Origin of the sequence: Veillonella sp. VA137 (genome assembly GCF_003992015.1) — a bacterium.
Lineage (GTDB): Bacteria > Bacillota > Negativicutes > Veillonellales > Veillonellaceae > F0422.
Map to the genome: position 1 here is coordinate 1 of NZ_RQVK01000009.1, position 57,671 is coordinate 57,671.

At 41.7% G+C, this 57,671-nt stretch carries 47 protein-coding genes and 1 other RNA gene (1 of these 48 running past the window's edge); 37 read left to right on the forward strand and 11 right to left on the reverse strand.

From position 1 onward, the window contains the following. Positions 1-129: 129 nt before the first annotated feature. Both EO116_RS05525 and EO116_RS05530 read right to left on the reverse strand, forming a co-directional pair. Positions 130-1,500 carry an NCS2 family permease gene (locus tag EO116_RS05525; protein ID WP_127160985.1) on the reverse strand — a complete coding sequence of 457 codons (1,371 nt, stop codon included), beginning with the start codon at positions 1,498-1,500 and terminating at the stop codon, positions 130-132. Between the two features lie 223 nt (positions 1,501-1,723). Beyond that, entirely contained in the window at positions 1,724-3,094 is a 1,371-nt protein-coding gene (locus tag EO116_RS05530) for an NCS2 family permease (RefSeq protein WP_127160986.1), read from the reverse strand. A 334-nt stretch (positions 3,095-3,428) separates the two neighbouring features. On the opposite strand from EO116_RS05530, the gene EO116_RS05535 reads away from it, so the two are divergent. The 4 genes from EO116_RS05535 to guaD all read left to right on the forward strand — a co-directional run bounded on the left by EO116_RS05535 (position 3,429) and on the right by guaD (position 7,073). Next, the gene (locus EO116_RS05535) at positions 3,429-3,845 is read left to right on the forward strand and encodes an Rrf2 family transcriptional regulator (RefSeq protein WP_127160987.1); all 417 of its coding nucleotides are present in this window, start codon (positions 3,429-3,431) and stop codon (positions 3,843-3,845) included. 28 nt (positions 3,846-3,873) lie between these two features. Further along, positions 3,874-4,320 carry a MarR family winged helix-turn-helix transcriptional regulator gene (locus EO116_RS05540; RefSeq protein ID WP_127160988.1) on the forward strand — a complete coding sequence of 149 codons (447 nt, stop codon included), beginning with the start codon at positions 3,874-3,876 and terminating at the stop codon, positions 4,318-4,320. A gap of 151 nt (positions 4,321-4,471) precedes the next feature. Further along, a complete protein-coding gene (locus tag EO116_RS05545; protein ID WP_127160989.1) occupies positions 4,472-5,677 on the forward strand; it encodes an MFS transporter in 1,206 nt (401 codons plus the stop codon). Positions 5,678-5,795: 118 nt separating this feature from the next. Beyond that, on the forward strand, positions 5,796-7,073 hold the full coding sequence (gene guaD / locus EO116_RS05550) for a guanine deaminase (protein ID WP_127160990.1): 1,278 nt from the start codon (positions 5,796-5,798) through the stop codon (positions 7,071-7,073). A 143-nt stretch (positions 7,074-7,216) separates the two neighbouring features. Here the strand turns inward: guaD and EO116_RS05555 are convergent, their stop codons facing one another. Then, positions 7,217-8,617, reverse strand: coding sequence for a cell wall metabolism sensor histidine kinase WalK (locus EO116_RS05555; protein WP_164726083.1), 1,401 nt, complete (start codon positions 8,615-8,617; stop codon positions 7,217-7,219). Positions 8,618-8,641: 24 nt separating this feature from the next. Then, positions 8,642-9,316 carry a response regulator transcription factor gene (locus EO116_RS05560; RefSeq protein ID WP_127160992.1) on the reverse strand — a complete coding sequence of 225 codons (675 nt, stop codon included), beginning with the start codon at positions 9,314-9,316 and terminating at the stop codon, positions 8,642-8,644. Between the two features lie 184 nt (positions 9,317-9,500). On the opposite strand from EO116_RS05560, the gene EO116_RS05565 reads away from it, so the two are divergent. The 8 genes from EO116_RS05565 (at position 9,501) to addA (ending at position 20,806) form a co-directional block, all read left to right on the forward strand. Further along, positions 9,501-9,992 carry an ECF transporter S component gene (locus EO116_RS05565; RefSeq protein ID WP_164725861.1) on the forward strand — a complete coding sequence of 164 codons (492 nt, stop codon included), beginning with the start codon at positions 9,501-9,503 and terminating at the stop codon, positions 9,990-9,992. Continuing rightward, positions 9,985-10,695: a hypothetical protein gene (locus EO116_RS05570; RefSeq protein WP_127160994.1), complete on the forward strand. Its 711-nt coding sequence runs from the start codon at positions 9,985-9,987 to the stop codon at positions 10,693-10,695. The genes EO116_RS05565 and EO116_RS05570 overlap by 8 nt, the downstream gene beginning before the upstream one ends. A gap of 16 nt (positions 10,696-10,711) precedes the next feature. Beyond that, positions 10,712-11,686, forward strand: coding sequence for a hypothetical protein (locus EO116_RS05575; protein WP_127160995.1), 975 nt, complete (start codon positions 10,712-10,714; stop codon positions 11,684-11,686). A gap of 89 nt (positions 11,687-11,775) precedes the next feature. Continuing rightward, complete coding sequence (locus EO116_RS05580; RefSeq protein ID WP_127160996.1) at positions 11,776-12,297, forward strand: GNAT family N-acetyltransferase; 522 nt, start codon at positions 11,776-11,778, stop codon at positions 12,295-12,297. Between the two features lie 81 nt (positions 12,298-12,378). Then, entirely contained in the window at positions 12,379-12,879 is a 501-nt protein-coding gene (locus EO116_RS05585; RefSeq protein ID WP_127160997.1) for a QueT transporter family protein, read from the forward strand. Further along, positions 12,872-13,369 carry a preQ(1) synthase gene (gene queF / locus EO116_RS05590; protein WP_009353151.1) on the forward strand — a complete coding sequence of 166 codons (498 nt, stop codon included), beginning with the start codon at positions 12,872-12,874 and terminating at the stop codon, positions 13,367-13,369. The genes EO116_RS05585 and queF overlap by 8 nt, the downstream gene beginning before the upstream one ends. Positions 13,370-13,485: 116 nt before the next feature. After that, entirely contained in the window at positions 13,486-16,875 is a 3,390-nt protein-coding gene (locus EO116_RS05595; RefSeq protein WP_127160998.1) for a PD-(D/E)XK nuclease family protein, read from the forward strand. After that, a complete protein-coding gene (gene addA, locus EO116_RS05600) occupies positions 16,862-20,806 on the forward strand; it encodes a helicase-exonuclease AddAB subunit AddA (RefSeq protein ID WP_127160999.1) in 3,945 nt (1,314 codons plus the stop codon). Before EO116_RS05595 ends, addA begins: the two co-directional genes overlap by 14 nt. A gap of 298 nt (positions 20,807-21,104) precedes the next feature. On the opposite strand, the gene EO116_RS05605 is transcribed toward addA, so the two are convergent. Then, on the reverse strand, positions 21,105-22,529 hold the full coding sequence (locus tag EO116_RS05605; RefSeq protein WP_127161000.1) for a sodium:alanine symporter family protein: 1,425 nt from the start codon (positions 22,527-22,529) through the stop codon (positions 21,105-21,107). Positions 22,530-22,798: 269 nt separating this feature from the next. Here EO116_RS05605 and potE point away from each other — a divergent pair, with 269 nt between their 5' ends. Both potE and EO116_RS05615 read left to right on the forward strand, forming a co-directional pair. After that, positions 22,799-24,160, forward strand: coding sequence for a putrescine-ornithine antiporter (gene potE / locus EO116_RS05610; RefSeq protein ID WP_127161001.1), 1,362 nt, complete (start codon positions 22,799-22,801; stop codon positions 24,158-24,160). 325 nt (positions 24,161-24,485) lie between these two features. Beyond that, positions 24,486-26,417, forward strand: a complete 1,932-nt coding sequence (locus tag EO116_RS05615) for an ESPR-type extended signal peptide-containing protein (RefSeq protein ID WP_127161002.1) — start codon at positions 24,486-24,488, stop codon at positions 26,415-26,417. A 542-nt stretch (positions 26,418-26,959) separates the two neighbouring features. Here the strand turns inward: EO116_RS05615 and mscL are convergent. Both mscL and EO116_RS05625 read right to left on the reverse strand, forming a co-directional pair. Then, positions 26,960-27,400 carry a large conductance mechanosensitive channel protein MscL gene (gene mscL / locus EO116_RS05620; RefSeq protein ID WP_127161003.1) on the reverse strand — a complete coding sequence of 147 codons (441 nt, stop codon included), beginning with the start codon at positions 27,398-27,400 and terminating at the stop codon, positions 26,960-26,962. Between the two features lie 178 nt (positions 27,401-27,578). After that, positions 27,579-28,334, reverse strand: coding sequence for a DeoR/GlpR family DNA-binding transcription regulator (locus EO116_RS05625; RefSeq protein ID WP_127161004.1), 756 nt, complete (start codon positions 28,332-28,334; stop codon positions 27,579-27,581). Between the two features lie 216 nt (positions 28,335-28,550). On the opposite strand from EO116_RS05625, the gene dapF reads away from it, so the two are divergent. After that, positions 28,551-29,390, forward strand: a complete 840-nt coding sequence (gene dapF / locus EO116_RS05630; protein WP_127161005.1) for a diaminopimelate epimerase — start codon at positions 28,551-28,553, stop codon at positions 29,388-29,390. 299 nt (positions 29,391-29,689) lie between these two features. Here the strand turns inward: dapF and EO116_RS05635 are convergent, their stop codons facing one another. Next, positions 29,690-30,844: an S-layer homology domain-containing protein gene (locus tag EO116_RS05635; protein ID WP_127161006.1), complete on the reverse strand. Its 1,155-nt coding sequence runs from the start codon at positions 30,842-30,844 to the stop codon at positions 29,690-29,692. Positions 30,845-31,371: 527 nt separating this feature from the next. Between EO116_RS05635 and EO116_RS05640 the strand changes: the two genes are divergently transcribed. From EO116_RS05640 to EO116_RS05735, 20 genes are all read left to right on the forward strand, one after another. Continuing rightward, positions 31,372-32,109, forward strand: a complete 738-nt coding sequence (locus EO116_RS05640) for a (Fe-S)-binding protein (RefSeq protein ID WP_009353202.1) — start codon at positions 31,372-31,374, stop codon at positions 32,107-32,109. An 11-nt stretch (positions 32,110-32,120) separates the two neighbouring features. Continuing rightward, entirely contained in the window at positions 32,121-33,566 is a 1,446-nt protein-coding gene (locus EO116_RS05645) for a LutB/LldF family L-lactate oxidation iron-sulfur protein (protein ID WP_127161007.1), read from the forward strand. Between the two features lies 1 nt (position 33,567). Then, positions 33,568-34,278, forward strand: a complete 711-nt coding sequence (locus tag EO116_RS05650) for a lactate utilization protein C (RefSeq protein ID WP_127161008.1) — start codon at positions 33,568-33,570, stop codon at positions 34,276-34,278. Between the two features lie 302 nt (positions 34,279-34,580). Next, on the forward strand, positions 34,581-35,459 hold the full coding sequence (locus EO116_RS05655; RefSeq protein WP_127161009.1) for a mechanosensitive ion channel family protein: 879 nt from the start codon (positions 34,581-34,583) through the stop codon (positions 35,457-35,459). A gap of 169 nt (positions 35,460-35,628) precedes the next feature. Next, on the forward strand, positions 35,629-36,180 hold the full coding sequence (locus tag EO116_RS05660) for a TIGR01440 family protein (RefSeq protein WP_127161010.1): 552 nt from the start codon (positions 35,629-35,631) through the stop codon (positions 36,178-36,180). A gap of 16 nt (positions 36,181-36,196) precedes the next feature. Beyond that, complete coding sequence (locus EO116_RS05665) at positions 36,197-36,658, forward strand: DUF3290 family protein (RefSeq protein ID WP_127161011.1); 462 nt, start codon at positions 36,197-36,199, stop codon at positions 36,656-36,658. A 1-nt stretch (position 36,659) separates the two neighbouring features. Next, complete coding sequence (locus EO116_RS05670) at positions 36,660-37,304, forward strand: DUF421 domain-containing protein (RefSeq protein WP_127161012.1); 645 nt, start codon at positions 36,660-36,662, stop codon at positions 37,302-37,304. 341 nt (positions 37,305-37,645) lie between these two features. Next, an RNA gene (gene ffs, locus EO116_RS05675) (signal recognition particle sRNA large type) lies at positions 37,646-37,786 on the forward strand. A 55-nt stretch (positions 37,787-37,841) separates the two neighbouring features. Then, complete coding sequence (gene dnaX / locus EO116_RS05680) at positions 37,842-40,214, forward strand: DNA polymerase III subunit gamma/tau (RefSeq protein WP_127161013.1); 2,373 nt, start codon at positions 37,842-37,844, stop codon at positions 40,212-40,214. A 15-nt stretch (positions 40,215-40,229) separates the two neighbouring features. Next, the gene (locus tag EO116_RS05685; RefSeq protein WP_009353175.1) at positions 40,230-40,559 is read left to right on the forward strand and encodes a YbaB/EbfC family nucleoid-associated protein; all 330 of its coding nucleotides are present in this window, start codon (positions 40,230-40,232) and stop codon (positions 40,557-40,559) included. A gap of 1 nt (position 40,560) precedes the next feature. Next, positions 40,561-41,154: a recombination mediator RecR gene (gene recR, locus EO116_RS05690; protein WP_127161014.1), complete on the forward strand. Its 594-nt coding sequence runs from the start codon at positions 40,561-40,563 to the stop codon at positions 41,152-41,154. Between the two features lie 2 nt (positions 41,155-41,156). After that, positions 41,157-41,387, forward strand: a complete 231-nt coding sequence (locus tag EO116_RS05695) for a hypothetical protein (protein ID WP_127161015.1) — start codon at positions 41,157-41,159, stop codon at positions 41,385-41,387. A 14-nt stretch (positions 41,388-41,401) separates the two neighbouring features. Next, a complete protein-coding gene (locus EO116_RS05700) occupies positions 41,402-44,050 on the forward strand; it encodes a 3'-5' exonuclease (protein ID WP_127161016.1) in 2,649 nt (882 codons plus the stop codon). A 193-nt stretch (positions 44,051-44,243) separates the two neighbouring features. Further along, a complete protein-coding gene (locus EO116_RS05705; protein WP_127161049.1) occupies positions 44,244-45,542 on the forward strand; it encodes an adenylosuccinate synthase in 1,299 nt (432 codons plus the stop codon). A gap of 85 nt (positions 45,543-45,627) precedes the next feature. Further along, positions 45,628-47,814 carry an ornithine decarboxylase gene (gene speC / locus EO116_RS05710; RefSeq protein ID WP_127161017.1) on the forward strand — a complete coding sequence of 729 codons (2,187 nt, stop codon included), beginning with the start codon at positions 45,628-45,630 and terminating at the stop codon, positions 47,812-47,814. 230 nt (positions 47,815-48,044) lie between these two features. Further along, positions 48,045-48,995, forward strand: coding sequence for a cation diffusion facilitator family transporter (locus EO116_RS05715; protein ID WP_127161018.1), 951 nt, complete (start codon positions 48,045-48,047; stop codon positions 48,993-48,995). Between the two features lie 54 nt (positions 48,996-49,049). Continuing rightward, complete coding sequence (locus EO116_RS05720) at positions 49,050-49,619, forward strand: DedA family protein (RefSeq protein WP_370447268.1); 570 nt, start codon at positions 49,050-49,052, stop codon at positions 49,617-49,619. A gap of 10 nt (positions 49,620-49,629) precedes the next feature. Further along, positions 49,630-51,231 (forward strand): glycosyltransferase family 39 protein, encoded by a 1,602-nt coding sequence (locus tag EO116_RS05725; RefSeq protein ID WP_127161020.1) that lies wholly within the window; start codon positions 49,630-49,632, stop codon positions 51,229-51,231. 10 nt (positions 51,232-51,241) lie between these two features. Beyond that, entirely contained in the window at positions 51,242-51,940 is a 699-nt protein-coding gene (locus EO116_RS05730; protein ID WP_127161021.1) for a uracil-DNA glycosylase, read from the forward strand. A 35-nt stretch (positions 51,941-51,975) separates the two neighbouring features. Then, complete coding sequence (locus EO116_RS05735) at positions 51,976-52,164, forward strand: hypothetical protein (protein WP_127161022.1); 189 nt, start codon at positions 51,976-51,978, stop codon at positions 52,162-52,164. Positions 52,165-52,424: 260 nt separating this feature from the next. Here EO116_RS05735 and bioF read toward each other — a convergent pair whose 3' ends face one another. The 3 genes from bioF to EO116_RS05750 are packed head-to-tail and all read right to left on the reverse strand — an operon-like array spanning position 52,425 to position 54,834. Continuing rightward, positions 52,425-53,585: an 8-amino-7-oxononanoate synthase gene (gene bioF / locus EO116_RS05740; RefSeq protein WP_127161023.1), complete on the reverse strand. Its 1,161-nt coding sequence runs from the start codon at positions 53,583-53,585 to the stop codon at positions 52,425-52,427. Further along, the gene (locus EO116_RS05745; RefSeq protein WP_127161024.1) at positions 53,578-54,333 is read right to left on the reverse strand and encodes a 6-carboxyhexanoate--CoA ligase; all 756 of its coding nucleotides are present in this window, start codon (positions 54,331-54,333) and stop codon (positions 53,578-53,580) included. Before EO116_RS05745 ends, bioF begins: the two co-directional genes overlap by 8 nt. Before the next feature lie 6 nt (positions 54,334-54,339). Beyond that, on the reverse strand, positions 54,340-54,834 hold the full coding sequence (locus tag EO116_RS05750; protein WP_009353210.1) for a hypothetical protein: 495 nt from the start codon (positions 54,832-54,834) through the stop codon (positions 54,340-54,342). A gap of 428 nt (positions 54,835-55,262) precedes the next feature. Here EO116_RS05750 and EO116_RS05755 point away from each other — a divergent pair, with 428 nt between their 5' ends. Then, the gene (locus EO116_RS05755) at positions 55,263-57,182 is read left to right on the forward strand and encodes a ribonuclease J (protein ID WP_127161025.1); all 1,920 of its coding nucleotides are present in this window, start codon (positions 55,263-55,265) and stop codon (positions 57,180-57,182) included. 103 nt (positions 57,183-57,285) lie between these two features. After that, on the forward strand, positions 57,286-57,671 hold the start of the coding sequence (locus EO116_RS05760; protein WP_127161026.1) for a YybS family protein. It continues 562 nt past the right edge of the window; the window shows 386 of its 948 coding nt (coding positions 1-386); the start codon lies at positions 57,286-57,288; the stop codon falls past the right edge of the window.

Sequence of the window (57,671 nt, forward strand, 5' to 3'; positions counted from 1 at the left end):
ATGTCTATTTTATTACAAAAAAAGAATGTTGGCGGCTACTCTTATATGAGTAGCCCCAACATTTAGTATAGAGCCCTTTGTTTTAAGTAAATTTAACATTCATATGCCTAGTGTTATATTACTATGTAATTAGCCAAAGAATACATATTTAGCCAATACAATGGCACTCATAACATACACAAACCAGTGTACTTCTTTATGCTTACCAGTGATGACTTTAATAATTGGATAGATGATTAAACCGGCAGCTACACCGTTTGCAATGCTGTATGTGAAAGGCATTAAAACGATAACTAAGTAGGCAGGGAAACCTTCTGTCCAATCGGAAAAATCAATTTCACGAATGGACTCCATCATCAAAGCACCTACAAGAATTAATACAGGAGCAGTGGCTGCATTCGGTACTAAGGCGATTAATGGAGCAAAGAATAAGGAAAGAATGAACATAAATCCGCAAGTGACAGCAGTTAAACCAGTACGGCCACCAGCACCAACCCCCGCGGCACTTTCAACGAAAGCTGTAATTGTACTAGAACCAAGCAGAGCCCCAAAGCTAACGCCGAGAGAGTCCACAATCATCGCTTTTCCCAAGCCCGGAAACTTGCCAGCTTTTGGATCGGAAATACCAGCTTTGGCTGTGGTAGCAATCAATGTGCCCATGGAGTCAAATAATTCCACAAAGGTGAACGAGAAAATGATAGTTATAAGCCCAATTTGAAAAGCGGAGCCGATATCTAGCTGCATAAATGCGACTTTGCTGAAATCAGGTATGGCCATAAATGTTAATGTTTCAGGTAGCGTAGCAATACCTGTTACATAGGCGATAATCGATGTGGTAATGACACCTATGAGTAAGGCACCTGTGATGCGGCGCGCCATCAAAGCAGCGGAGAAAAACAATCCGAATAAAGATAAGAGAACTTCTGGATTTTTAAGATTTCCCAAGCTTAGTAATGTTTCAGAAGCTCCAGGAGCGCCATGACCTTTAGCAGCAATAATATCATGCAAGGTGCCTGGTTGTAAGGATAGAGAAATGGTCATTAATCCGGATAGTTTTAAACCGATAATACAGATAAATAAGCCAATACCTACGGTGATAGCGAACTTTAACGATGCAGGGATCACCTTGATGATAAGTAAACGTATATTTGTTACAGTTAATACAAAGAAGACGAGACCAGATATGAAGACGGCACCTAACGCTGTTTGCCATGTTAGTCCCATACCAATAACTACTGTAAAGGAGTAGAATGCTAAGAGCCCTACACCTGGTGCATAGGCTAATGGATAGTTAACAAATAGTCCCATAATCATAGTAACCAAACCACCACCTAAAGCAGTAGCGATTAATACGGCATCTCTGTCCATTCCAGCCAATCCTAATAAGTTAGGCGCTAGTAGCAAAATATATGCCATGGTAATAAATGTGGTGAGACCAGCGAGGATCTCTGTGCGAACTGAGGTGTTCCGCTCTTTCAGTGCGAATAACCTTTCTAACATAGTAAAACCTCCTCCTCTATAACAAATTATGTTTACATTATAGCATAGCAACCATGAGAAAAAAAGATAGTTGATAAAAATTTGTGACAAAAATCACATAATTGAGAGTTGATATACATAGGATAGAAAGGGACGGAATAAAATAGGCATATATGGGTAGAATATAATGTAATTCATACCATATATGCCTATACTTATTTAGTTGAGTGTTAATGAGAATCGATTAATCAAAGAATACATATTTTGCTAATACGATAGTCCCTAATACGTACATGAACCAATGCACATCTTTATGACGGCCAGTGATACATTTCATCAACGGATATACGATGAGACCTGCTGCTACACCATTGGCGATGCTGTATGTGAAAGGCATCAACACAATAACTAAATAGGCAGGGAAACCTTCTGTCCAGTCAGAGAAATCAATTTCACGGATAGCCTCCATCATCAAGGCGCCTACCAAAATCAGTACAGGAGCTGTAGCTGCATTGGGAACTAATGCGATTAATGGAGCAAAGAATAAACAAAGGATGAACATGATACCACAAGTGACAGCTGTCAATCCTGTACGACCACCAGCGCCAACGCCGGCAGCACTTTCAACGAAAGCCGTAATCGTACTAGAACCAAGCATAGCACCAAAACTTACACCTAGTGAATCCACAATCATCGCTTTACCAAGACCAGGGAACTCCCCTTTTTTAGGATCCGCAATGCCAGCTTTGGAGGCGGTAGCAATTAAGGTACCCATGGAGTCGAATAGTTCAACGAAAGTAAAAGAGAAGATAATGGTTACAAGACCTACTTGGAAAGCAGAGGGAATGTCTAGTTCCATAAACGCAATCTTACTGAAGTCTGGAATCGCCATAATGCTTAGAGAATCTGGTAAGCTAGCGATACCGGTAGCATAGGCAATGATGGATGTGACGATGACACCAATCAATAGAGCTCCTGTTACTCGACGAGCCATCAAAGCGGCGGAGAAAAATAAAGAGAATAGGGATAAGAGAACTTCTGGATTGCCTAAGTTACCTAATGTTAATAAGGTTTCTGATGCGGCAGGTGCTCCATGACCTTTGGCAGTCACAATATCGTTCAATGTGCCGGGCTGCAAAGATAAGGCGATGGTCATAAGACCAGATAGTTTTAAACCAATGATACAAATGAATAAGCCGATACCTACGGTAATGGCAATTTTTAAAGAAGACGGAATAGCCTCAATGATAAGTTGACGAATTTTAGTTAACGTCAGTACAAGAAAGACGAGTCCAGAAATAAATACAGCACCTAATGCTGTTTGCCAGGTTAATCCCATGCCAAGGACCACGGTAAAAGAATAGAAGGCCAATAGACCAACACCAGGCGCCAAAGCGATAGGATAATTAACAAACAGTCCCATGGCGATAGTGACTAAACCGCCCCCTAAGGCTGTAGCAATTAATACAGCATCTTTGTCCATACCCGCTAAGCTTAGCAAGTTGGGTGCCAATAGCAAAATATATGCCATGGTAATGAAAGTAGTCAGTCCTGCAAGGACTTCTGTACGGATCGTAGTATTTCGCTCTTTTAGGGCGAATACGCGTTCTAACATGAGAAACCTCCTAAATAATTAAATAAAAATGCTCTTTTATTGTAGCATAGAGGAAGTTATAAGGATAGGTTTTCTGATAGAATATATTCAAAAAAATTATAAAAGCAAGATAATTATATAAAAATAACTAATAAATAAATGAGAAGTACACTGAGAGGTGACATTGGTTTTCAGTGTGTGTAAATATACAGCGAGATATTGTATATATGAGTATAATGCGTGGTAGTTATGCATTTTGCATACTAAATATGTACACAATCTATATAGACAAACTTCGTTGTTATAGATATAATAGAGACTAGGAATAAATCCTACTTTTGAAGAGGTATTATCTATGAAAATTTCTACTAAAGGTCGATATGCATTACGTGTTCTAGTGGACTTAGCAGAACATAGCGTAGATCGGAATGTATCTATTCGCGAAATGGCGGAGCGCCAAAGAATTTCTGATAAATATTTAGAAGGAATTGTAGCACGATTGAGTGCGGCAGGATATGTAAAAAGTGTGCGTGGTAAATACGGTGGCTATCAATTAACCAAAGAACCAAAAGAGTATACAGTGTATGATATTCTTGCGGCTACAGAAGATTCCATTGCCGTTGTGGCTTGTTTAGAGGAAGAAGTGAACACATGTCCAATGAGCGATGGATGCCGTACATTACCATTATGGGAGCATTTACAAAATCATTTACGCGAGTACATGCAAAGTTTAACATTACAGGATGTCATCGACCGACATTTCTCAGTGTAAGCATTGAAAAGGGTAAGGGAAGTTGAAAGTGAAAAAAGAGAAAGAAAGATTAGACGTAGAAACCCATGTGGGGTTTCCTTTGTATGCAGCAGCTAAAGAAGTGTTTCGGGCATGCCAACCAGAATTGACTAAGGTTGGGTTGACCTATACGCAATATTTAGTGATGTCTGTTATTTGGGAATTGAAAAGCGTGAATTTAAAAGCTATTGGAACTCGATTGTTCCTAGATTCCGGAACATTAACACCATTGTTAAGGAAACTAGAATTAAAAGGATTCATTGTACGTGAGCGGGTAAAAGAGGATGAGCGTTCCATGGAGATTACTTTAACAGCAAAGGGACAATCATTGCAGAAAAAGGTTCGCCACATTCCTGAGTTAATTGAGGTAAACATTGGCTTATCACCTGATGACCTACAAGTATTGCAAAGCTTATTGTACAAAGTACTACATAATGTAAAAGGCTATAAAATCTAATTAAACTTACTTGTAAGGTGAGTAGAGGATTGTTGATACCACATCAACTATCCTCTATTTTTATTTCTTCAAATCCAGAGGGGTTTGTTGGACCAAGTAGTAGATATGTTACAATAAGGTTAAAATTTGAAGTTAGTAGAGGATGTGAAATATGAAACGATTACAACAAACAGGGATGGTAGCAGTGTGGATTCTCACGATAGGAATGTCGCTGCTAGCCATTTGCTATACAATGATTATTCCTTTTCTTCCCGTATACCTGTTAGAACTGGGAGTGGAACAGGAACACTTAGCCCTTTGGTCGGGCTTGTCATTTTCTATTTCTTTTTTTATTGCAGCGATTATGGCTCCCGTATGGGGGCGATTGGCAGATCAGCATGGAAAGAAGCTCATGGCAGTCCGGGCAGGGATTTTAATTGGCGTTTCCTATTTATGGAGCGCCTTTGTACAAGATGAATATCAATTTTTATTAGTGCGTGCGTTTCAAGGCTTTGCCAATGGATTTATGCCAGCCGCCATGACCATGGTATCGTTGTCGGTGCCGAAGGAACGAGTGGGCACCGCGATGGGTATCTTTCAGATGGGATTAGTTCTAGGGAATACAGTGGGCCCCTTAACCGGTGGATTAACAGAATTAGCGGTAGGGATGCGTCCTGTGTTTATAGTGGCGGGCATTACCTTATTTATCGTTACCGCCGCCATCGCCATCTTTGTGAAAGAACCACAGGTTGAAAGTGTAGCCCCAGTGAAAGTTACTTCTTTTAAAGAAGATTTACAAGAGGCGAAACGAAATAAGGTATTGCTCCATATTTTAGGGTTATATTTTCTAGTGCAATCTGTCATGCTCATGCTACAACCTATCGTGGCCATTTATGTGGGCGAATTAAAAGGTTCCATGGAAGGGGCTGCCATGTTAGCAGGGTCTATTCTCAGTGGTGGCGGTGTGATGGGTATGATTATGACTAATGTGTGGGCGGCTTATGGACAACGACGAGGATACTTTAAGGTTATCTCGTATGGGTTGTTGGGTACGGGAACCGTATTATTATTGCAAAGTTTACCATTTGGCCTATGGTGGTTTGGGGCATTGCAACTACTCATAGGAGTGTTCATTGTGGGTATCTTTCCATCCCTTGGATCTGCTATGACAGTGAATACCGATCCGTCAGTGCGTGGTCGAGTATTTGGGCTAGCCACGACATCGCAGCAATTGGGAAATATGATGGGCCCTTTATTTGCTAGCATAGTGGCGACCTATTGGGGTACCTCATATGTATTCCTCGTAGCAGGTATAGGGATGATGATCATTGGCTCTTTAGTATTGAAAGTCCATGGAAATCGCCCGAACATTCTATAAGTTGATAGACGGTATACACTAAGTGTGATATAATTCACTCATACAAAGCATGCTACATGCGCATACTATTGTGAACTTCATACGGTAATTGTATAAGGTTATACACGGAGGTGGTTCTATGCAAGACACATTGATTTTGAAAGGACATATTCTGCACACACCGAGTCCAACACAGTTGGTAGCTATATCACATGGATATATTGTAGCTGTAGATGGTGTGGTTGTGTACTGTGGTAAAACTTTGCCAAGTTCTTATGAGGGATTGCCTGTAGTTGACTATGGAGACCAACTTATCATTCCGGGTTTTGTAGATACCCATGCCCATGCACCACAATATTGTAATCGTGGTCTTGGTATGGATAAAGAGTTATTACCTTGGCTTGAGACGTATACATTTCCAGAGGAAACGAAGTTTAACGATCCAGAGTATGCCCGTCTAGTATATAGTGCTTTTGTGCGTGATCTATGGCGACATGGTACTACCCGTAGTATTCTCTTTGGTACGATCCACAAGGACAGCACAGTAGTGTTGATGAAACTATTGGAAGAAGCGGGGTTATCTGCGTTAGTAGGCAAGGTGAATATGGATCGAAATAGCCCAGACTTCCTGATTGAGACTACGGAACAGTCGTTAGCAGATACGAAAGCTTGGTTGGAAGCATCGAAATCATTTGGACCCCTTGTGAAACCGATTATTACACCGCGTTTCGTGCCGTCCTGTACAAGTGAACTGATGCGAGGATTAGGGGAACTGGCCAAGGAATACGATGTGCCGGTACAATCGCATTTGTCTGAAAATTATGGGGAAATTGAATGGGTATCAGCGTTGCATCCTGAATCAGATAGTTATACCGATGTGTATTATGAACATCAACTGATGGGACAGACTCCAACGGTAATGGCCCATTGCATTCATTTGAGTGATGAAGAGATGGATCGCATGGAAGAAACGCAGACGATGGTGTCTCATTGTCCTTACTCTAACGTCAATTTATCCAGCGGTATTGCACCGATTCGTAAACTCTTAGAACATCATATCCCAGTGGGATTAGGATCAGACATTTCAGGGGGACATGCAGTGTCCATGGCGAAAGTGTTGATGGAAGCCATTGGCTTATCTAAAATGAAATGGGTAGAAGTAGACAATCAATATGCACCATTGACCTTAAGAGAAGCTTTCTACTTAGCCACTAAGGGTGGAGGAACATTCTTTGGTAAGGTAGGTAGCTTTGAAGAAGGCTATGAGTTAGATGCTCTTATCATCGACGATACGTCTATGTTTGATGCCAATGAACGGTCTTTAGAAGAGCGATTGGAGCGATGGATATATATCGGTGATGATCGTCATATTATGAAACGCTATGTGGCGGGTCGCTTAGTAGAAGAACCAAAATAATTTACATATACAAATAGAGGAACGTTGATCATGTTGGTCAACGTTCCTCTATTGTATATACAGTATTTTGTTACAGTGCCTTACTGACTATGTATGTGTTGTTAGATATATCTCTGTATTAGGGGGAATACGGGTCAGAGATTCTATACCTTCGTTTCCGGATCTGTATCCATCTCGGATTGTATAGGTAAATGGAATCCAAAGACGGTGCGTACGTCTGGTGCGCTTTCTACTTCTAACGTACCTTCATGGAGTTGTACAACATTTTGTACAAAGAAGAGTCCAAGTCCGAGACCTTTGTTTTCTTTTGACGTACGAGAGGGGTCTACTTGGTACAAGCGGTCCCAAATCATAGGAATGCTTTCAGGAGGGATGCCGATACCATCATCTTGGACGAAGATACGAATCGTATCACCTAAGGAAACTTCAAAATGGATGGAATGATGAGCAAATTTGAAGGCATTATCCAACAGATTGGCCATCGCTTGTTGTAATAAGATTTGATTACCATGTACAACGATGGAGGGATCAATATGGCTAGTGAAGGTCAGTCCCTTATCCTGACTCAAGCGAGCATAGGTAGAGGCTAGTTGTTGTGCTACCTCTGAAAGGGGAACTGGTACCTTATCGATATTGGTTAAACTATCTAGGCGTGCTATTTCTAGTAATTGGGATACCATATCAGCCATGCCCTTACTTTGGACGAAAATATTTTGAAAGCTTTCCTTAGCTTCTTCTAAAGAAGACACATATTGGCGGGCGTAATCACTTTCTGCTTGGATGACAGCGATAGGAGTGCGCAACTCATGGGATATATCGGAATTAAATCGTTTCTCTCGATTCGATGCCTCTTCCAAGCTACTGAGCATATGGTTGAAAGTAGATGCCAACTGATACATGGTATCTCCCGATTGAGGGATATTTTCAATCCGTTCCGACAAATCTCGTTTCAATGAAATTTGTTCTGCTAAGCTTGTTACGGTGCGCACTGGTTTTAAACCACGCTGGATAATCCAATATCCACCAATGGTGGCAACAGTGACGAATAAGATGCCTCCTAGCAATAAAGCTAGGAACATATTGTTTGATTTTCTATCTAGAAAACTCATGGGCACAACGCCACGAATGTAGCCTTGTACACCAATTTGATGATGGATAGGAGCATCATAATACAAGAAAGAGTGAGCATCTTGGTTGACTTCGGTGATACCATCAAAAGAAGGTGGCGTATTTTTAGGGAATCGGTCTGGTGGATTACCTCGTAAGATGATGCCGTCATGGGAGTAGACCAACAGAAAGATACCCTCATCAAAAGGTTTGTATTTTTTTGGATGATTAGCAGCCTCAATGACTTTTTGTTGCAAGTCTGTACGCATTTCGTTTTGATCCCAAATGTGGGTAAATTGCATTACGAATGTAGCAAGGAGCCCAATCATCAGCAAGAGAAAGATAGAATACCAACTAGTGATCTTATACACCAAAGGAACACGTAATAGAACGGCCTCTATAGGATGCCATATAGGCTGTATGATATCATGGTACATACGATTGACGATAGAGCGCATAGATTATTCCTCGGTGCGGAATACATAGCCGACGCCACGAACCGTTTGAATTAATTTTTTATTTTCATCGATGTCGACTTTTTTGCGCAAGTCTTTGATGTATACGTCGATGAGGTTGGAGTAACTTTCATAGTCGTATTCCCACACATGGTCGAGAATTTGTTGGCGAGACAAGACGATATTGGGGTTGCTTGCTAAATAGAATAACAAGTCAAATTCTTTGGCAGTTAACGTTAAGGGCTCGTCATTAAGAAAGACAGATCGACTTTTATGGTTGATACGCAAAGGACCAGCAGTGATATCTTCTACCGCTTGGTTGCGACCACGGCGAGCTAAGGCATAGATGCGAGCGATGAGTTCGTCAAACTCAAAGGGCTTCACTAAGTAGTCATCGGCCCCTAGGTTTAAGCCAGACACTTTATCTTCTAGGGCATCCTTGGCAGTTAAGAAGAGGACTGGTGTTTTGTTGCCTTCAGCGCGCATTTGTTTCACCACTTCATGACCATCCATTTTTGGCATCATAATGTCCATGACAATCACATCATAACTGGACGTAGAGATATAATCTAATCCATCTTCGCCGTTATAGCATTGGTCTACAATCATAGACTCTACCTTTAAACGTTTGGCGATAATATTATTCAGCATTTCTTCATCTTCAACAATTAAGACTTTCATAAGAGCTCCTTTCATAGGTTAGTATATAGTTGTATTGTATCGTATTTTTAATATACTTTAAAGAGATATATGGAAGTAGTATAGCCGTTGTACATGAAAAGACCATGAATGATTGCTTTATGCGGTAGGGTCACCTATAATAAAGGTAGAAATTATGATTTGTTCTTCCCTAGGAGTGGTTATTATGAATATTAGAACAATGACGGCCTATGCCTTATTGATTGCTCTTTGCGCTATTGGCGGACAGATCCATTTTGGAGTGTATTCCATTGGATTTGATTCATCACCAGCCTTTGTGGGAGCCTTACTGTTAGGTCCTGTAGCGGGGGCTGTGCTAGGTGCTTTAGGACATATAGCAACAGCTGCCTCCACGGGTTTTCCTCTCAGTGTACCCATTCATGTAGCGGTCGCTATTATTATGGCAGGGACTGGGGCTAGTATTGGATATATAATGAAACGAATGACTTCATCTTTCTCTTATGTAGTGAGTGGTATACTGGGGTATATTGTTAATGTTGGTATTGGGATCGCCGTGATTGCATGGATGACACAGAGTACAGGGGTTGTTGCCATTTTATTTGTGCCTCTGTCCTTAGCCTATGTGTTGAACTATGTAGGGGCGGCTCTTGTAGTGAGTCAGTTGAATCGAGTGTTTGGTGGTAAACGACATGCGTGATATAACAAGACTTTCCTTGAAAGAGAATGAAGATTGGATCATTGCCAGTGATATTAGCAGTGGTATTGGGTTACAGGAGCATGATGTGCTAGCTGTACCCTATGCCATGGTGGGTGCCTTCGCAGCTCGTGTGGCAATGCTCGAAATTCTATGCGCTAGAGGTACTGTGAAAGCCATACAATACCTCATTGGCGGCGACTACGATACGGTGGTGATCTCTGTGGTACAGGGGATTCAAGAAGAACTGGATACACTAGGTATTACTGTGCCCATTAATGGTAGCCATGAAAGTAATATGAAAGTAAGCACTACCTCTGTAGGGATTACTGCCTTAGGAATCGGGGAGCCAGAAATGCTTGGCACAGGAGAACCCTATGCTGTGTACGTATTAGGGAAACCCTTAGTAGGTCATGAGGTGCTAGAACAACCAGAGTGGATTGTTACCTATGATGAGGTGAAACGAGCCTTGGCACATCCTAGCACATCTCGTGTGGTGCCCATTGGTTCTAGAGGTATCCGCCAAGAGTTGACGGTGGTCAGCTATTTAGAAGGGGCATCCATGGAGTCCATAGAACTGACTGATGATGAGTTAGATCATAGTGGCGGACCTGCTACGGCGGTGGTCGTCGCTGTTCGTACTAGTGGCGAAGACGCTTGGCTAGCAGACTTTCCAAAGGCGCAGTATGTAGGACGGCATAGGTAATAGAAAGGATATAGATATGAAACAATTACGATATTATATAGTATTGGCATTGGTAGCTGGCGGATTGACAGTGGCGCAAGCAGAAGCAAACCCATATGGTGTAGTGAGTCCTCCTGATTGGGAATACCAAGCGCTCATGACCTTGGTAAAACATGGAGCGATTACGGATACTAAAGGGATAGACTTAGGGTCACGAGCATTCACTAGAAAAGAACTCATCCCTATGATGGCAGATGTGGTATCACGTCGTGAAACCATGAATGAAAGTGACCGAATGTTGGCATTGCGACTGTACAATGAAAATCGTCGGTCCATTATGAACTATGAAATAGAACAAGAAGAAGCAAAATTAGGTAAAGCACAGGGGGATAGTACGGATGAGGGTACCCCAATCGCAGTGGAACCAGCTTTGACGAAAGAAGAAATCCAAAAGAAAATGGAGGCCTTCCAGATTGATACATCTGCTTTGCCAAATCGCAGCGGTGTACAGGTGCGCACCTCTCAACAAGGATCTTCTCAACGAAGTCATTTAGAGTTAGTAGTGCCTTCGGTGAAGAATCAAGGAAATGTAGCCTTACAACCAATTGATGGAGAAGTACAAGAGGCTATGGCTAGCGGTCAATGGGATGCGTCCAAAAAGGAACAACGACCGCTTATGAAAGTGGCTAAACAAGAATGGGTTCTATTGCAAAAAGCAGAACGCAAACAAGAACGGTTAGATGCTCAATCCCAACGCCAATTAGAGAAAGCTCAACGAAAACAAGAGGCATTGGCAAAGAAAGAGCAACAACGATTGGCAAAAGCGGAGCGCGCTAAGTTACAAGCAGAACAAAAATTGGCGAAACAGCAAGCGAAGGAACAAGAGCGATTAGCAAAACAACAGGCTAAGAAGGAAACTCAATTGGCAAAACAGCAAGCTAAGGAACAAGAAAAATTGGCAAAACAAGACCAAAAAGAACGAGATAGACTGGCGAAGAAAACTAAGAAATAAGGGAAATACATTTGCTATTATCGAAAAAGTTCGGTATACTAAAGGTTAGCAATCCATTTGGTGTACTTTCATCATGAACCGGAGGAACTATGATTATACGAGAAGAGAAAAAGCGTGAATTTTATACGGTCACAGCTCTCGTGCGTGAAGCCTATATCAATGCAGATCGCAGTACAGGGCGAGAATATAAACTAGTGGAATTATTGCGCGAGTCTGATGCGTATATTCCTAAGTTATCCTTAGTGGCTGTTATCGATAACGCCATTGCAGGGTATGGTATGTTCTTGCGTGGTAAAGTAGGCAATCAGGACGTACTCATCTTGGGCTTACTGGCAGTAGCGCAATCTATGCGTGGACATGGTGTAGGAGGTGCGCTCATTTTAGAAGGTCAACGGTTGGCGCGTAAAATGGGATACTCTTACTTATTTGTACATGGTAGTAATGTATACTATCCACGGTTAGGTTATGATTTTGCACACAAATTTGGCGTAGAACCGCCAGCAGGATTGGACCGGGATCATATGATGGGGATTCAACTTGATGCCCAAGCAGAGCCTTTACAAGGTGTATTGGAATATCCGGAACCATTCAAAATCCTAGAAATGTTCTAGGTGACTACGACCTATGTCGTGGTAGGTATTAGATAGACAGTTCGAGATCCTCCTGTCTGTAAACAAAACTAAGGAGTTATAATGAAACAATTTAACAACACACAACGATTGACGATTTCTGCCATTTCCATCGCTATGTATTTGGCGCTTATGATCGGTACACAAGGCTTTGCCTTTGGTCAGTATCAAGTGCGTATTGCCACAGCGCTGTATGGATTGTCAGCGATCTTCCCATTCACCATTCCAGCCTTTGGTATTGCAAACTTTGTGAGCAATACAGTGATGGGCGGCTTTGGTTTAGTGGATGCTATCGGTGGAGCCATCGTAGGATTATTGACAACAGGTTTGATTGTCCTTGCGAAGCGTCAAGGCTTAGGCAACTGGGTATTGATTCCTATCATTACTTTTGTACCAGGATTGATTGTACCAATTTGGTTGACCTATTTCTTGCCAGTTCCGTACTGGGTATTAGTGAGCTCCCTCGTAGTAGGTCAGTTCGTGTGTGGTGTGGTGAGCTACTTCCTCATCAATGCATTAGAGAGAGTAGTGTATAAAAATAAGGAGGCTTTAGTTCGTGAGTAGTGGTCGTAATGCAGCAGAATTACAAGGTGTTCATGCTTTAGGTAGCCATACGGACTATCCTACAGATTATGCGCCGCAAGTGCTAGAAGCATTTCCGAATAAACATCCAGGGAATGACTATTTTGTGAAATTCAATTGTCCAGAGTTTACGAGCCTTTGTCCCATGACGGGGCAACCGGACTTTGCAACGATTTACATTTCCTATGTACCAGATGAAAAATTGGTGGAAAGTAAATCTTTAAAATTATATTTATTTAGTTTCCGCAACCATGGAGACTTTCACGAAGATTGTATCAATATCATCATGAAAGATTTAGTGGCATTGATGGAGCCTAAATATATTGAAGTATGGGGCGAATTTACACCACGTGGGGGCTTGTCCATTGATCCGTACGCCAATTATGGCAAACCGGGCACCGATTGGGAAGCCACAGCGAAGGAGCGCTTGCACTTTCACGATATGCAACCAAAACGGGTAGCGTACCGTTAATTACATACATACTATTGCCAGGTCAATCGGTTGAGGGACCTGGCAATTTTACTAAGTGCCCTAGACATGATAGGATAGAGATAGATACAACGTATTGAGAGGAAAAGGAGTTGGACATGCAACCACAGTTATATATTGGCGGAGCGGGTACGGGAAAGACCACGGCTTGTTTCGCAGAGATAGAGCGAATTTTACAAGACCATCCAGACCACCAGATTATCGTCCTTGTGCCAGACCCTGCGACGTATATGATGGAGCGCAAGTTAGCGGAGTATCGTCAGGAAAAAGGGTTCACCACGGTGCGTGTGGTGGGTATGACACGGCTAGCCTACCAAGTGTATCAATCCTTAGGAAAAGTGAAAGAAGGAGGCCTGTCGGAGATTGGCAAGAAATTAGTCCTTCGAGTGCTCTTAAAGCAATCCGCAGGGGAATTGGACTTGTTTAAACAGGCAGCGAAACAACCTCATTTTGGAGATGTCATACAAGGTCTCTTGACGGAGTGTAAAGCCTTTGGTGTAACGCCAGAGGACTTGTCGGGGGCGGTACAACAGGTAGACTCTATGGTGTTGGGCAGAAAATTACAAGAATTATCCTTGTTATTAGAACGCTACGATACAGCGCTGGAAGAGTTAGGCGTCCAAGATTCTATGGAAACATTGATCGAAATCTTACCACAGTCGCCACTGATGGAACGGTGTCATGTCTTTGTGGATGGATTTCATTGGTTTACGCCACTACAATATCGATTGATTCAACGGCTGTTTTCCCTTAGTGAATCCTGTCATATGACGATCAGTTTGCCATCCTTGGAGGAAGAGGTGCATAGTCGCAAGGGATCTATGTATTTCCGTGTTTGGGAGACGTACCGAGATATGATGACTTGGTATCCAGAGGCAGTAGTGCATGATATGAACACCGTCTATCGAGGGACACCTGTACTGCAACAATTGAACACACAATTTTTTAAAACACCTATGAAAGCAAATACCACCGAAGATTCGTTGACCATGGTAAGTGCCTACAATCGAGAACGGGAAGCTGATGCGGTATGTCGTAAGATTTTAGCATATCGTCAAGAAGAGGAACATCGCTGGAAAGACTGTACCATTATATTGAGGGACATGGAGTCTTATGGTGATGTACTGGAAAAAGCTTGCATGAATTATGGCATTCCTTTCTTCTCGGATCAACGGAAGATGATGACTAGCCATCCCTTGGCGGAGTTTTTGCAAGGTATCTTCCATGTACATCGCACCTTTTTTGATCATGATGCGGTATTCCGCTTACTGAAAACGGATTTTGCGCCTTTCACACGGGAAGAAGTAGACCGATTAGAAAACTATTGTTTAGAATATGGCATTCAAGGGGCGGCGTGGTTACGAGATGTGTGGACCTATGGTGGCGAGGACGATGAAGAGCGACGAGCTGTGATGCAGGCTTTACATATGCGCGTCCTAGAATATTTGCGTCCAATCTATGATTTCTGTAAATTGTCACATACGGGACAGGAATGGAGTGAGTTCCTATTCCAAATCATGCAAGACTGGCGCATTCCAGAGCAATTGAAACATTGGTATGACGAAGCAGAAGGCCGTGGGGATGTACAAGAAAGTGCCAGCCATGTACAGATCTATAAACATGCTATTCAATTGCTAGAGGAATGTGCATCCGTTACAGGATCAGAAATGTTAAATGCTGAAGAGATGGGACTTATCATCGAGGAAGGACTTAGTGAAGTGACCTACTCCTTGGTACCGCCATCGTTGGATCATGTGACGATTACCACCATCGACCGTAGCTATATGACAGATGCGAAGGAAGTCTATGTGCTAGGCCTCAATGAAGGCGTATTTCCTCGTAAAATGGGGGACGAAGGTATTCTGCGTGACCAAGAGCGGACGGCGTTGGCTAAGGTAGGTGTGCAACTAGCGGCGGGTGCCTTAGGGCAAATGTTCAATGAAAATTTCTTATTCTATTTAGCCTGCACCCGTGCTAGCCAAGGACTGCACCTGTCCTATGTCACATCCGATGAAGAAGGGTCTAAAATGGAACCATCTTTGGTAGTGCGCCGTTTACAGCAATATGGGTATGTGAAAACTATGGAAGAAGCGCCACTATCTATGCCAGAGGGGCGAGAACAGGACTACCTGTGGCGACCATCCCAGAGCTTAGGTCTTTTTTCTAGCCGCATGAGTGCCCTCATGAAAGGAGAACCTATCTCCTCTACATGGTGGAGTCTCTATAATTGGGGATTGGAATCGGGCTATGGAGGTGAAGTATTCTTTGCCACACGAGGTATGTTTGATTCCAATACGGTGCCACGCATTGAGCAGAGTATTGTGCGAGGGTTGTTGCTACGCAGTGATGCCTTAACGGGATCCGTTACACGATTAGAACGATATCATCGTTGCCCATACAGTTTCTATGCCCAATATGCATTGCGCTTAGCCCCACGAAAGGTGAAATCCTTTGGAGCCCCTGAAATCGGTACTTTTCTGCACGAGACATTGCGATATTTAGGGGAATATTTATTAAAACAAGGTCGGCAATGGCGTGATGTAACAGAGGAAGAACAAGAATCCTTATGCCGTGAAGCGGCAGATGCGGTGATGGGCACAGAGGAGCGAGATGCGTACGAAGCGCAATTGTATACTCGATTAACATCCACCTTATCGGCTACGGTAACACGCCTCGTAGATTGGTCCAAGAAAAGCGAGTTTTCCACTACAGAAGTTGAGCAAAGCTTTGGGATGGGCGAATCTGGTTGGTACCCAGTACGCATTCCCTTGGGTAAGAACTATGGTGAAAGTATCGTACTGCGTGGTCAAATCGACCGTGTCGATGAATATCGTGGTCCTCTTGGCCATTATGCGGCGGTCATCGACTATAAATCAGGGGGCACAACGGTGCGAGCTGATGAAATTTACTATGGTTTGAAATTACAGTTAATGACCTATTTATTGGCATTGGAGAAGAATACACAGGATAGAATTGGCACGGCAGCTGCTCTCTACACCTATGTGCGGAATCCGCAAGTGAAATTGTCTGAAGTCGTGAATCACAGACGGGCGGAGGAAGAAAAATCGGAAGGCCAACAATTGAAAAACAGTGGATACTTTGTAGATGGTGATGTGTTACAATTCTTAGATGTGACAAGGGCTTACCAAAGTAATTCCCCTTATGTACCGATTGTTCTGAAAAAGGATGGCACTCCGGATAGTCGCACATCCAAGAGTTTAAAGACAATGGAACAATTTGTCCTCATGAAGGAATACACAAAACAAATTATTTCCAATAGTGGTACACAGATGATGGATGGAGAATTTCCTATTAGTCCGTACCAAAAGGATAAGCGACGACCTTGTGAATATTGTGAGTTCCAAGCCTTATGCCGCTTTGATGGAACCCGCAATAGATATCGCTATATTAAGACCATGACCGAAGAGGAAGCATTGGAGAAGATGGAAGCATTACAAACAGGAGGGGCTACCTATGAAATGGACTGATGCGCAACAGAGCGCTATTGATGCACCTAGACCAGGGCAGTTACCATCCCAAACTATTTTGGTGTCCGCTGCGGCGGGATCTGGTAAAACGGCAGTCCTCGTAGAGCGTATGATACAACGCCTGAAACGGCGAGAGCTAAGTATTCAAGAACTGATGGTGGTGACTTTCACAAAGGCGGCAGCAGCGGAGATGAAAGCTCGTATCGGCGTGAAACTAGCGGAAGAGTTTCAAGCTACAGGGGATACTTATTTAGAAGAACAATTGAATATGTTGCCGTCCGCACATATTTCCACCTTGCACTCCTTTTGCCAATGGGTCATCCGTAGTTATTTCTATAAACTAGACATTGATCCGTCTTTCACCATCGGCAATGAAGGGGAATTGGCTCTTATGCGCTACGATGTGCTAGATGCCATTTTGCTAGAAGCCTACGAACAAGGTTTGTATAATATTTACGATGTGAGCGATATGTTTAGCACGGAACGGTCCGACCAGGTTTTGAGGGAGACCGTGTTTCAAATTTACAACTTTGCCTTGGCGCAAAGTCAGCCTATGCGTTGGTTAGATCAGGTCTGTACTACCTATGAAAGTGCTTTACACCAAACCTTGTTAGAAACTACTTGGGGCACATTATTTTGGAAAGAACAACAACGGCAAATTGAGTATCTGTTAGAACGCTATGAAGAGGCACAGCGCTTGGCAACGTTAGGTAATGGGTTCGATAAATGGATGGAAAAGGTCAGCGAATTGCAAACACTGTTACAAGCCATGCAAAAAGCAGACACCTGGGATGCTATGCATGTCGGTGTAGTTGGCATTGGGGGATTTAGTTTCCCTATACTCCGTGCCACTAAGTCTATGAATGAAAGTGACCCAGCTATCTTGAGCGAAATTAAAGCTATTTTGGCTGAAGGAAAAGAGATATTGCAAGCCATGCCGAAAGGTGTCTTTGCTATTACGGAAGAAGATTGGCGAGAGCAAATGGAGTACTTAGTGCCGTTGGTACGAGGTATTATCGGGCTGGTGAAACGATTCCATGAGGACTTTCAACAGGCAAAACAAGAAGCGGGCATGATCGATTTCTCTGACTTGGAACATCTATGCCTAGCCTTATTAGTAGATCCTGAGTCGGAAGAGTCGTTGCAACCCTCGGAGGTGGCGCTAGAGTTACAGGACACATTCAAAGAAGTGATGGTCGATGAATACCAAGATACGAATGGCGTCCAAGAGGCCATCGTGAATTTAGTATCTCGTGGGGACAATCGTTTTTATGTGGGCGATGTGAAACAGTCGATTTATGGATTTCGCATGGCAGATCCTCAGCTATTCATGGAGAAGTACCATCGCTTTGACCACGATGTAAATGGCGTGGAACGGCGCATCGATTTGTCACAAAATTTCCGTTCCCATGAAGCGATTCTAAATGTAACGAACTTTATATTTTCGCAAATTATGACCGATGAAGGGGCAGGCCTTACCTATGGTGAGGCAGAAGCTCTCCACACAGGTCGCATCGTAGAAGAGGCGCCACCAGAATGGGTAGGTGGAGACGTAGAAGTGCACGTTCTTTGCTGTGATGAAGACAAGGCACAGACAGATCCTGAAGACGGAGAAGACCTAGAGAACGATGAAAAAGAAATGCTCTTTGTAATCCGCAAAATTCAAGAGTTAAAGAACAACGGAGCTTTGGTACAAGATAAAGATGGCACTTTCCGTCTCATGGAATGGCGAGACATTGTACTCTTGAAACGATCTATCTCCGGGTCCGCGAGCCGAATGATCGACCTACTACGGCGAGAGGGCATCCCTGCCTATGCAGAGGAGAAATCGGGCTATTTTAGCGCTATGGAAGTGCAGTTTATGCTGTCCTTGTTGCAAATCATCGATAATCCAGAGCAGGACTTGCCTATGGCCATCGTTTTGCAATCGCCTCTTATCGGGATGGATGCCAACGATTTAGGGCGCCTTCGTCTGTCTGTAGGGGAGAACAGCTTGTGGAGCGGATTGCGCCCATTTGTAGAAGCATCCCAGAATGCAGGGTGGATTCGTTTTGTGGACTTCATGGATACTTGGCGGACCATGTCTCGTCGTCAAGGTATTACGGACTTAATTTGGCACATCTACGATACCTTGCATGTGGTAGAATACGTGAGCGCCATGCCGAATGGTTTGGTGCGCCGTGGCAATGTGCTAGCTTTGTATGAGCGAGCGAAACAATATGAAAGTGGCAATTACCGTGGTTTATTCCGGTTCTTGCGCTTTATTGAAAGCTTGCAGGCATCCGGAGAAGATTTGAGCGTTGCCAAAACAGTGAGTGAAGCGGACAATGTGGTGCGCATTATGACCATCCACAAAAGTAAAGGCTTAGAGTTCCCTGTAGTATTCCTCATGGGCACCCAAAAGGGCTTTAATAAAATGGATTTGAATCGCTCCTTGCTATTGCACAAGGAATATGGTGTGGGCTTAAAAGGATACTTCCCAGACTTGCGTGTTATGTATAACTCCGTGCCTTGGATTTTCGTGCGCCAAGCTTTGGAAGAAAATTTGAAAGCTGAAGAGGAACGTATCCTCTATGTGGCGTTGACTCGTCCTAAAGATAAACTGTATATTACAGGCTATCTGAAGGGGTCCATCAATGGCTCTACAGATCGACCAGCCACGAAGAAAATGGGCGAATGGGTGGCGCCTGTCTTGCAGTGGGGTGAAAGTGCTTTCACGAAAGAGCAGATTCTAGGATGTAATTCCTATTTAGATTGGATTTTGCGGAGTTTAGCTCGCCACGTCGCAGGGGGCACGCAGTTGCGTCAATTTGCGGAGGTAGAAAGTCCGCAATTCCCAGATATACCGTACAAAGATTGTCCTGTATCCTTCCACGTTCATGATGGGAATGACTACAGTGTTTCACAGGAAACACCGTCCGTGGATGTAGATATGTTAGAACAAGTACGTGCCCAATTACCGGTGGAAGCGCCACCATTGGATCCGATCGTGGTGGATCGCTTGACCTCTGTCTATCCTTATGAAAGTTCTACAGAACGAGCGGGGAAAATCTCTGTATCTGAAATTAAACGGCGCTTTGTGGAGTTGGAAGAACTGGCGAAGCAGATGATTGAGCCGGACTATCGAACAGAGCAACATAACAGCAATATAGAAGGAGAATCTGGGACACCAGATAGGTCTGAACTGCTCGTAGTAGACTCTAGTAAGGACTCAGATAGTTCCGTAGAAGGTATGTTAATAGGCGATAGTATGCTCGATAGTATACCGGATGCATGTACTGACGATACTGAGCCAACTGGCGAGCAGGGCATGGAAAACGGTGCTGAGAAAGGCAAAGAAAAGGGTGCAGAGGATATATCAGAAGAAGCTCCTGTAGACCTAGGACCCTTCGACGTAGCCTTGTCTTCCATGAATGAGTCCACGCCGATTCGCAGTGGCGCCCGTTGGGGTACCCTCATGCATGAAGTGATGCAGTGGTTGCCGTTGGAAAACTACACACGACTATCTTTGCAGAAAGCCTTAGATAACTTGGCGTTACAAGGATACTTAACGGATGAAGAACGGAAAGCGATCAGTGAAAAACGGATTTATGATTTCTTTCAGTCTGACCTAGGGCAACGATTGCTAACAGCACAGCGAGTGGAACGAGAACTACCATTCAGCATGCTATTTCCGGCGAATCGTGTGTACCCAGAGATGCTAGACGGGGAAGATCTGTTCCTACAAGGTATCATCGATACGGCATTCCTAGAAGACGGCGCTTGGGTCCTAGTGGATTATAAGACCGACCGTCTAGACGAAGAGGCTCTAGTAGATCGATATCGCATTCAGCTGATGCTGTATAAAGAAGCTTTGGAACGATTAACACCATACCCTGTAAAAGAGGTATACATCTATTCCTTCCGACTGGAGCGGGCTATACCAGTATAAAGTGCGATTGCAACATTAGTAATAATCTCATAGATATGTTAGGTATATTATTCTACATGCGTTGTAATGCTACTAACAAATGTGATTGAATACAGGCATGTAAACTAATACAATCAAAATACAAAACAGAACAAAAAAGAGGAACGTTGTGCACACTGTGCCAACGTTCCTCTTCTTATTCTAAATAATGCGGATTATGTAATGTATGGGGGCACAGTGCCCCCCCAAAATATAAGGGGAGAGCATATTATATACTAGGGTACGAAAAAGGGCCCCGAAGGACCCTTTCAGTATAGTATTATTCGTTTTCGTGACCTTTATGCCACCAAGTGATACCTTTTTGTGTTGGTAAAACAGTGCGGTCGAAGATTGGATCTTCAATACCTTTAGATTTTTGACTCATGTAATCTTTGAGTGCAATGGTTACTAATTTGCCTAAACGCAAGATAGAAGTAATATTGCAAAGCACCAAGAATGCCATGAACAAGTCAGCTAAGTTCCATACAAGGTTCAATTCAGCAATACAGCCAACATAGACCATGATGATAACAAGAGCACGGAATAGGTTGATAGCGAATTTGTTATTTTTCGTCATGTGCGCAATATTCACTTCGCCGTAGAAATAGTTGCCGATAATGGAACTATAAGCAAACATGAATACAAATAATGCGATAACTGCAGGCGCCCAAGAGCCTAATTGGTGGCCAATACTGTGTTGAACAAGGGCGATACCTGTTAGATCTGAGTGCACATATTCGCCAGATACAAGAACGATGAAGGCAGATGCAGTACATACAAACATGGTATCTACGAATACCCCAAGGGACATGATTAAACCTTGTTTTACAGGGTGATTGACATCAGCAGAAGCGGACGCATTTGGAACGGAACCTTCGCCGGCTTCGTTCGAGAACAAACCACGTTTGATGCCTTGCATTACAGCAGCACCGATGAAACCGCCTGTGGCAGAATCAATCGTGAAAGCCTGTGTAAAGATAGCAGAAATCACATCTGGTAATACAGAAATATTAGCAATGACAATATACAAAGCAATTAAGAAGTACAAACCAGCCATGAAAGGTACTAAAAATTCAGCTGTTTGAGCGATACGTTTGGCACCACCGAAGATAACGAGTGCAGATAGAGCGGCTACAATAAGACCTGTTGTAGAGGCGTCGATATTCCAAGGTTGTACTGCAATAGCGATGGTGTTTGCTTGTACAGAGTTGTAGATTAAGCCGTATGTAACGCTGATTAAGATAGCGAATAAAACGGATAAGAACGGACTGTTCAAGCCATGACGAATGTAATAGGATGGACCGCCACGGAAGGAGCCATCAGGTAAGCGCTCTTTGTAGATTTGGCCTAATGTGTTTTCGATGAAACTAGTAGCTGCACCAAGTAGAGCGATAAACCACATCCAGAACACAGCACCAGGACCACCTAAGGCGATGGCGATAGCGATACCAGCGATGTTACCAACACCCACGTGAGAGGCAACGCTGATACAGAAGGCTTGGAATGGAGAAATGTGATGATCACCTTTACTTTTCTCTCCCGCGCCAGATTTTAGAATACGAAACATTTCTGGTAGTTGTCGTAATTGCACGAATCGTGTGGTTGCTGTAAACCAGACACCGGCAATGATGAGGAGAGCGATGATGATGTTATTCCAGAGGAATCCGTTTACATCGCCCAAGAGTTGAATGATTTGTTCTTGCATAAGGACATCCTTTCTTTTATATGGACATAGCATATTTTCTATAGTATATCATAGGAAGATAGGGAAATGATAGAAAGTTATAACAATCCTAGAAAAATTGTAAAAAAACATCTATCCATGAGGGGTAAAAGGTGTTACAATGAATCGATAAATAAATGAAGATGCGTCACTACATCTGAACCCATTCCGTACGGACTAGTGGCGCTAGCGGTTTTTGAAGACACGGATACTTGAAATGCTCAAGTGATGTATGGAAAGGGGCTTGATACATGAAAACCACCGCTAAAAAAATGTCTGTATTCCAACTGACATCCATCGTGGCAGCCAATATGTTGGGTGCTGGAATTATTATGCTACCGTCTCAATTAGCACAGGTAGGCACCATTTCTATCCTATCATGGATTATTACGGTACTAGGGTCCTTGACCTTAGCCTATATTTTCGCCCAATGCGGTTTATTTACAAAGAAATCTGGCGGCCTAGGGGGGTATGTAGAATATGCCTTCGGTAGGACGGGCCATTTTATGGCGAACTACTCTTATGCAGTATCCTTGGTCATTGCCAATGTAGCCATCGCCATATCTATCGTAGGCTATGGGGCCGTGTTATTTGATGTAGACCTCTCACCATTAGAAGTAAGTTTAGCAACCATCGTGTTGCTCATGGTGGCAGCTCTGGTCAATGTGCGTGGCAATAAGAGCACAGGGCGCATTAGTAACATTACCATTTGGGGAACGATGTTGCCAGTCTTGTTTATTGGCGTGTTTGGTTGGTTTTGGTTCGATCCAGAGATGTTTGTGTCTGTTTGGAATCCACAAGAACTGCCCGTATTTGATGCGGTCAGTCAGTCCATTTCCCTCACATTGTGGGGCTTCTTAGGCTTTGAATCGGCGGCAGCCAATGCAGATGCCGTAGAAAACCCTAAGAAGAATGTACCTATAGCGACATTTTTTGGCACTTTGGCAGTAGCCGTGGTTTATATTGTATCCACGAATATTATGGCGGGTATCATTCCTAACATCGAGTTAGTGAACTCCACCGCTCCATTTGGTTTAGTGTTTGCTTACATGTTTAATGGTACAGTAGGCAAAATCGTGATGGCGCTCATGGCAGTATCCTGTTTCGGGGCTATCATGGGATGGCAATTCACCTTGAGCCGTGTGTTTAAAAGTTGTGCAGAAGCAGGATTCTTTCCCAAGGTATTTGCTCGTGTGAATCGTGTAGATTCTCCAGTGCGCGGTATTATCATTCTCTTGGCATTGCAAGGTATCTTAGCGTTGATGACTACCGATGAAAGTTTGAATGAACAATTTGCGCAGCTCGTTAACTTAGCAGTAGTGACAAATGTATTCCCTTACATTCTTTGCTGCGTGGCAGTGAATAAGATGTTATCTATTGAGGGCGCTACTATGGGATTGCGCCGCCTCATCTATGCGATGAGCGCCGTAGCTATCACCTATGATAGCTATGCGATCTATGCCTGTGGCGAAGTTCCTATCCAAGGTGGCTTGGCGGTAATCATCTTTGGCTATGCGGCGTACCAAGCCGCATTCCATTGGAGACCACGCCTTGTGAAAGCTGTGGGTAAACATCCGGCATATAAAAAAATAAAATCAGAGTATACATTATGAAAATATGAACATATTTTACGAAATTTCGTGAAATATTCATAAATATAGTGTATGCTACTCATATAGAAAGTAAAAATACTGTATCAGATGTAGGTTTGGTGCAGTATTTCTTTTTTCTTTCATAATGGTCTTGTGAGTAGGGCCGAAAAAAATTTGCACTTAAATCCTACTTTCACCGTCTTTATTATGAAAGGATATATAGCAAATGATATTGAGTAAGAAATCATTAGAGTATTGTAAATGTATAGTGGGCATATACATGGTAGTGTCACGTATGTAATGGGAAGATACACATACGTATTGAGTGATAGAAAGGTGAATAGAAATGAATCAAATGTATCGAGTTGTATGGAACAAAACAAAAAATATGTATGTAGTGGTGTCTGAGTTGGCAAGTACTGTCAACGGCAAAGCAATGAAAGCGGGTGTACTAGGCGCTGTTTTAGCTGTTACGGCTTTTGCAGGACCTGTACATGCTGCATTGAATGAAGCGGGTACTGGTGGAGATTCAAATGTTGCTTTTGGAGAAGCCTCCTCAGCACAAGGAGCTAATAGCGTAGCTATCGGTAATAACGCTAGTACCGAAGGGGCTAATACAGTGGCACAAGGCGTAGGGGCTCTAGCAAAAGAAGCGAATAGTGTTGCTATTGGTGCGAATGCTAGTACTACAGGTGAAAATGCAGTAGCTATTGGCACAGGTAGTAAATCTGGTAGTGCTGGTAATAGTGGGCAGTCTACCGTAGCCATTGGTGGCAGTGCGCAAGCTACAAGCAATCGTGCAATTGCTATTGGGGATAGTGCCAAATCTTCTTGGTATGGTATTGCTATTGGTGCTCGTGTAGAAGCAAATCCTACAAGTGTCGCAATTGGTGGCGGTTATAATGCAGCAGAAGCAGCTAGAACAACGATGCCACATTCTGTCGCATTGGGTACCTATGCAAAAACAACAAAGGCAGTAGATACAGCAGAAGCTACAGTGACAGCAAATGGTACATCCTTAAAATTCACTGGCTTTGCAGGTGATGGAAAAGCGAATGGAGAAGGATTTGTTGTCTCTATTGGTACTGCTGGTAAAGAAAAGCAAATCCAAAATGTAGCAGCAGGTCAAATTACGGCTACATCTACAGATGCGGTGAATGGTAGCCAATTACATGCTGTAGCAGGCACTATGAGCACTATCGCAGGTTCTGTAAAAACCATCTTAGGTGGCAATGCAGCCGTAGCAGACACAGGTGCTATTACTATGACAAATATCGGTGGTACAGGTAAAGATACTGTGGAAGAAGCTATCAAAGTAGCGAAAACAGAAGTAGTAGCTGGGAAAAATGTAACCGTAACTCCATCTACTGGTGCAAATGGCCAATCCATATATACAGTGGCAGTGAAAGACGATATTACATTGAATAGTGTTACAACAGGTACTACAAAAGTAGATGCTAATGGTGTTACTATTGGTGGTAAAAATTATGTATCTTCTAATGGATTAAATGCAAATGGACAAGCTGTTACTAATGTGGGCAATGGAAATATTGCAGCTAATTCTACAGATGCGGTGAATGGCGGACAATTACATAGTGAGCTTGAGAAAAAGGCTGATAAATCTGAGCTAAATACAGTGAAACAAGATGTGAATACTGTTAAAGAGACTGTAAACACTATCAAAAAAGATGTATCCACAACTAAAGAGACTGTTGGAAAAAATACAACTGATATTTCTAATATCAAACAAGATGTTTCTAAGGTGAAACAAGACGTGAATACAGTGAAAAATGATGTATCTACCATGAAAGACAGCATTGAAGATACAATTAACGAAAAAATAAAAGAGATTAATGCTAATACATCTAATATCAGTCAAAATATGAACGCTTTAGAAAACCGTGTAAACTCTCGTATGGATAAAGCGGTAGCTGGTTCTGCAGCATTGGCAGCATTACATCCATTGGATTTTGATGAAAATGATAAATGGAATGTAGCTGCTGGTTATGGTAATTACCGCAGTGGCAGTGCGTTGGCATTAGGTGCATTCTACCGTCCTAATGAAGACACTATGTTTAGCATTGGTGGTGCCATGGGTAATGGTCAAAATATGATCAATGTAGGTGTCAGTCTTAAACTAGGTCAACATAATGGCGTATCTAAGTCTAGAAAAGCTATGACGCAAGAGATTGATGACTTAAAAGCTCAATTGCAAGCACAAGATCAAAAAATTGCTATGTTGATGAATGCTATGACAAATATGCAACAAGGTAAATAATACATGCACTCTCGTATATGATGTTAGAGGTAGTGTATACAATGCTATCTAGATATCAAATACATTGAAACTATAATAGTATAATTAAAAAAATAGAGGAAAGTTGATGTTGTAATCAGCTTTCCTCTATTGTAGTTAGGGATGTTTTGCTATAGATTTTTATAATTAGAATGGGTGATAAGGTGTTCCTACTCGAGGTAGAATCAAGATGATAACTGTTTTACATATTGCCTAAATTCTATGTGTATATAGCACTGGTAGCAACCGTTTTAATGAGGCGGAGAACCCTTTATATTAAAGGATTTATCGGCATTTGCGAAATGAATATTTTAATACTTAATTTTAAATATCTAGTTATGCTATATTTGAAAAGCAATATACATAATAAAAGTATATGCTAGGTTTGTTGTGATCATGCATTATGCATTTCACATAATACTAATTATAGGTAAAGGACTGATACTCGTATCAGTCCTTTCCTATTAGCATAATATAAAGTTAAAATTCAAAAAGATAGAGGCTGGTATTTGTTACATCTATCATTATTTGATAGCCAACTCGGCTGTGCAGTGTGGACAACGTGTAGCATCATCAGCAATCGCTTCACGGCAATAATCACATTTACGAACTTCCACCGGTGCTTCTGCAGGTGTAAATCGTTTGATTTGGCTGATGACAGTGAAAATACAAAGAGCAATGATAAGGAACTCAAACACTGTATTCAAGAAAAGACCATAGGCTATCATAGGGATACCAGCTGCTTTTGCTTCTGCAAAAGTAGTAGGAGCAGCACCCGAAGTTAAAGGGATAAATAAATTTGAAAAGTCCACTCCACCTAATAATAAACCGATAGGAGGCATAACCACATCGTTTACCAAAGAGGTAACAATTTTACCAAAAGCCGCACCAATGATAACGCCGACTGCTAAATCTACTACATTTCCGCGCATAGCAAAGTCTTTAAAATCTTTAAAAAAGGTCATATTAATCTCCGTTTCAAAACTTACAAAATAAAAAACATAATCTATATTATAATACAAATATATCGAAAAAGATAGATATACAGTGTAAATAAAATGATTGAATACACAACGTTTTATAGATTGAAAAAAGCTGTCATACCGTTAGACTCATAGGTCTAGGGATGACAGCTTTTTATAATTAACGATGATGATCAACTTCTTGAATATTTGCATAGTTCCGATATAATTCATTAGGTAATTTCGTAGTAATAATAGACGCTTTATCAATGGTGGCAAAGGTAACAGATGAAATGCGATCAAACTTGGATGGATCTGCTAATACGAAGGCATTGTGACATTTTTGCAATGCTTTTTCTTTCACAGATGCATCAAGAGGATCTTCTGTAGTAAAGCCAGATTTAAAACTAATACCATGGGTACTAAAGAACCCCTGGGTAAAGTTGTACGATTCCAATTGATTAAGGGCTACACTACCGACGATAGAAGACGAAATGGGATTGACAGTGCCACCTAATAAGATGACTTTCAAATGGCGTGATGCCAAATGGGTAGCATGATGAATACCGTTAGTCACAAAGGTTGCATTCGTGTGCTGTAAATAATGTAATACCATTTCAGTGGTACTGCCCGCATCAATGAAGATAAAACCAGAGGGACTGATTAATTCAGAGGCCGCTAAGGCAATAGATTCTTTCGCATCACGATACATGACAGATTTAGGGAGCATATCTATATCCGTTGTGGTATGATCAATGGTGAGGCTCGCTGCACCACCATGAACCTTTTGCAAGAGACCTTTGTTGTGGAGATAGGCTAAATCTCTGCGTATTGTAGGCGCTGAAGAAGACAAGGCAGTGACCAGTTCGTGTACGGTCACCACACGATTTTGTTTCAAGCGTCGTAAAATAGCAGAATAACGTTCTTCAGGAAGCATAGTAAAATCACCTCCAATATATGATTAACCTAATACTGCTTAGGAAAACGTACCTATTATTTTTCCTATATTCATGGTAATATAAATGGCAAATAAATTATAGTAGTCTACGGTGGTTTTCATCAAAATGTATAAAAGTAAAGACTATATTTTGCGATAAATTTAATATCCGCTCTGTGCGGATAGGAATTATATACTATAAATGAGGAGATACGTATGAAAATAACAAAAATGCATGGTTTAGGGAATGATTTTATCGTCTTCTTCGATGATGGTGCAAGTCAGTTTGATGTGACAGATATGGCGCAACGCCTCTGCGATCGTCATACCGGTATTGGCGCAGATGGTCTTGTCATTGTCATGCCTTCTAAGGTAGCGGATGTGCGCATGCGCATTATTAATTCTGACGGCAGTGAAGCGGAAATGTGTGGTAATGGCATTCGATGCTTTGCGAAGTATGCCTACGACCGCAAGATTATCGATAAAGAAGTGTTTACGGTAGAAACGCTAGCAGGTATTATGACGCCAACGATTATTGCCGAAAATGGTGTGGCTAAACTGGTGAAAGTCAACATGGGGAAACCAACATTTCCTGCGAAGGATATTCCTATGGACGTAGAAACAGACAAAGTTATAGACTATACCATCGATGTAGATGGCACATCCTATGTGGTGAGTTCTGTACTGTTAGGAGTACCGCATACTGAAGTCTTTGTAGAGGATGTAACAACAGTTCCATTGACAGTGTTAGGGCCGAAGATTGAAAAGCATCCTTTGTTCCCCAAAGGGACAAATGTGAACTTTGTGCAAGTGATGGATAAAAACACTGTGAAAGTCCGCACGTGGGAACGAGGTGCAGGAGCGACCTTAGCTTGTGGTACAGGCTCTTGTTCTAGTGCTGTGATGGCTCATGAAAAAGGACTTACTGGACGTTCTGTAGATGTGGAGTTATACCTTGGTACCTTACATATCGATTATGATGAGGATGGAGCGGTGTATATGACAGGACCTGCTACAGAAGTGTTTAGCTTGGAATTAGAGGATGTAACTTGTTAGATAAATGCTAACATGTAGGAATGCCGAAGACGTATAAGCCCCTAAAATATAAATACTTAAGATATATCTGCATTTAAATGTAGGGGTAGCAATACACTGAGTTTCAAATGTAAAGAAAGTGGTAACAAAATAACTTCCAATATAAAAGAGGAACGTTGATCACATCGTATCAACGTTCCTCTTTCTTTATATACAATCATGAAAATATAAAAATAAAAAATAATAGTATGGTTTTACATCAGATAAACTTTGTTGTAGTTAGCATTGACTGCTCTCGTGCATTACCAATTAACGTATACCTATGAATTAGTTTTAAGCTGTATTTTTTTACCAAACTTTTTCACAAATGCTGTTTGTGCCGTAGCATGTAACTTGTCTACAGTTAGAATCAATCCATCTACATTTGGTGTTGGTGTGACAGCTAGGATGGTTCCTTGCGGTTCTAATTGGCGATACAAGTAAGCGGCATCGGTTTGTAAATTGTCAAAGTCACCTAAGCTATATGATCCAGTTGTAATGATGTGGTTATCTAAGAAGTATTTATCTTTAATGTAAGCCGTTTCGGCAGTAATGGCTTTCACATCACTGGAAGATGTAAAGGAAATAACTAATTTACCATCACGCCAGAACATAGCACCACGGTTGTGGAAATCGTAATTCTCGCCAAATGTTTTCTTGATCAGAGCGCGTGCCGTTTCTTCCATTTGTTGTTGCTGAATTGTGTGCTGAATGGTAGTAGCTTCTTTAGAGAAGAGTAAACGATAGGTAATTTCAGCAGCTTCAGCACGTGTTACATACTTTTCAGGGTTAAACAAACCTGTTGTGCTGTAGTTAATAAATCCCAGTAAAGCTAATTCTCGTACAGATGACTGGGCCCAAGGGGCAATGAATTTTTGATCGCTAAAGTGAATTGTATCTAATGCAGTGGGATCTTCCGTGTGGTACCCTTGGTAGTGTAAAAATTTATTGGCAACGACAGCAAACTCTTGGCGAGACATGTATTGCTCTGGCCGATAGGTAGAGTCTCCATAGCCACTGATGATATTGGCCCTTGCTACACTTTCAATAGCCAAGGAAGACCAACGGTCAGAGGTGATGTCTGAGAAGGAGCTGGCTAGCATGATGGACGGAGTGTCACCAAGCATATTGCTAAATAAGGAGGCCGCTTCTTCACGAGAGAGTGGATCATTTGGTTTGAAAGCACCGTTACGATAGCCACTCATGAGCCCTTCTTTTGTCATTTTAGTAATTGATTCATAGGCCCAAAAGTGAGTGGGTACATCGGTAAAACGATATTTCTGTACACGATCAAAGGTAGAGGTGCTATTTGGCTGTGAATAGGTGTAGGCGCTAGGCCCCAGTGTTGTCGATGAGGGGAGCAAATTGATGGCCTCAGCATGTACGAATAATGCGGGCACGATAGTAAGTAATAGTGCTGTCGATATACGTTTCATAATATGCCTCCAAAAACAGAGAAGTGAGTTGTGTTTTGTTATGTTTATCATACCATATTTGAAAGATTGACTCCATGTGAAAAGAGTGATATTTATCAATGAATTTGCTGTAGAGAAAATTGAATTATAGAGCAATAGTTATCTCTTTCATGAGTTTTGGTTATAACACTAATTTTAAGTAGGAATTAGAGATTGAAAAGACATGTGTGTTTTAATAGAAGATTTGATATGTATTAAAATACATAAAAATTATACAAGCCTTGATGCTATAAGGCTTGATAAGACTAGGGAAAACATGTGATTTTTGGTACAAATCGACTGATTGATAATGACTAGCAAAATGGTATAAAAATGGGGTCTTGCTAATATTGCAAGTCTTTTGTAATTACAGAAAAATTACTATATAATAAAATCATCAAAAAAACTATTTAGAATCTACCGTTCTAATAGTACATAGATGGAAAACGATTGTTGCATTTTGCCAATCAAGTGATAGTAGTTTACTTTAAAGTTGAGGATGTGAAAAAATGAAAATTCATTTATTCCAACAATGTTTGATTGATATGTTCTACCCTCATGTAGGCATGGCAGGCGTAAAGGTTCTTGAAAACCTTGGCTGCGAATTAACAGTTCCTAAAAAGCAAGTGTGCTGTGGTCAGATGTTTGTTAACTCTGGTTACAACGAAGCTGCTAAAGGAGCTATCAAAAATACAATTGAACAATTTGAGAATGCTGACTATGTAGTGAGCATGTCTGGCTCTTGTGCGTTCGCGATTCGCGACGAATATCATCATATTTTAAAAGATGAACCAGAATGGTTAGCACGAGCTGAAAGATTGAGCTCAAAAATTTATGAGTTCACACAATTCATCGTTGACGTGTTGGGAGTAACTGATGTGGGTGCTCGCTTTAATGATAAAGTGACATACCATAAATCTTGTCACGTAACACGTTTGATGGGAATCAAAGAACAACCTATGAAACTGTTAGCAGGCATTCAAGGTTTAGAATACTTACCATTGCATCGTGCAGAACGTTGCTGTGGATTTGGTGGTACTTTCACAGTAAAAAATCCTGAAATTTCCGCTGTTATGACACGAGAAAAAGCGTTGAATATCGCTGATTCTGGTGCTAACATTGTAGCAGGTTCTGATATGGCTTGCTTGATGAATATTGAAGGTATGTTAGATCGACTTTACAAAGAAGGCGAAATTGATCGCCATATCCGTGTAATGCACATAGCGGAATTGTTGAATAGTCGATAGGAGGAGTCACCATGAGTAATATTGTGTACGATAAACGCCCGTTTAAGACACGCGTTAATGATGTGCTTGCTAATGACTTCAAAGTAAAAGCCATTCAAACAGCACAGGATGTATTCTATGAAAAACGTAAAGCTGTAGTAGATCAAGTAGCAGAATGGGAAGATTTCCGTGATGAAGCCGCTGATTTGCGTGACCATGTATTGGCTAATTTGGATTACTATTTGAATCAATTTGCTGAAAATGCTGAAAAAGCTGGTGCTCATGTACACTTTGCAGCAGATGATAAAGAAGCAACGGCCATTTGCATGGAAGTACTTCGTGCAAAAGAAGCAAAAATGGTTGTTAAATCCAAAACCATGGTATCTGAAGAAATCGGATTGAACCACGAATTAATTGAAGCGGGTATCGAAGTAAACGAAACTGACTTGGCAGAATTTATTTTGCAAACAGCTGACTTTGATCCTCCATCCCATATCGTAGTACCTGCATTGCATTTTGAACGTAACCGTATTCGTGATACATTTGCGAAAAAATTAGGTTATGAAGGCACTGAAAATCCAGAAGAAATGACTCGTTTCGTACGTCGCTATATTCGCGATCGTTTCTTACGTGCAGACGTAGGTTTCACTGGTTGTAACTTCGGTGTAGCTGAAACTGGTACTATTACTATCGTATCTAATGAAGGTAATGGTCGTATGGCAAGCTCCATGCCTAAAACGCAAATTGCATTGATGGGTATGGAACGTTTGGTGCCTAACTTCGCATCTTTAGATGTGATGATGGAAATGTTGATTCGTTCCTCTGTAGGCGCTAAAATTTCCAACTACTTCTCCATGATTACAGGTCCTGCTCGTGAAGGGGAAGCAGACGGTCCAGAAGAATTACACATCATCATCATTGATAACCGTCGTTCTGGTATTTTAGGTGGCGATTTTGAAGAAATGTTACGTTGTATCCGTTGTGGTGCATGTATGAACATTTGCCCTGTATATCGTCACATTACAGGTCATGGTTATGGCTCTATCTATCCAGGTCCAATGGGTGCTGTATTAACTCCGCTATTGGTTGGTTATGAAGAAGCTGGCGATCTTCCTTACGCGTCCACATTGTGCGGCGAATGTTGGGAGCACTGCCCAGTTAAGATTCCATTGCATGAATTATTATTGAAACATCGTCAAGTGATTGCAGATAAATTACAAATGCGTCCAGCTATTGAACGCAGCATCTTCCATACAGTGGCAGGTGTATTTGCGAACTCCTTCTTGTTCGATATGGGTACTAAAATGGGTGCTATCGGCATGAAATTAATGAGTAACAATGGCCATATGGCAGATTGGACAAAAGTATTACCAGTAGTTGGTGGCTGGGTGAAAGCAAAAGACATGGGCTTGCTCAAAATGAGTAAATTCCGTGATGAATATGCAAAACACGTAGCACAAAAGGGAAAGGAGAAATAAAATGGATCAAGCAAAAAAACAAGCCTTTTTAGGTCGCCTATCTCGTGCGTTAGGCCGTGACTCAATTCCTACATCTGTAACACCTTTTGATTTTTCAAAAGGACCTCAAGAAACTATGTATTCTGACCTTAGTCATGAGCAAGTAGTAGAGATGTTTAAAACAGAAGCAGAACGTTTAGGTACTAAACTTATCGAAGTAGAAGAGTCTCAACTAGCTCAAGCATTAGTGGATGAAATTATTGTTCGTGGTGGCGGCAGCGTTGTGTACCCTAAATCTGCAGAAGTAGAAAACTATGGATTAGAAGCAGCTTTCAAACAATTGGGTGAAGACCAAGCAACATTCTATCAATGGGATGCTACGAAAGGTCGTGAAGCGAATATCAATGTGGCGAAGGATTCTAACATTGGTATTACATTCCCAATTTTGGGTATTGCGGAAACAGCAACAGTAATCCAACCAAGTACAGAAGAATCTGGTCGTTCCCTAGGGTTATTGCCATTGACTCATATCTCTGTATTACGTACTGAAAATATTCATCCACGTATGACACAAACGATGGCAGAATTAGCGAAGATCTATCGCAATGATCCAGCTAAGTTCCCTACCAATGTAGTTCACATCTCTGGTCCATCTAACACAGCGGATATCGAATTAGTTCGTGTCGTAGGTGTTCATGGTCCAATCAATGTAACATTCATCTTAGTTAAATAAGAGATATAGTTCATAAACAATTAGGATATAGGGTAGTTGATAGGTATATCAACTATCCTATATTTTTGGTTCTAGAAGTTTTTTGTTACGTGTTGGTGACAGCAAGTGTTTCTATACTAAATATGGAGTGTCCGTGTCATAACAGATAGTATATTTGACAAAAGACCTTTTTTTCGTATACTTAAAGATAATATATTGACAAGTTTAGTTTTATAGCTATCATAGAATGTAATTGTATGTGGATTAGCTATTATATACTGTACGTTAGTTATAGCAACATAGTTATAGGAAAGGAATAATGTATGTTATTAGCAGAAGAAAAAGTTGCTACAGCCACAGCGGCAGGCGCTGAAAAGGTAGCAGAGCATGTAGAGGAAAGTATTTCCTTTGTCAATCATGTGCAATCCTTATTACTGGAATATTTACCTAGTATTATTTTGGCCATCATCGTGTTGATTATAGGCCGCTATATCGCTCTATTTGTAAGACGTCTATCAGTACAATTGATGAGTCGCACCGGTTATGATCAAACGGTGCGCAGCTTTGCGTCTCAAATTATTTACTACACTATTTTGTCTGTAGTCGTGCTGTCAGCTTTGTCCTTAGTGGGGTTTCCGACAAATAACTTCTTGGCGGCTTTTGGTGCCTTCGGTATCGCCATTGGCTTGGCATTACAAAATAACATGTCCAACTTAGCATCGGGATTGATTATCTTGGCGTTTAAACCGTTTAAAGCTGGGGATTGGATTTCTGTGAATGGTGTGGAAGGCTCTGTGAAATCCATCCATCTTATTAATACCGCCATTGCGACGAAAGAAAATCGTATTGTCTTCATCCCGAATTCGGCCATTACGTCCAATAACTTAATGAATAGTAACTATGAAGAAACAAGATATATTACATTTGTGTTTGGTATTAACTATAATGCAGACCATCATCGTGCTATTGAGATTATCAAAGAAATTTTACTGAGCACAGGTAAGGTTCATAATATGGATACTTTAGAAATTGGTATCAAAGAGTTTGGTGATAGCTCTGTGAACATTGTGGCCTATCCTTTAATTAATGCTAGTGATTTTAGAGAAGTCTATTATGGTGTTATGTCCGATGTGAAAGATCGTTTTGATGCAGAAGGTATCGATATTCCCTATCCACAACGTGTGGTACATATGGCTAACTAATAGCCTAAGAGAATCCTATTTCGTACCCGCAAGATATAGGTGGGTAAGGAATATCCAGGGGCAATGCTATTCCATGCCTATCATGTATGGTACATATGGTAAATAATACTCTAAGACGATGGCATACTTGTTTGCGTCGATTCATACTCAATGAAGAGGAGGTAATCCTATGAATGAAAATATATATGAGTCTATGAAAGCTGCTGTAGCAGAATTGGCTACGACAGCAAAACTGCAAGAGGGTAAACTATTTGTAGTAGGATGTTCCACCAGTGAAGTGAGAGGTCGTCATATTGGCAAGGATTCCTCTCTCACTGTGGCATCGGATTTATTTACAGCGCTGTCTGAAATACAAAGTGAATATGGCTTTGATGTGGCTATTCAATGTTGTGAACATCTTAATCGGGCCTTGGTCATGGAACGTCACGCCGCAGAGGCTAGAGGCTATGAAGAAGTGAATGTAGTGCCTGTACAACATGCAGGCGGTTCCATGGCGACTACGGCCTATGCAACATGGTCAGATCCTGTATTAGTAGAGTATGTACAGGCTGATGCAGGCATCGACATTGGAGATACTTTCATTGGTATGCATCTAAAACATGTGGCAGTGCCTGTGCGATTAAGTATAAAAGAAATTGGAGCAGCTCATGTAACAGCAGTTCGTGTACGTCCTAAATTTGTAGGGGGAGAACGAGCGCAGTATAATGAAGCGTTAAAGTAAGAAATGTGAGGTAATTATGGAATTTTATACCTATGCCTATGTGGTGCAACGAGGAGAGTTTACATCCCTGCTGCAATACATTATGACATCTATTTTACTAGTAGCATTGCTAGTAGTAGGTGTAAAAGTTATGTATAATCGTTTTGATACTAAGTTCCGTGACTTGGGAATTATCATTGTACTGGGGCTTGTGTTTTTATTGGGATTGCAAGTTAATGATTACACTCGTGATATTAATAGTGCAGAAGAATCGAGCTATATGGTGCAATTCTTAAATAATTTAAGTGAACGTGCCGATGTACCTAAAGATAAGATTCGCGTTAATACATTGCGCGTGCAAGATCGGATGATTGTCAATATCGAAGAAGCTTATTTTGAGGTGAATTTCACTATGAATAAAGATGGTTATTCCTTGCGGCCTGTGGAGATGATTAATAGCAATCCTAAGGTGGTAGATGTGAAGAAGGATGGGCGATAATATGTTGACAGGATATACATTAGTATTTATTAAGCTAGCCCTTGGTATTCTAGCTCTCATTTTGCAAATGAACTTGATGGGTAAGGGAAACTTAGCGCCGAACTCGGCCTTAGACCAGGTACAAAACTATGTGCTAGGTGGTATTATTGGTGCTGTTATCTACAGTGAAAGTATTGGCATCTTACAATTCTTTCTAGTCTTGATTGCCTGGACTATTGTAGTTATGGGCTTGCGTTTTCTCAGCGCTCATGTGCGATGGATTAAAACACTGATCGATGGACGTCCTAGCATTGTTATTGACCGGGGTAAAATCCGTGTCGGTGAATGTTTGAAACGTGGTCTTCGTGGCAGTGATTTGCAGCTGAAACTTCGCAGCGCAGGGGTAACCCTTGTGAGCGATGTACGCCGTGCTGTACTCGAGCAAAATGGTCAATTAACATTAGTTATGAATGGCGATGATATCATTCGCTACCCAGTTATTGTGGATGGAGTGATAGATCCAGATATACTAGAACTGGCAGATAAAGACATGGCTTGGTTGGAAGAAGAAGTGCGAGACCAAGGATATTCCATCAGAGATATCTATGTAGGAGAATACTCCAAAGGGCATCTTATTTTGCACCCTTATGAAGGACGCAGAGGGTAACACCATTGTATTTTAGAATAGAATGGTGTATACTTGGAGTAGAAAGATATAAGAAGTTAGAGCATTCTTTCATAAACTCAAAAAAGGACGGCGGCCACCGTCCTTTTTTCTTTCTATTTTCTATCCTTGTAATACTTCAGAATTGCATATGTTAAAACATTAACAATCAATCCTTGTAGAATAGGGGTCAGAAAGGAACCAGATAATAATGAAGTTAGAGCCTCGTACATAAACTCACCTCCTTTCCGCAAAAGAGGATACCTAAAGTATAGCACATTTTGTGATAGAAAGGGGTACAAAGTCTTGAATAGGGATAAAAAAACATGTATAATGATAGGGTAATAGCATTGGAATATGACAGTTCTATGGGGCTTGTGCAAGGAGAGCCTGTGAACCATGTCAGGCCTTGATTGGAGCAGCATTAAGCGGTAACTCTCTTGTGCCACGAGGAAACCTATAGGGCTGTCAGATTCGAGTGCTATGGTAAAGCAGCTAGCTTAGCTGCTTTTTTTCATATCTTAAGGGAAAGGAGGGGCTATGAGTTATTTAGCATTATATAGACGATGGAGACCGAAACAGTTTACAGATGTTGTGGGTCAACATCATGTGTCGGATACATTACAACGAGCTATTCGTGAAGATAAAGTGGCACATGCCTATTTATTTGCTGGTCCTAGAGGTACGGGCAAAACGAGTATGGCAAAAATATTTGCGCGCGCCATTAACTGTGAACAGGGTCCTACAGATACACCTTGTGGTCAGTGTGAATCGTGCCAGCAAATGTTACAAGGACAAGCCTTGGATGTGATCGAAATTGATGCGGCTTCCAATCGTGGTATTGATGAAGTGCGTGCCTTGCGGGAACAGGTGAACTTCTTGCCTGTAGTAGGTCATAAAAAAGTATTTATCATTGATGAAGCCCACATGCTCACCAATGAAGCTTGGAATGCCTTGTTAAAAACGATCGAGGAACCGCCAAGCCATGTGATGTTCATTTTTGCCACAACAGAATCGGAGAAATTACCGGTTACGATTTTATCTCGTTGTCAGCGGTATACATTCCGCCGTATCACAGCAAAAGATATTACAGCCCACTTATTGCATGTGGCGAAGGAAAGCAATATTTCTCTTGACCCTGCAGCGGCACAAGTGATTGCAGTCCATGCCGATGGTGGGTTACGGGATGCCTTGAGTATTCTGGATCAATGTTCTGGTATGACCTCGGATATGATTACAGCACCCTTAGTAGAGTCTATGATTGGCTTAGTGAGCAAATCCTGGGTGCTAACTATGGTAGATATATTGAAGTCCGGTAATGGAGCGGCTTTATTGCAAGCTGTAGATGAAGCATTGCAAATGGGGCGTGATGCTCGCCAAATTGTGACGGCCTTAGTGGAACATTTGCGCGCCATGATTGTGGCAAAAGTATTACCTGAGGCAGAAGAGTTATTGGCTTATGATACGCATAAAGAGCGATTATTGACGCAGACCAATGCGTTATCTATGGAGGAAATTGGGCGCTATATCAATGTGCTCCAAATGGTGCAAAATAATGCAAAGCAAGTAGATAATCCTAGGGTCATTGTAGAAATGGGATTGCTTTCACTATTACAATTGGGAGGAGGCACTTACCAAACCTTAGAGGGACGTATGACGACGATGGAACAATTTGTGAATCGTCAAGAAGATGCATTGCTCCAAAAACTGAATGAGTGGGGAGAACAACGTCCAGCAATAACTATGAGCGCTTCAGTAGATACCGCAGCTAGTGTTGGCAGCGGTGTAGCTCATAATACAATGATAGATACAGTATCTAAGGCGGAGGTGCCACAGGTTCCAGAACAAGATATGTATGAAGGTATTATGGAAGAAGTACCACCACCCCTTGAGGACGATGAATTTCCTCCGTCAGTGCCACCTTCAGGGACTGTGAAGAGGACAGTACTGCCACCACCGCGTATAGCGAATGGAACGGGAACAACACGAACTAAAGGGGTAGGTATGGCTTCTACTATAAAAAGCTCCTTGCCACCACCATTACCGAAGAAAGCATCTCCATCGGTAACACCTAAAACAGCGACATTTGACAGGGCGCAAGAGCTAACTGTAGGACAGGGGATGGTCAGTCCTCATGAATATAGCACGATTTTAGCAAACGTGATAAAATGGTTGAGAGGCAAGAACTATGGATTGCTAAATACGATCTATCAGCAAGGAACCTTGGTGTACTTAGATCAAGAGCAAGCCATATTGGCATTCCCTACGCCTATTGCGGGACCTATTCTGGTGCAGCAACAACATGTAGAATGTGGAAAGAAAGCGTTCCAACAAGTGATAGGACGACCGATTGTGGTGAAAGCTATCGATAAGAAGGACCCTAAACTGCAGGTGTACTTAGAGGCAGCAAAATCCTTTGGAGGGGCATCACAGCAAAGTGGACAGTCGCAAACGGTACCGACTCCTGTGGTGAAAGGTACTAAAGAAACTGAAGGGATAGGACAACCAATTGTTGCGGCGCAAGGAACGCCCCGGGTGACAGCTGATGAGGAGATGCCAACTGTATCTGTAGAAACGTCGAAGCCTGACAGTGGGAAACCCACTTATGTAGGGACAAACACCACTTCAAAGGTAGGTGCTGGTAGTGATCCGACCAATGTAGAGGGTATTATTGATGACTTTCTCACAGTTTATGAGAATCCAGAGGAAGTATTAAATCCCTACTATCAAGAAACAGGGAATGGCATGCTTTCAGAAGAAGGTATAGACGAGATACGGAAGTTGCCGAAGTGGTCCTCAGCCGAGGCCAGTGATGAAGAAAAACAAGAAACTCTACTCTATGATGCTTTACAACACATGGAGGCTAGTGGGTATGATATTTATGTGAAAGAAGTAGACGACACGTCTAAGTAATGAAGGAGGTTCACTATGTTTGGTGGCGGTAATATGCAAGGTATGTTGAAAAAAGTTCAAAAAATGCAAAAGGACATGGAAAAAGCACAAGAAGAAATTAAAAACACCGTGGTAGAAGCATCTATCGGTGGTGGTGCCGTATCTGTAACAATGAACGGAGAACAAGAAGTGTTGTCCATTAAAATTGCTCCTGCTGCAGTGGATCCAGAAGATGTGGAAGCATTGGAAGATTTAATCCTAGCGGCTGTCAATGAAGCAAACCGTAAAGCAAAAGAAGTGGCAGAGAAAAAATTAGGTGCTGTCACAGGAAACTTGAAACTTCCTGGAATGCCAGGTATGTTCTAATATGACAAATCCCTTAGAACGATTAGTAGAAGAATTGCGTCGCCTACCAGGTGTGGGGGCTAAATCGGCTAGACGATTAGCATACCATCTCATTGAGGCGGATGCAGAAGATGTACAACGCTTGGTAGAAACCATCCTTGCAGCGAAAGAAGCCACACATAGATGTTCCCAATGCTTTAATTTATCTGCTCAAGATCCTTGTGAGTTTTGTGCTAGCTCTAAACGGGACAGATCGATGGTTTGTGTGGTGGAAACATCCCGTGATGTCATCGCTATCGAACGCAGTGGTGACTATAAAGGGTTATACCATGTGTTGGAAGGGGCTTTGTCCCCTATTGATGGGGTTGGCGTAGAAGACATCCGCTTGAAAGAGCTCATGTTGCGCCTTCAAGATAATACAGTGCAAGAGGTCATCATCGCCACAGATCCTGATGTAGAAGGGGAAGCAACGGCCCTATACATTGCTCGATTATTGCAACCTACGGGGATTAAGGTCACTCGTATTGCCCGTGGTATTCCAGTAGGTGGTGATATTGAATACGCCGATGAGGTGACCTTGAGTGGCGCTGTATTACATCGTCAAGAAATGAGGTAATGATGGATTACATATTACAAGCTGTAGTAGCTATTGTTGTAGCTTGGGTGATTATCAAAGTAGCTTGGTTCACCATCAAACGAGTGGCGATAAATGTCTTTTTAGGCATGATTACCTATGCAGTAGCTACAGAAGTATTCCATATTCCTATGGATATGAATATTATGTTGTGGGCACTAACAGCCGTGTTAGGGCCTATACCAGTGCTAGGCTTAGCGTACTTTCATTGGTAAAATAAGGAGCAACTATGCAATCAAATACTGTGGTACTTAATGACATTCAACAACAAGTTGTACAGGAATTAGATAGAAATATTGTATTGCTAGCTTCTGCAGGAACGGGAAAAACAAATACATTGTCCTATCGAGTGGCACATATCTTGGAAACAGGTCGTGCTACTGGGGATCAAATCTTGTGTCTTACATTTACGAACAAGGCGTGTCGTGAAATGAAAGAACGCATGATTACGATTGTAGGGCAAGAGGCACAAGCTGTGAAAGTATCTACATTTCACAGCTTTTGTTATACCATTTTGCAAGAAGAAGCAAAATTACAAGAAGATTTGTTTAAAGAATTTCTTATCTTTGATGAAGAAGATGTAGAGGAATTATTGAGTGAATGTTTGCCGAATCTTGTGAAAGCCTATAGCGAAGAGCAAGGTCTTATGGCACTCAAAATACATGCAAATACGATTCGTCAGGTTATCAGCGAAGTGAAAGAGCATCGATCGAAGTATCAATATTATTCTTCTGATATAAGCAATGATTACAGGCGTACAATGGAGCAAATGAAACGGGAGGAATCTGTTTGGTATAGCATTATGTCAGAAGAGACAGCAGCATTTTTAGATGAAACAGGGCTACAAGTCTTGATGGAATACGAGTGCCGTTTGCGAAACCTCAATGGGTTAGATTTTGCCGATTTGATTACGAGGGTACATCAAATCTTTCAGCGTCCTGAGGTAGCTAATCGTTGGCGCCAACGCTATTCCTATATTGCAGTAGATGAAATGCAGGACACGAGTGAGTTAGAATATGAAGTGATGAATACCATGTGGGAGGGGAACCATATTTTGCTCTGTGGGGATTACTTTCAAACCATTTATGAATGGCGTGGGTCTAATCCGATTATATTAATCGATCGGTATCGCAGAGAGTATAACCCCATAGAATTAGTGTTTGATACAAACTATCGGTCTAATCAGATGTTGTTTAAGGGAGCTTTTTCCATGCTGAAAGATATGTTCCCTCAACGGGTGCGAGAGTTGTATCGAAAAGAACCGAAAGCGATAGCCACACAGCAAGGTGAGCCCATTTCGATATATGCGGCTGCAGATGCTCAGGATGAGGCTAGGTATATATTTCAATCTATTCAACAGTTGAGAACTGGAGAAGAGATGCCTCCTGTAGGAATTTTGGTGCGCACCAATAAACAGGCTATACAATTGAGTGAGCATTTTAAACGATGTAATCGATCTTTGCCAGAAGAGAAACAATTGAAGTTTATTTTGGCAGATGAATTAAAATTTTTCCGACGTTTGGAAATCAAGGATGTGTTGGCATTTTTTAAATGCTTAGTGAACCCTTGGGACTTAATGAGTACAAAACGAATCATTCGCACCTTTGTAAAAGGGGTTGGTGATAAGCGTATGGAGGAATTAGAAAGCACAGCAGTGAGAAAAACTGGGTTGCGGATTACCGATTTTATGAGTACGAAAATCTTTACTCGAGAGCCCTATGAACAGTTAGAAAAAGGGCTCATCGCCAAAGATATCGTAGTGTTTGATGTGGAAACGACAGGCGTAAATATCATGGAAGACCGTATTGTGCAGATGGCGGCCATCCGCATTGATGAAGAGGGCAATCAAATTGATAAGTTTGAACGATTTATCAACCCTGGCGTACCGGTAGGGGATTCAGAATTAGTCCATGGTTTTAGTGATGCGCACTTACAAAAGGTCGGTGGCGATGCACGAACTGTACTGGAAGCATTCAGACAGTTTGCTGATGGGTCCATGGTTGTCGGTCATAATGTGCAGTACGATATGGGAATATTAGAGCAAGAGTGTAGCCGACATGGTGTAGCTATGCCAAGGGTACAAGCCATCTATGATACCCTAGACATATATCGTCGGTTCTATCCGAATTTGCCGAACCACAAACTAGAGTTTTTAAGTGGGCATTTCCCGATTGATCATCAGTCTACTCATAATGCGATGGACGATATTATAGCGACGGGTAAATTATTGGTCTATGCTATGAAGGAAAATATCCTGCCCACGAAAGCACAGCGTATGGCATTTGTCAATAAATATAGAGATATATTTGCCAATATTGCCGCCTCTATGGATACTTTACGAAGCAAGTGGACTACGAGCAAGCCTACAGAAATTCTTACCTATATTATGAAAGATATGGGGGTAGTGGAACATTATCAAAAGAAGGTAAAAGAAGATCCCACCGGAGAACGTAGATTGACTAGTATTCGTGAACTATACCGCATCATGAAAGAGTTAGAAGCGGAACATCCACACTATGTAGGCCGTGATGGTGTGAAAGAGATATTAGAAATGTCTGCTCTTCACTCGGGAGAGGGCATGTTCCGACGAAAAGGAGACAGCCGTATCCCCATCATTACGGTCCATCAAGCCAAAGGCAGTGAATTTGAGTATGTCTTTATTGCTAGTGCACATGATGGGGGACTTCCTTTCTACTTTGCGGTTAAAGATGGTAAATTAGAAGAAGAAAAACGTATTTTTTATGTAGCATTAACTCGTGCTAAGAAACACTTGACCATTACCTATGCAAAGGTGAATGCAAATGGGTATTGGCAACAACCAAGTCGATTCTTATCGTCCATTCCAGAAGAATTTATAAAGCGGTTGGGCTCATTATAAAGATATGGGAATTTGTAGGGAATAACTACCCCAATGTTTTCAATCTATGCTATAATAGAGTGTAAATAGTGTACGTTAGACGCCTATTTACGAGGGTAATACTAATAATGGAAGAACTTTCAGAATGAGGGCTTTCAAACTAGAAAGCAATCGTTACGATAGAAAGTTCTATGATGTAATGGAGGCAATTCATATGGGAACCAATGTAGCAACAAGTATGGTAATTGGCACACAATGGGGCGATGAAGGTAAAGGCAAAATCGTTGATTATTTATCTGAACGCGCTGATGTGGTAGTACGTAGCCAAGGTGGTAATAATGCAGGTCATACTGTAGTAGTAGAGGGTAAATCTTTCGCATTGCGTTTATTGCCTAGCGGTATTCTTTACGATGATAAAATGAATATCATTGGTACGGGTGTCGTTGTGGACCCTAAAGTATTGTTGGAAGAAATTGCAAACCTTGAAAAAGAAGGTAAAAGTGCGAAGTCCTTATATATTTCTGACCGTGCTCACGTGATTTTACCGTATCATAATCGCTTAGATGAAGCGGAAGAATCTGTGAAAGGTGATGCTAAAATCGGTACTACAAAAAATGGTATCGGTCCATGCTATGCAGATAAAGTAAACCGTATTGGTATTCGTATCTGTGATTTAATGGATCCAGAAGTATTCGAGAAAAAATTAAAATTCAATGTAGAATTGAAAAATAAAATGTTAACAGCTGTATATGGTTTTGAACCAGTTAATTTTGAAGAAATTTTAAAAGATTACTTAGGCTATGCAGAACAATTACGTCCATTTGTAAAAGATACAAACTTTGCCGTGATTGATGCTATCAAATCTGGTAAAAAAGTATTGTTTGAAGGTGCCCAAGCAACGATGCTTGACCTTGATCACGGTACATATCCATTCGTAACAAGTTCCCACCCAGTAGCAGGTGGTGCGTCTGTGGGCGCTGGTGTAGGTCCTAACTACTTAAAAAATATCTTCGGCGTAGTAAAAGCGTACTCTACTCGTGTGGGTGAAGGTCCGTTCCCATCTGAACTATTAGATGAAACTGGCGAATACCTTCGTCAAACAGGTCATGAATTTGGTACTGTTACAGGTCGTTCCCGTCGTTGTGGATGGTTAGACTTATCTGTTGTGACTTATGGCGCAGCATTGAACAGCTTAGATTACTTGGCGATTACTCGTCTAGATATCTTGGATGGCTTAGATGAAGTTAAAATCTGCGTAGGTTACACACGCAATGGTGAGCCTGTACAAGGATTCCCTGCTAGCTTAGATGTATTAGCAGAATGTGAACCAGTATACGAAACATTCCCAGGTTGGAAAACAGATATTTCCGGTATCCGCAAGTATGAAGAATTGCCAGAAGCAGCACGTCGTTATGTAGAACGCATTGCAGAGGTAACTGGTGTACAAGTAGGTATTGTATCTGTAGGTCCTGGTCGTGATCAAACGATTGATTTAGTGAATGTATTTGCCTAATCGCAATAAACCATGTAGAGACCCGTTTCGGGTCTCTATTTTATTTGTTGCAAATTCTATGTGTATTTGAAAGTAAGGAGATTCCATGATTAAACGATTATCCCTAGCGCTCTCTCAGGATGTGGCAGAACTCCTGCAAGAGTATATAACATATCCCATGGTGGATGTAGTTACAGCAGACTTTACAGAAGTGTCGGCCATTGTGGTCAGTGATGCTTATGTGAAGGACATGGTTCATCATCCACAGGTACAAGCCTTTTCCATTCCGCTTTTTGTGATTACAAAGGATGGAGATGCTCTCCTTAAGGCTGGTGATTATTTGCCTAACATGAGGATATATACGGCACATACACTAGATGAACTTAGAATGGCAGAGGATGTTGAGAGTGCGGCCATACGCTATGAATATGCCGTGTTGCCACCATTCTTTAGAACCCTAGCTATGTACTCTACTAATGGCAATCTTCAATTTGATTGTCCCGGACATCAAGGGGGTGACTTCTTTAAGCAACATCCAGCAGGTCGTGCGTTCTATAATTTTTATGGGCAAAACGTATTTACCAGTGATTTATGTAATGCAGATGTGAAGTTAGGAGATTTGCTCATTCATGAAGGTCCTGCTTGTGATGCACAACAGCATGCAGCAGAGGTATTCAATGCAGACAAAACTTATTTTGTATTAAATGGTACTTCTTCCGCCAATAAAATGGTTCTCAATGCCTTGTTAGCACCAGGAGATGTGGTGCTCTATGATAGAAATAACCATAAGTCTATTTCTCATGGTGCTTTAGTGCAAGCGGGTGCAACACCAGTGTACTTGGAAACGGCACGAAATCCATTTGGATCCATCGGGGGGATTCTAGACCATTGCTTTGAAGAAAGCTATATCCGTCAGTTAGTGGCGCAAAGAGACCCAGAGAAAGCAAAGGAAGAACGGCCTATTCGGTTGGCTGTGATTCAGCTCGGCACCTATGATGGAACGATATATAATGCACGACAGGTGGTCAATCGGATTGGACATCTTTGTGATTATATTTTGTTTGATTCTGCTTGGGTAGGGTACGAACAATTTATTCCTATGATGAAAGATTGCAGTCCTTTATTATTAGAATTAGGACCTAATGATCCGGGTATTCTCGTGACGCAATCAGTACATAAGCAACAAGCTGGCTTTTCGCAAGCCTCTCAGGTGCATAAAAAAGACAGACACATTAAAGGACAAGCGCGGTATGTAAACCATAAACGGATGAACAATGCCTTTATGATGCATGCCTCTACATCTCCCTTTTATCCCTTGTTTGCATCCTTAGATGTGAATGCTAAAATGCATGAAGGATTAGGTGGTCAATTTCTGTGGAAAGAGTGTGTGAAAGTGGTCATTGAGGCTCGTAAATCAGTGCTAACACGATGTCAGTATATACGACCACTAGTGCCACCTATGGTGCATGGTCAATGTTGGGAAGATGGTGATACGGAACGCATGGCAGAGGACCTATCCTACTTCCGGTTTGAACCGAATGGAAAATGGCACTCCTTCCAAGGCTATGGAGAGAACCAATACTTCATTGACCCTTGTAAGTTTCAATTGATTACACCTGGTATTGATGTAGAAACAGGAGCCTATGAATCTTTTGGTATACCGGCTACGATTTTGGCGCATTACTTGCGAGATCGCCATATCATCCCAGAGAAATGCGATTTAAATACCATATTATTTTTAATGACACCAGCGGAAACAAAGGAAAAGATGGAGAAACTAGTATCCCACTTAGTAGAGTTTGAAGCTCTCATCGATAGAGATGCGCCATTGGAAGAGGTATTACCTTATGTGAGTCATCGACATTGGAAGGTCTACGATGGATATACAATTCGTCAACTTTGCCAAGAAATGCATGATTTTTATAAAGATCGTAATGTGAGTGATTTACAACGGAAATTATTTTTACAAGAGTGTTTTCCTGATTATGTAAAATCACCGCAAGAAGCGAACTTTGATTTTGTTCGAGGCCATGGCGAGTTAGTGCCTGTGTCTGAGGCAGTGGGGCGTATGGCGTTAGAAGGAGCCTTGCCATATCCACCAGGAGTGCTCTGTGTACAGCCAGGTGAGCGCTGGTCAGAGACGGCACGAGATTATTTCTTAGCCTTAGAAGAAGGGATTAATCGATTGCCTGGCTTTGCCCCAGAAATTCAAGGGGTGTACTTGCAAGAGCAAGAGGATGGCACTAAAAAAGCCTTTGCCTATGTGTTACAAGAGTCCTATGAATCGCGATAGTATAGAGGATTCTATATATAAATTTGTACTCACAATGAATAGAAATGGTGTATCGTACTTGTATGATACACCGTTTTTATATATACTTGTATATGAATGCATAAAACTATTTCATAGCGTGTAGACCGTACAGAATGCCTATAGGCTATAAAGTAGTTATAGATACAAATATTCTTACATAGGTATAGGAAACTTGAGCGAAAAGCTCACTAGATTAAATAGGAGTGTATATGTTAATACAAGATAAACATGCAGTAGAGCAACGGTTGTTAATTCAATCGGCCATACTCATGTCATTTGTGGCTATAGGGGGCACTATGATGGGGGTCTTTAGCGGATCTAGTGCCATCTTGTTAGATGGGGTCGTGTCCTTTATTGCCGTGATTATTAAAGTGATGATGATCATCACATCCCGATTAGTATCAAATGAAACGAGTAAGCGATTTCAGTTTGGCTATTGGCAGTTTGAACCCTTAGTGTTGATTGCAGAAGGTAGTTTTACCTTGCTGATCGTAAGTTACGCCTTTTTATCGGGACTGACGGATTTATTGGGTGGCGGTCGTGCTGTTCATGTGGGACCCGCTATCATCTATGCTACAATTTTTACCATTGCTGATACGTGCTATTATTTCTATGTGCACCAAATCAATAAAAAATTGCAATCTAATTTGGTGAAATTCGATAATATTAGTTGGTCCATCGATGCTATGTTAGAAGCTGGGATTTTAATTAGCTTTTTAGTGGCTTTTGGGTTAGAACATTTTGGCTATGCAGAATGGGCGGTCTACGTGGATCCTATTGTGCTCATTATTTTATCCTTACAAATGATGCCGTCTGCTTTAAAAATTATTATCCCATCGGTGAAACAAATTATGGGTGTGGCACCTTTGAAATTACATAATCGAATCCAATTTATTATGGATTCTTTCATGGAAAAGTATAAATTTAAAGATTATGTCACTAGTGTACAAGCCTATGGGAATGTGAAAATGATTGAAATTGATATTTTAATTCCTAAGAATTTCCCAAAACAAACCATTGTGGAATTAGATGAAATTCGCAATGAAATTGACCTTGCCATTGGTGGTGACCCAGCAGAGAAATGGGTGACGATTACATTTACAGCAACGAAAAAGTGGATGGCAAAAGATTATTTATTAGACGAAGAAGATGAAGATTGAGATTAATAACTATCTTCCGATGAGGAGACAACAGTGGATTATGTATTGACCATCATGGAGACCTATGGGTATGCAGCCATGTTTATTTGTATGGTGCTAGAAAATGCGAACATTCCAATTCCTAGTGAAATTATTTTAGGGTTCGCAGGGTATTTAGTATTTCAAGGCGTATTTGATTTGAATACGGCTATTATTGTAGGTGTTGTAGCGGGCATTGTGGGTTCTGTAGTATCCTATTGGCTAGGGGAATATGGTGGCAGACCTGTATTGATGAAATATGGGAAATATATCTTATTTAATGAAGATAAATTTGGTGCTGCAGAAAAATTGTTCAATCGCTATGGTGGTGCCGCTGTGTTTATTGGCCGTTTATTACCAGGGGTGCGTACATTTATTTCCTTCCCTGCAGGAGTGGCTAAATATCCGATGACCCCCTTTGTGATTTGGACTACTTTGGGCACAATCCCTTGGACTATCTTGCTAGTTTGGCTAGGTATGAAATTAGGAGAACATTGGAAAGACTTAATTGAGTATAATCATGAACTATTAATTGCTATGATTGTAGTATTTGTAGTGTTAGCTGTAGTATATGGTTTGAAATATTGGAAACATCGTAAACAATAGGGAGATGCTTATGAAATTACATCGTGTAACCTATGTAGTATTTCTCTTTTTCTTAGGAGTTTATGTACTAGGAAACCATCTATTACCAGTGTCGGACCCAGTAGAGTCGAATTACGCCTTAACTGCAAAAGAGATGGTCTTGTCTGGAGATTGGTTGTCTCCACAAATTTACGGGCACTATTGGTTCGATAAACCGATTATGATTTATTGGTTATTGAGTTTGTCCTATTCCGTATTCGGCATAACAGACTTTGCAGCGCGGTTTCCATCAGCTCTTTTTGGAGCTTTGTCAGTGGCTATGGTCTACCAAGGTGTGCGCACCTTAACAGGACAACGAGTGGGATCTTTGCTATCTGCATTTATACTAGGTACCTCTCTTATCGTGTGGACCATTGCTCATGGGATTATCACAGACATGGTACTCCTATTTGCTACGGTAGGCACATTCTATTATGCCTATCGTGGACTATTAGTTAAGAATCCTTGGCATATAGCAGTAGCTTATGGATTTGCAGGGATCGCAGTATTAACGAAGGGCCCTGTAGGTATCGTATTGCCGGGATTGTTATTCCTTGTGTATGCAGGTGTTAAACGTTCTTTACCATTGGTGAAAGCTTTATTTCCATGGCAAGGTATCCTCGTATTTTTAGCAATTATTTTGCCTTGGTATGGATATATGTACCATACTCACGGCATGGAATTTATCAATGGGTTTTTAGGGCTTCATAATGTCACGAGAGCAACTCAATCTGAACATCCAGAGGTGAATCATTGGTGGTACTATCTACCTATTTTTCTAGGAGGATCTCTCCCTTGGACGGGGGCCATTCTATATGGTATGTATCGGGGATGGAAAACTAGAGCTGATGCTTATTTATATACGATGATTATGGGCTGGGGAACGATTTTGTTTTATACGGTTATGGCCACAAAATATCCGACCTATGCCTTTATTTCCGTCATTCCTTTTAGTCTATTAGGGGCTTATGGGGTGATTTCTTTGAAAGATGCCAGTCACCGTGCTTGGTGGTGGCTATTAGGACCGACTTTAGTGTTATGGTGGGCTCTTGGGATTGGAACATTCTTTGCACCTTGGGGCTTTTGGTGGATTCTTCGAGCTGTTATCGTAGTCCTTACCTTATTCCTAGGTGGATGTTATTGGTATCGGAAACGATTGATGATGCCTTTCACAGCGGGGATGGGTACCTTGGTAGTACTCGGTATTGTGCTTATGGAAGGGTTGGTACCATTCTTGGGCTTGCGTTCTTCTGTGACCTATCATGAACAGATACGCAGCTTTCATGGACCAGTCTATTATTATGGAGAATATGCAGCATCTGTACCGTATTATTTAGATATTACCCCACTGCGTGTGGAGCCTAGTCCAGAACGATTGGCGAAGTATAATGTACAGCGCAGTGAAAAGTGGAACGGTAAGAATGTGATGCCTCAAATTGAGGAAGAAGAGTTATTTAAACGCTTGCAATCAGGAGAACGGATGCTCATAATTACCAATAAAAAATATGGTAAAGAATTAGAGGAATCTTCAGTAGGTCAATACTTAGAACGTGATAAAAGCAGTGATAAAGTAGTGCTATTGCATTCCAAATAGAGAGGTGTCTATGTCAGTAGAACGATTGATGCGACAATTAAAAGGATTTTCTAGTCCTCATGTGTATAATCCTTGGAATGATTTTGATGAACGCTATGATACGAATCAGCGGGCGAGCTCTATTCGGAGAAAACAGTTGCAAACTTATTTGGAGCAGCGATTAGAACGCGCCAAAATTCTTATCATTGCAGAAGCGGTGGGCTATCAAGGAGGACGGTTTACAGGGATTGCTATGACTTGTGAAAGAATGCTTTTAGGGCATCACCCTACAGTAGGACCCTCTATGGTGTTTACTGGATTGGAGCCGAAACGAACTAGTAATCCAAAGAGCGAGTATATTATAAAACCGACACAAAAAGAAAAGGGCTTCAATGAGCCCACTGATTCTGTGGTTTGGAATGCTATGCTAGAAGCTAATATCGATCCTTATGAAGTGGTGTTGTGGAATATCTTTCCTTTTCATCCCTATAAGGGCACAGATGGTTTGACAAATCGGACACCTACAAAGCAAGAATTAGACTTAGGGTGGACCTATACGAAACAGCTCTTAGATTTGTTCCCTAAGGCACAGATCCTTGGAGTGGGTCAAAAAGCAAGTCTTACACTCAGTGAGTATGGTATAGATGTACAAGCAACCTTGCGCCATCCAGCGAATGGAGGAGCGGGGTTGTATAAACAGCAATTCCGGGAGTTTTGTAAAACTTTATAGAGCGAAAAGGTGAAAAGCCGTAGCGTTTCTGAAAAGTGAAAAGCCGTGGCGCTTCTGAAAAAGCGAAAAGCCGTGGCACTTCTAAAAAGACGAAAAGCCGCAGCGCTTCTGAAAACTGCCCTACGCGAAAGTTTTCAGTAAGCACTACGGCTTTTCTTACGGTGTTTATGGGGATTGAAAATCTGACTGCTTTAAAAACGGTCTATGCTGATGGTTTTCAGTAAGCACTACGGCTTTTCTTGGCGGTGGTTTTTGTGGAAGTTAGTTATCAATGTGCATTTTCAATGAATATTTTTGGGTACTACGACTTTTGCGGTATTTATGGGAATTGAAAATCTGCCTATTTTAAAAACGGTCTATGCTGATGTTTTTAATGAGTCCCATGGCTATTTTCGGACAATTTGTGAAGTTAATAGGTAATACAAAAATCCTACTATCGATAATGATGGTAGGATTTTTATATAGGAATTTAGAGGAAGCTTTGTTATAAGGTCTTTTGTATTGGTAGTCTTTGCAATACTTGGATGACCTTTTGTAATTCTGCTTCTGTGTGCGAAGCGGTGACGGTTAAGCGTAATCGTCCTGTGTTGATAGGTACGGTAGGTGGACGAATGGCACTCAGGATAATGCCTTCTTGTTCACATAGGCGACTGGCTTCTAATGTGTCTTCGTTGGATCCAATGATGATGGGGAAAATCGGTGTTTCATCGCTGCTAGGGATTCCTAGTGATTGCAAGGCTTGGTGCATGTATTCTGTATTGCTCCGCAGGTTTTGATAGACCCTTGGTTCCTGTGCCAATACTTCTAGGGCGCCAAGGCTAGCACCAATGTCAGCTGGAGATAAGGCGGTAGCAAAGATGAAAGGGCGACTATGGTTGATGATATAGTCGATGATGGTTTGGCTACCGCAGACGTATCCACCGATGGACCCTAAGGCTTTACTCATAGTGCCAGTGGTGATGATACGTGGACTTTCACAGTGAAAGTGATGTGCTGTGCCACGTCCCTCACCAATGACGCCAGTAGCATGGGCATCATCCACAATGAGAAGAGCATCGTAGCGCTCAGCTAGCTCTAGTAGTTTTGGTAAGGGGGCTATATCCCCATCCATGCTGAACACCCCGTCGGTAATGATGAAGCGCATACCATAGTGCATAGACTCAGCTAGTAATGGCTCAAGGGCGTGTACATCTTTGTGGGGGTAGACTTGTATTTTTGCGCCACTGAGGCGACATCCATCGATCAGGCTAGCATGGTTAAGCTCATCGCTAAAAATGATGTCCCCTTTATTAACAAGAGCTGATATAGTTCCGAGATTTGCCATAAACCCAGCTGTGAAGGTGAGTGCTTTTTCACATTCTTTCCACTGTGCAAGACGGGCTTCTAATTCTTGAAATAAAGGAAAAGAACCAGACGTAAGACGAGCACCACCAGAGCCAGTACCATATTGTTGAATAGCTTGTAAGGAACGATCCTTCACGTGCGGATGGTGGGTTAAGCCTAAGTAATTATTCGATGCCATCATTAGATAGGTGGAATCTTCATACATAACATGAGTCGCATCGATAGGTGTATACGTACGAGGAGAACGAAATTGTGATTCCTCTTGACGTAGAGTTAAGGCTTTGGCATATCGATTAAACATGGTGAATCCCTTTCGTTGTGACCCAAGTAGGGGTGGATGTAAAATATTGTAGTAATGTTTCTATAGGTGCCTCTTCGGTGATGAAGAAGGCACGACCACCAATGGGACTACCATAGACTTTCATAGGGCTCAATCGATGGTAGGTAGTGCCGTAAGACACATAACCCGTTGTATAATCTGGATCGTCAGACCAACATAGTTCACCTAGCACAAAGGGAGACGCCAAGACCTTGCTAGCCAAGATGAGAGCCTCCCTAGAATGGACAGAGGAACATCCGAAGTGCTGTAAATGTCGATGTATATCAGCATCGCTTTCTGCATCCATACGGGACACGCGCACTGTTTGAGGATATACTTCACCAGTGATAGCGTTAACGAGCCACGCGCCGCTTACAGACTCTGTGTTTTGATTGAGTTTGGTAAAAGCCTTTTGAATCGCCTGTTCGTGAATCTGCGCTTGTTGTAATAGTTGGGTAGCTACCTGATGAGATTCCTCGATTGTTTCTGATTCTGTAGTAGCCACCATGAGAGCAGGGACTTTCATGATGGAGTCATCAGGAATCTCATCAATTTGTAAATTGATAAAATCTGGACGACCTTTGCTGTGTTGCAATGCTCGTTGTAAAAATTCTTCTGAAATGCGTGATAAGGATTCTAAAGAGACGAGACGTTCCGCTCCAGAAATATGAGAACCTCCTTGTTCATGAGGGCCTCCCTTAGCAGCGCGCATACGAATGCTGTAGACCATGAGTGACTAACCTTGTTTTACTTTCAAAGTCGTAGCCAAACGAGGTAGTCGGTGTAAGATGCTGTAGAAGATAGGACTTACAATGACTGTGAAAATCATTCCAGGGACTGCCATCACAAGCATAGGAATGACCATTTTGCCAAAGGACAAACCAATGGTGATACGGGCGATAGCAGACGCAATAGGGCCAGAGATAAGAATGGACCACATGCGATTTTTGCCAATCCATAAGATGAGCCCTACAATGAGGCGGAACTGCATGGCAATGGCAACGTTTAATAAGTTTTGGGTGCCCAATACAAGACCAATCAAGCTAGAAAGACAACCGCAGATGATGTATTTGCGGAACCCGAAGGCAGCACAAATGGCTACCGCCAAAGGGGCAGACAATTGGAATTCTACACCGGGAATTAAGTTGGGAATCTTGATACCTCCCAAAATTGTCATCATCGCTGTTAAGATACCGATCTCTGCAATTGTGTGAATACTTACATTTTTCATTTTGCGACCTCCTATTGTAAACTTTCAAAAACCTTACTTCGTTTACATTATAAGACGCAATTGCATTTAGTGCAATATTCAATTGCAAATTTTTGTGACACATCATGAGGGACCTCAGTTGCTTAGGTTGGATTTTCTATAGTATAATAAAAGTAATTATTTTGATCGGCTTATGAACCTTATGGGTTCCCAAATGTTTCACAGTAGAAGTATGTATAGAGGGTATATGCTTTGCTGTGTAGAAGAATGTGACATAGATAGTGAGAAAGGTTTCTCACAGTGTTTTACTGTATGAATACGAACAGAAATAGATACTTATTTGTGCTTACATGCCGATACATGCTTAACCATCTGAGGATGGGATTATATAGTCTTGGACTATGGTAGTATGTATAGACAGTACGACTATAGTCCTGTAGGAGGAAATTTTGAATATACAAGAAGAAAGAACAACGGTAGCTACACCAACAGGTGAAGCTGCGCAACAACGACCACGTCCGACGACACGCACACGTCGCACAACGGGTCAAAATCGTCGTGCTACTGTGAAAGCGGATGGAGAACGTCCAAACCGTCCACGTCCACAAGGTGACAATGGCGAACGTCGTCAATCCAATCGTGGCCCACGTAGACCACAACGAACAAATACAACAGTAGAAAAACATGAACAGACAGCACGTCCACATGTACGAAAAGATAAATTGCAAATCATTCCATTAGGTGGTCTAGGTGAGATCGGTAAAAATATGACCATCTTCCAATATGGCGATGATATTGTCGTGTTGGATGCGGGCTTAGCATTCCCAGAAAATGATATGTTAGGGGTGGATATTGTAATCCCTGACATGAGTTATTTAATCGAGCATAAAGATAAAGTACGTGCCGTAGTGATTACTCATGGTCACGAAGACCACATTGGGTCCTTGGCGTACTTATTAAAAGAAGTGAACGTACCTGTGTATGCTACAAACTTAGTATGTGGATTGATCGAAGGCAAATTAAAAGAACATCACGTAAAAGCTAAAAAATTACAAGTTGTAAAAGCTGGTGATGAATTTAAAATTGGATGCTTTAAAGTGGGCTTTATCCAAACGAACCATTCCATTCCAGATGCATGTGCCATTTTCTTAGAAACTCCAGTAGGTACTGTGGTACATACTGGGGACTTCAAAGTGGATCAAACTCCTGTAGATGGGAAATTGATGGACGTTCACAAATTTGCAGAACTTGGTAACAAAGGCGTATTGGCGCTTATGTCCGACTCCACAAATGTGGAAAAACCAGGGTTTACTCCATCTGAAAGTTCTGTAGGCCCCGCGATTATGCGTGCTGTCGCAGAAGCTACGGGTCGTGTTATTTTAGCTACTTTTGCATCTAATGTGTCTCGATTGCAACAAGCTATTGATGCAGCGGTAGCCACAAAACGTAAAGTAGTGGTATTAGGTCGTTCCATGGTAAATGTGACAGAAATCGCTCAAGAGCGTGGCTACTTAACAGTACCAGAAGGAACTATCATCGGTGATGATGAAATGAATCGCTATCGCGCTGATGAAATTATGATCTTAACAACGGGGTCTCAAGGGGAACCAATGGCAGGTCTATCTCGTATGTCTACGAACAATCATCGTACCGTAGAGATTACGCCAAATGATACTGTTATTATCTCTGCTACACCAATTCCAGGTAACGAAGCGGCTGTAGGACGTACCATCGATAACTTATTGCGCCAAGGTGCTCATGTAGTATACGGCAAGGATCGTGGTATCCATGTATCTGGTCATGGTAGCCAAGAAGATTTAAAAACTATGTTGAACCTAGTACGACCTAAATTCTTTATCCCAGTTCATGGGGAATACCGCATGTTGAAAAAACATGGTGAGCTGGCTGTGTCCATGGGGATTGTAAAACCTAGCAATGTCTTGGTAGGCGATAATGGACAAATTTTTGAGTTTACTACTCGTACAGGTCGTTTAGCAGGTCGTGTACCAGCTGGTAAAGTCTTTGTAGATGGTTTAGGTGTAGGCGATGTAGGCAATATCGTTATCCGTGATCGTCAACAATTAGCGCAAGAAGGTATGGTGGTCGTTGTGATGGCAATGGACCGTGCTTCTGGTACGATCGTAGCGGGACCAGATATGTTATCTCGTGGCTTTGTGTATGTTCGTGATGCAGAAGAATTGTTAAGCGAAGCACAACGTCGTGTGGACGCAGCAGTAGAAAAATGTGAAATGGACCACATCAAAGATTGGACAACTATCAAAACAGTGGTGCGTGACACATTAGGTAAATTCTTCTATGAAAAAACACGCCGTCGTCCAATGATTCTACCAATCATTCAAGACGTATAAGGATTGTGCTATAATAGGCATATGACGAAAGTCATATGTCTATTTATTGTATTGGCATAGAACGATGTCGACCCTTGAGGGAGACATAGTGTGGAGTTAGTATATGAATCAAACAAGTACAAAGTCTGTCGTAGAGTCTGGTATCTTAACGGCATTGATGATTGTCTTTGCCATGATAGGTCTCAGTGTACCTATGCTTGGATTTTTTGGATCTATTTTTGTGCCTATGACGATTGCTATCGTAGGTGTACGCCATGGCTTTCGGTGGAGTTTATTATCTGTTGTATCCGCAGTCATTGCCATTGCCTTTTTATTGGGACCATTGACGGCCATAGTCGAAGGTGGAGTCTTTGGTGTGATTGGTATTTTAATCGGCTATGGATTGCGCAAGCACTGGTCTATTTCTAAACTGTTGATGATTCCTGCTGTGGTATTAATGCTAGCAGTAGTGGTTCAGTTTTGGGCATCCGCTTTGGTGATGCAAGTAAG

Coding starts and splice junctions, on each gene's coding strand:
- EO116_RS05565 (WP_164725861.1), top strand. CDS start 9,501: ATGAATATTAGAACAATGACGGCCTATGCCTTATTGATTGCTCTTTGC.
- EO116_RS05725 (WP_127161020.1), top strand. CDS start 49,630: ATGAAATTACATCGTGTAACCTATGTAGTATTTCTCTTTTTCTTAGGA.
- dapF (WP_127161005.1), top strand. CDS start 28,551: ATGAAAATAACAAAAATGCATGGTTTAGGGAATGATTTTATCGTCTTC.
- EO116_RS05575 (WP_127160995.1), top strand. CDS start 10,712: ATGAAACAATTACGATATTATATAGTATTGGCATTGGTAGCTGGCGGA.
- EO116_RS05580 (WP_127160996.1), top strand. CDS start 11,776: ATGATTATACGAGAAGAGAAAAAGCGTGAATTTTATACGGTCACAGCT.
- EO116_RS05655 (WP_127161009.1), top strand. CDS start 34,581: ATGTTATTAGCAGAAGAAAAAGTTGCTACAGCCACAGCGGCAGGCGCT.
- EO116_RS05745 (WP_127161024.1), bottom strand. CDS start 54,333: ATGGTCTACAGCATTCGTATGCGCGCTGCTAAGGGAGGCCCTCATGAA.
- EO116_RS05535 (WP_127160987.1), top strand. CDS start 3,429: ATGAAAATTTCTACTAAAGGTCGATATGCATTACGTGTTCTAGTGGAC.
- EO116_RS05715 (WP_127161018.1), top strand. CDS start 48,045: ATGTTAATACAAGATAAACATGCAGTAGAGCAACGGTTGTTAATTCAA.
- EO116_RS05615 (WP_127161002.1), top strand. CDS start 24,486: ATGAATCAAATGTATCGAGTTGTATGGAACAAAACAAAAAATATGTAT.
- EO116_RS05625 (WP_127161004.1), bottom strand. CDS start 28,334: ATGCTTCCTGAAGAACGTTATTCTGCTATTTTACGACGCTTGAAACAA.
- EO116_RS05560 (WP_127160992.1), bottom strand. CDS start 9,316: ATGAAAGTCTTAATTGTTGAAGATGAAGAAATGCTGAATAATATTATC.
- EO116_RS05700 (WP_127161016.1), top strand. CDS start 41,402: ATGCAATCAAATACTGTGGTACTTAATGACATTCAACAACAAGTTGTA.
- EO116_RS05640 (WP_009353202.1), top strand. CDS start 31,372: ATGAAAATTCATTTATTCCAACAATGTTTGATTGATATGTTCTACCCT.
- EO116_RS05605 (WP_127161000.1), bottom strand. CDS start 22,529: ATGCAAGAACAAATCATTCAACTCTTGGGCGATGTAAACGGATTCCTC.
- dnaX (WP_127161013.1), top strand. CDS start 37,842: ATGAGTTATTTAGCATTATATAGACGATGGAGACCGAAACAGTTTACA.
- EO116_RS05695 (WP_127161015.1), top strand. CDS start 41,157: ATGGATTACATATTACAAGCTGTAGTAGCTATTGTTGTAGCTTGGGTG.
- recR (WP_127161014.1), top strand. CDS start 40,561: ATGACAAATCCCTTAGAACGATTAGTAGAAGAATTGCGTCGCCTACCA.
- bioF (WP_127161023.1), bottom strand. CDS start 53,585: ATGTTTAATCGATATGCCAAAGCCTTAACTCTACGTCAAGAGGAATCA.
- EO116_RS05660 (WP_127161010.1), top strand. CDS start 35,629: ATGAATGAAAATATATATGAGTCTATGAAAGCTGCTGTAGCAGAATTG.
- EO116_RS05685 (WP_009353175.1), top strand. CDS start 40,230: ATGTTTGGTGGCGGTAATATGCAAGGTATGTTGAAAAAAGTTCAAAAA.
- EO116_RS05670 (WP_127161012.1), top strand. CDS start 36,660: ATGTTGACAGGATATACATTAGTATTTATTAAGCTAGCCCTTGGTATT.
- EO116_RS05585 (WP_127160997.1), top strand. CDS start 12,379: ATGAAACAATTTAACAACACACAACGATTGACGATTTCTGCCATTTCC.
- EO116_RS05665 (WP_127161011.1), top strand. CDS start 36,197: ATGGAATTTTATACCTATGCCTATGTGGTGCAACGAGGAGAGTTTACA.
- EO116_RS05730 (WP_127161021.1), top strand. CDS start 51,242: ATGTCAGTAGAACGATTGATGCGACAATTAAAAGGATTTTCTAGTCCT.
- EO116_RS05650 (WP_127161008.1), top strand. CDS start 33,568: ATGGATCAAGCAAAAAAACAAGCCTTTTTAGGTCGCCTATCTCGTGCG.
- EO116_RS05720 (WP_370447268.1), top strand. CDS start 49,050: ATGGAGACCTATGGGTATGCAGCCATGTTTATTTGTATGGTGCTAGAA.
- EO116_RS05595 (WP_127160998.1), top strand. CDS start 13,486: ATGCAACCACAGTTATATATTGGCGGAGCGGGTACGGGAAAGACCACG.
- EO116_RS05645 (WP_127161007.1), top strand. CDS start 32,121: ATGAGTAATATTGTGTACGATAAACGCCCGTTTAAGACACGCGTTAAT.
- EO116_RS05555 (WP_164726083.1), bottom strand. CDS start 8,617: ATGTACCATGATATCATACAGCCTATATGGCATCCTATAGAGGCCGTT.
- guaD (WP_127160990.1), top strand. CDS start 5,796: ATGCAAGACACATTGATTTTGAAAGGACATATTCTGCACACACCGAGT.
- EO116_RS05530 (WP_127160986.1), bottom strand. CDS start 3,094: ATGTTAGAACGCGTATTCGCCCTAAAAGAGCGAAATACTACGATCCGT.
- EO116_RS05525 (WP_127160985.1), bottom strand. CDS start 1,500: ATGTTAGAAAGGTTATTCGCACTGAAAGAGCGGAACACCTCAGTTCGC.
- EO116_RS05750 (WP_009353210.1), bottom strand. CDS start 54,834: ATGAAAAATGTAAGTATTCACACAATTGCAGAGATCGGTATCTTAACA.
- EO116_RS05570 (WP_127160994.1), top strand. CDS start 9,985: ATGCGTGATATAACAAGACTTTCCTTGAAAGAGAATGAAGATTGGATC.
- EO116_RS05705 (WP_127161049.1), top strand. CDS start 44,244: ATGGGAACCAATGTAGCAACAAGTATGGTAATTGGCACACAATGGGGC.
- addA (WP_127160999.1), top strand. CDS start 16,862: ATGAAATGGACTGATGCGCAACAGAGCGCTATTGATGCACCTAGACCA.
- EO116_RS05635 (WP_127161006.1), bottom strand. CDS start 30,844: ATGAAACGTATATCGACAGCACTATTACTTACTATCGTGCCCGCATTA.
- potE (WP_127161001.1), top strand. CDS start 22,799: ATGAAAACCACCGCTAAAAAAATGTCTGTATTCCAACTGACATCCATC.
- EO116_RS05545 (WP_127160989.1), top strand. CDS start 4,472: ATGAAACGATTACAACAAACAGGGATGGTAGCAGTGTGGATTCTCACG.
- mscL (WP_127161003.1), bottom strand. CDS start 27,400: ATGACCTTTTTTAAAGATTTTAAAGACTTTGCTATGCGCGGAAATGTA.
- speC (WP_127161017.1), top strand. CDS start 45,628: ATGATTAAACGATTATCCCTAGCGCTCTCTCAGGATGTGGCAGAACTC.